General features: G+C 73.8%; 56 protein-coding genes (2 of these 56 cut by a window edge). 28 read left to right on the top strand and 28 right to left on the bottom strand.

Features of this window, described 5'->3' with window-relative positions:
• Window positions 1-25: the start of an ATP-binding protein gene (locus ACIQVI_RS13640; RefSeq protein WP_403594995.1), read on the bottom strand. 416 nt of this gene lie to the left of the window's left edge; the window shows 25 of its 441 coding nt (coding positions 1-25); the start codon lies at window positions 23-25; the stop codon falls past the left edge of the window.
• Window positions 26-264: 239 nt separating this feature from the next.
• Here ACIQVI_RS13640 and ACIQVI_RS13645 point away from each other — a divergent pair, with 239 nt between their 5' ends.
• From ACIQVI_RS13645 to ACIQVI_RS13670, 6 genes are all read left to right on the top strand, one after another.
• On the top strand, window positions 265-1,128 hold the full coding sequence (locus tag ACIQVI_RS13645) for a DUF5753 domain-containing protein (protein ID WP_403596829.1): 864 nt from the start codon (window positions 265-267) through the stop codon (window positions 1,126-1,128).
• On the top strand, window positions 1,125-1,340 hold the full coding sequence (locus ACIQVI_RS13650; RefSeq protein ID WP_403594998.1) for a DUF397 domain-containing protein: 216 nt from the start codon (window positions 1,125-1,127) through the stop codon (window positions 1,338-1,340). The genes ACIQVI_RS13645 and ACIQVI_RS13650 overlap by 4 nt, the downstream gene beginning before the upstream one ends.
• 220 nt (window positions 1,341-1,560) lie before the next feature.
• Entirely contained in the window at window positions 1,561-3,147 is a 1,587-nt protein-coding gene (locus ACIQVI_RS13655) for an AMP-binding protein (protein WP_403595001.1), read from the top strand.
• The gene (locus tag ACIQVI_RS13660; RefSeq protein ID WP_351969062.1) at window positions 3,144-3,869 is read left to right on the top strand and encodes an enoyl-CoA hydratase family protein; all 726 of its coding nucleotides are present in this window, start codon (window positions 3,144-3,146) and stop codon (window positions 3,867-3,869) included. The genes ACIQVI_RS13655 and ACIQVI_RS13660 overlap by 4 nt, the downstream gene beginning before the upstream one ends.
• On the top strand, window positions 3,857-4,435 hold the full coding sequence (locus tag ACIQVI_RS13665) for a TetR/AcrR family transcriptional regulator (RefSeq protein WP_351969061.1): 579 nt from the start codon (window positions 3,857-3,859) through the stop codon (window positions 4,433-4,435). The genes ACIQVI_RS13660 and ACIQVI_RS13665 overlap by 13 nt, the downstream gene beginning before the upstream one ends.
• Before the next feature lie 853 nt (window positions 4,436-5,288).
• The gene (locus ACIQVI_RS13670) at window positions 5,289-6,332 is read left to right on the top strand and encodes a 2-oxoglutarate and iron-dependent oxygenase domain-containing protein (protein WP_351969060.1); all 1,044 of its coding nucleotides are present in this window, start codon (window positions 5,289-5,291) and stop codon (window positions 6,330-6,332) included.
• Here the strand turns inward: ACIQVI_RS13670 and ACIQVI_RS13675 are convergent.
• The gene (locus ACIQVI_RS13675; protein WP_030208616.1) at window positions 6,311-7,411 is read right to left on the bottom strand and encodes a citrate synthase 2; all 1,101 of its coding nucleotides are present in this window, start codon (window positions 7,409-7,411) and stop codon (window positions 6,311-6,313) included. The genes ACIQVI_RS13670 and ACIQVI_RS13675 overlap by 22 nt on opposite strands.
• An 89-nt stretch (window positions 7,412-7,500) precedes the next feature.
• On the opposite strand from ACIQVI_RS13675, the gene pdxH reads away from it, so the two are divergent.
• Window positions 7,501-8,352, top strand: a complete 852-nt coding sequence (gene pdxH / locus ACIQVI_RS13680; RefSeq protein ID WP_403595008.1) for a pyridoxamine 5'-phosphate oxidase — start codon at window positions 7,501-7,503, stop codon at window positions 8,350-8,352.
• A 238-nt stretch (window positions 8,353-8,590) separates the two neighbouring features.
• On the opposite strand, the gene ACIQVI_RS13685 is transcribed toward pdxH, so the two are convergent.
• The gene (locus ACIQVI_RS13685) at window positions 8,591-10,009 is read right to left on the bottom strand and encodes a hypothetical protein (RefSeq protein WP_403595011.1); all 1,419 of its coding nucleotides are present in this window, start codon (window positions 10,007-10,009) and stop codon (window positions 8,591-8,593) included.
• Window positions 10,010-10,106: 97 nt separating this feature from the next.
• Between ACIQVI_RS13685 and ACIQVI_RS13690 the strand changes: the two genes are divergently transcribed.
• Window positions 10,107-11,453 (top strand): PAS domain-containing protein, encoded by a 1,347-nt coding sequence (locus ACIQVI_RS13690; protein WP_403595014.1) that lies wholly within the window; start codon window positions 10,107-10,109, stop codon window positions 11,451-11,453.
• Window positions 11,454-11,485: 32 nt separating this feature from the next.
• Here the strand turns inward: ACIQVI_RS13690 and ACIQVI_RS13695 are convergent, their stop codons facing one another.
• From ACIQVI_RS13695 to ACIQVI_RS13705, 3 genes are all read right to left on the bottom strand, one after another.
• Window positions 11,486-12,274 (bottom strand): ABC transporter permease, encoded by a 789-nt coding sequence (locus ACIQVI_RS13695; protein ID WP_351969057.1) that lies wholly within the window; start codon window positions 12,272-12,274, stop codon window positions 11,486-11,488.
• Window positions 12,271-13,236, bottom strand: a complete 966-nt coding sequence (locus ACIQVI_RS13700; protein ID WP_403595019.1) for an ATP-binding cassette domain-containing protein — start codon at window positions 13,234-13,236, stop codon at window positions 12,271-12,273. The genes ACIQVI_RS13695 and ACIQVI_RS13700 overlap by 4 nt, the downstream gene beginning before the upstream one ends.
• A gap of 93 nt (window positions 13,237-13,329) precedes the next feature.
• Entirely contained in the window at window positions 13,330-13,992 is a 663-nt protein-coding gene (locus tag ACIQVI_RS13705; protein ID WP_403595022.1) for a DUF4097 family beta strand repeat-containing protein, read from the bottom strand.
• A 238-nt stretch (window positions 13,993-14,230) separates the two neighbouring features.
• Between ACIQVI_RS13705 and ACIQVI_RS13710 the strand changes: the two genes are divergently transcribed.
• Complete coding sequence (locus ACIQVI_RS13710) at window positions 14,231-15,013, top strand: helix-turn-helix domain-containing protein (RefSeq protein WP_403595025.1); 783 nt, start codon at window positions 14,231-14,233, stop codon at window positions 15,011-15,013.
• A gap of 109 nt (window positions 15,014-15,122) precedes the next feature.
• Here ACIQVI_RS13710 and ACIQVI_RS13715 read toward each other — a convergent pair whose 3' ends face one another.
• Entirely contained in the window at window positions 15,123-15,473 is a 351-nt protein-coding gene (locus tag ACIQVI_RS13715; protein ID WP_403595028.1) for a winged helix-turn-helix transcriptional regulator, read from the bottom strand.
• A gap of 65 nt (window positions 15,474-15,538) precedes the next feature.
• On the opposite strand from ACIQVI_RS13715, the gene ACIQVI_RS13720 reads away from it, so the two are divergent.
• Window positions 15,539-16,450, top strand: a complete 912-nt coding sequence (locus ACIQVI_RS13720) for an NAD(P)-dependent oxidoreductase (RefSeq protein ID WP_403595031.1) — start codon at window positions 15,539-15,541, stop codon at window positions 16,448-16,450.
• Here the strand turns inward: ACIQVI_RS13720 and ACIQVI_RS13725 are convergent.
• Together ACIQVI_RS13725 and ACIQVI_RS13730 are read right to left on the bottom strand one after the other, a co-directional pair.
• Window positions 16,416-17,291, bottom strand: coding sequence for a class I SAM-dependent methyltransferase (locus tag ACIQVI_RS13725; RefSeq protein ID WP_403595034.1), 876 nt, complete (start codon window positions 17,289-17,291; stop codon window positions 16,416-16,418). The two genes, ACIQVI_RS13720 and ACIQVI_RS13725, sit on opposite strands and share 35 nt — an antisense overlap.
• A gap of 103 nt (window positions 17,292-17,394) precedes the next feature.
• Window positions 17,395-18,150: an SIS domain-containing protein gene (locus ACIQVI_RS13730; RefSeq protein WP_121828281.1), complete on the bottom strand. Its 756-nt coding sequence runs from the start codon at window positions 18,148-18,150 to the stop codon at window positions 17,395-17,397.
• 162 nt (window positions 18,151-18,312) lie between these two features.
• Between ACIQVI_RS13730 and ACIQVI_RS13735 the strand changes: the two genes are divergently transcribed.
• Together ACIQVI_RS13735 and ACIQVI_RS13740 are read left to right on the top strand one after the other, a co-directional pair.
• Window positions 18,313-19,002, top strand: coding sequence for a metal-dependent transcriptional regulator (locus tag ACIQVI_RS13735; RefSeq protein ID WP_121828282.1), 690 nt, complete (start codon window positions 18,313-18,315; stop codon window positions 19,000-19,002).
• A gap of 702 nt (window positions 19,003-19,704) precedes the next feature.
• Window positions 19,705-20,715, top strand: a complete 1,011-nt coding sequence (locus ACIQVI_RS13740; protein WP_351969050.1) for an alpha/beta hydrolase — start codon at window positions 19,705-19,707, stop codon at window positions 20,713-20,715.
• A gap of 27 nt (window positions 20,716-20,742) precedes the next feature.
• Here ACIQVI_RS13740 and ACIQVI_RS13745 read toward each other — a convergent pair whose 3' ends face one another.
• A complete protein-coding gene (locus tag ACIQVI_RS13745; RefSeq protein WP_403595039.1) occupies window positions 20,743-21,342 on the bottom strand; it encodes a hypothetical protein in 600 nt (199 codons plus the stop codon).
• 31 nt (window positions 21,343-21,373) lie between these two features.
• Complete coding sequence (locus tag ACIQVI_RS13750) at window positions 21,374-21,814, bottom strand: MarR family winged helix-turn-helix transcriptional regulator (protein WP_403595042.1); 441 nt, start codon at window positions 21,812-21,814, stop codon at window positions 21,374-21,376.
• 67 nt (window positions 21,815-21,881) lie between these two features.
• Between ACIQVI_RS13750 and ACIQVI_RS13755 the strand changes: the two genes are divergently transcribed.
• Window positions 21,882-22,256, top strand: a complete 375-nt coding sequence (locus tag ACIQVI_RS13755) for a cupin domain-containing protein (protein ID WP_403595045.1) — start codon at window positions 21,882-21,884, stop codon at window positions 22,254-22,256.
• 64 nt (window positions 22,257-22,320) lie between these two features.
• Here ACIQVI_RS13755 and ACIQVI_RS13760 read toward each other — a convergent pair whose 3' ends face one another.
• Complete coding sequence (locus ACIQVI_RS13760) at window positions 22,321-22,554, bottom strand: DUF397 domain-containing protein (protein WP_403595048.1); 234 nt, start codon at window positions 22,552-22,554, stop codon at window positions 22,321-22,323.
• Window positions 22,551-23,369 (bottom strand): helix-turn-helix domain-containing protein, encoded by an 819-nt coding sequence (locus tag ACIQVI_RS13765; protein WP_403595051.1) that lies wholly within the window; start codon window positions 23,367-23,369, stop codon window positions 22,551-22,553. The genes ACIQVI_RS13760 and ACIQVI_RS13765 overlap by 4 nt, the downstream gene beginning before the upstream one ends.
• 81 nt (window positions 23,370-23,450) lie before the next feature.
• On the opposite strand from ACIQVI_RS13765, the gene ACIQVI_RS13770 reads away from it, so the two are divergent.
• The 3 genes from ACIQVI_RS13770 to ACIQVI_RS13780 all read left to right on the top strand — a co-directional run bounded on the left by ACIQVI_RS13770 (window position 23,451) and on the right by ACIQVI_RS13780 (window position 25,427).
• On the top strand, window positions 23,451-23,861 hold the full coding sequence (locus ACIQVI_RS13770; RefSeq protein ID WP_161372787.1) for a hypothetical protein: 411 nt from the start codon (window positions 23,451-23,453) through the stop codon (window positions 23,859-23,861).
• Between the two features lie 167 nt (window positions 23,862-24,028).
• A complete protein-coding gene (locus ACIQVI_RS13775; RefSeq protein ID WP_403595054.1) occupies window positions 24,029-24,949 on the top strand; it encodes a hypothetical protein in 921 nt (306 codons plus the stop codon).
• A gap of 40 nt (window positions 24,950-24,989) precedes the next feature.
• Entirely contained in the window at window positions 24,990-25,427 is a 438-nt protein-coding gene (locus ACIQVI_RS13780; RefSeq protein WP_403595057.1) for a GNAT family N-acetyltransferase, read from the top strand.
• On the opposite strand, the gene ACIQVI_RS13785 is transcribed toward ACIQVI_RS13780, so the two are convergent.
• On the bottom strand, window positions 25,424-26,248 hold the full coding sequence (locus ACIQVI_RS13785) for a TetR/AcrR family transcriptional regulator (RefSeq protein WP_403595060.1): 825 nt from the start codon (window positions 26,246-26,248) through the stop codon (window positions 25,424-25,426). The genes ACIQVI_RS13780 and ACIQVI_RS13785 overlap by 4 nt on opposite strands.
• Window positions 26,249-26,435: 187 nt before the next feature.
• Between ACIQVI_RS13785 and ACIQVI_RS13790 the strand changes: the two genes are divergently transcribed.
• Window positions 26,436-27,500, top strand: a complete 1,065-nt coding sequence (locus tag ACIQVI_RS13790) for a hypothetical protein (protein WP_403595063.1) — start codon at window positions 26,436-26,438, stop codon at window positions 27,498-27,500.
• Between the two features lie 59 nt (window positions 27,501-27,559).
• On the opposite strand, the gene ACIQVI_RS13795 is transcribed toward ACIQVI_RS13790, so the two are convergent.
• The 4 genes from ACIQVI_RS13795 to ACIQVI_RS13810 all read right to left on the bottom strand — a co-directional run bounded on the left by ACIQVI_RS13795 (window position 27,560) and on the right by ACIQVI_RS13810 (window position 32,388).
• A complete protein-coding gene (locus ACIQVI_RS13795) occupies window positions 27,560-28,243 on the bottom strand; it encodes a trimeric intracellular cation channel family protein (RefSeq protein ID WP_403595066.1) in 684 nt (227 codons plus the stop codon).
• A 129-nt stretch (window positions 28,244-28,372) separates the two neighbouring features.
• The gene (locus ACIQVI_RS13800; protein ID WP_403595069.1) at window positions 28,373-29,662 is read right to left on the bottom strand and encodes a M20 family metallopeptidase; all 1,290 of its coding nucleotides are present in this window, start codon (window positions 29,660-29,662) and stop codon (window positions 28,373-28,375) included.
• A 198-nt stretch (window positions 29,663-29,860) separates the two neighbouring features.
• Window positions 29,861-31,480, bottom strand: a complete 1,620-nt coding sequence (locus ACIQVI_RS13805; RefSeq protein WP_403595072.1) for a transporter — start codon at window positions 31,478-31,480, stop codon at window positions 29,861-29,863.
• Window positions 31,480-32,388 (bottom strand): ABC transporter ATP-binding protein, encoded by a 909-nt coding sequence (locus ACIQVI_RS13810; RefSeq protein WP_403595075.1) that lies wholly within the window; start codon window positions 32,386-32,388, stop codon window positions 31,480-31,482. Before ACIQVI_RS13810 ends, ACIQVI_RS13805 begins: the two co-directional genes overlap by 1 nt.
• A gap of 69 nt (window positions 32,389-32,457) precedes the next feature.
• Between ACIQVI_RS13810 and ACIQVI_RS13815 the strand changes: the two genes are divergently transcribed.
• Entirely contained in the window at window positions 32,458-32,676 is a 219-nt protein-coding gene (locus tag ACIQVI_RS13815) for a hypothetical protein (protein ID WP_403595078.1), read from the top strand.
• A gap of 36 nt (window positions 32,677-32,712) precedes the next feature.
• Here the strand turns inward: ACIQVI_RS13815 and ACIQVI_RS13820 are convergent, their stop codons facing one another.
• Window positions 32,713-33,402, bottom strand: coding sequence for a bifunctional DNA primase/polymerase (locus ACIQVI_RS13820; RefSeq protein WP_121828293.1), 690 nt, complete (start codon window positions 33,400-33,402; stop codon window positions 32,713-32,715).
• Between the two features lie 258 nt (window positions 33,403-33,660).
• On the opposite strand from ACIQVI_RS13820, the gene ACIQVI_RS13825 reads away from it, so the two are divergent.
• Together ACIQVI_RS13825 and ACIQVI_RS13830 are read left to right on the top strand one after the other, a co-directional pair.
• A complete protein-coding gene (locus tag ACIQVI_RS13825; protein WP_403595081.1) occupies window positions 33,661-35,043 on the top strand; it encodes a transcriptional regulator in 1,383 nt (460 codons plus the stop codon).
• A 168-nt stretch (window positions 35,044-35,211) separates the two neighbouring features.
• Window positions 35,212-36,675, top strand: a complete 1,464-nt coding sequence (locus ACIQVI_RS13830) for a hypothetical protein (RefSeq protein WP_403595084.1) — start codon at window positions 35,212-35,214, stop codon at window positions 36,673-36,675.
• An 82-nt stretch (window positions 36,676-36,757) separates the two neighbouring features.
• Here ACIQVI_RS13830 and ACIQVI_RS13835 read toward each other — a convergent pair whose 3' ends face one another.
• Window positions 36,758-38,041: an ABC transporter substrate-binding protein gene (locus ACIQVI_RS13835; RefSeq protein ID WP_403595087.1), complete on the bottom strand. Its 1,284-nt coding sequence runs from the start codon at window positions 38,039-38,041 to the stop codon at window positions 36,758-36,760.
• A 264-nt stretch (window positions 38,042-38,305) separates the two neighbouring features.
• Here ACIQVI_RS13835 and ACIQVI_RS13840 point away from each other — a divergent pair, with 264 nt between their 5' ends.
• Both ACIQVI_RS13840 and purU read left to right on the top strand, forming a co-directional pair.
• On the top strand, window positions 38,306-38,749 hold the full coding sequence (locus tag ACIQVI_RS13840; RefSeq protein ID WP_161371524.1) for a hypothetical protein: 444 nt from the start codon (window positions 38,306-38,308) through the stop codon (window positions 38,747-38,749).
• Window positions 38,750-38,808: 59 nt separating this feature from the next.
• Window positions 38,809-39,660 carry a formyltetrahydrofolate deformylase gene (gene purU, locus ACIQVI_RS13845; RefSeq protein ID WP_351969033.1) on the top strand — a complete coding sequence of 284 codons (852 nt, stop codon included), beginning with the start codon at window positions 38,809-38,811 and terminating at the stop codon, window positions 39,658-39,660.
• Window positions 39,661-39,663: 3 nt separating this feature from the next.
• Here the strand turns inward: purU and ACIQVI_RS13850 are convergent, their stop codons facing one another.
• Window positions 39,664-40,914, bottom strand: coding sequence for a maleylpyruvate isomerase N-terminal domain-containing protein (locus tag ACIQVI_RS13850; protein WP_351969032.1), 1,251 nt, complete (start codon window positions 40,912-40,914; stop codon window positions 39,664-39,666).
• Window positions 40,911-41,492 (bottom strand): sigma-70 family RNA polymerase sigma factor, encoded by a 582-nt coding sequence (locus ACIQVI_RS13855; protein ID WP_351969031.1) that lies wholly within the window; start codon window positions 41,490-41,492, stop codon window positions 40,911-40,913. The genes ACIQVI_RS13850 and ACIQVI_RS13855 overlap by 4 nt, the downstream gene beginning before the upstream one ends.
• Window positions 41,493-41,652: 160 nt before the next feature.
• Here ACIQVI_RS13855 and ACIQVI_RS13860 point away from each other — a divergent pair, with 160 nt between their 5' ends.
• Window positions 41,653-42,021: an STAS domain-containing protein gene (locus ACIQVI_RS13860; protein WP_121831031.1), complete on the top strand. Its 369-nt coding sequence runs from the start codon at window positions 41,653-41,655 to the stop codon at window positions 42,019-42,021.
• 394 nt (window positions 42,022-42,415) lie between these two features.
• The gene (locus ACIQVI_RS13865; protein ID WP_403595093.1) at window positions 42,416-42,868 is read left to right on the top strand and encodes an ATP-binding protein; all 453 of its coding nucleotides are present in this window, start codon (window positions 42,416-42,418) and stop codon (window positions 42,866-42,868) included.
• 222 nt (window positions 42,869-43,090) lie between these two features.
• Here ACIQVI_RS13865 and ACIQVI_RS13870 read toward each other — a convergent pair whose 3' ends face one another.
• Window positions 43,091-44,101, bottom strand: coding sequence for a GlxA family transcriptional regulator (locus ACIQVI_RS13870; protein ID WP_403595096.1), 1,011 nt, complete (start codon window positions 44,099-44,101; stop codon window positions 43,091-43,093).
• A gap of 78 nt (window positions 44,102-44,179) precedes the next feature.
• Between ACIQVI_RS13870 and ACIQVI_RS13875 the strand changes: the two genes are divergently transcribed.
• Window positions 44,180-45,427, top strand: coding sequence for an MFS transporter (locus ACIQVI_RS13875; protein ID WP_403595099.1), 1,248 nt, complete (start codon window positions 44,180-44,182; stop codon window positions 45,425-45,427).
• Here the strand turns inward: ACIQVI_RS13875 and ACIQVI_RS13880 are convergent.
• Window positions 45,405-45,812 (bottom strand): hypothetical protein, encoded by a 408-nt coding sequence (locus ACIQVI_RS13880; protein WP_403595102.1) that lies wholly within the window; start codon window positions 45,810-45,812, stop codon window positions 45,405-45,407. The two genes, ACIQVI_RS13875 and ACIQVI_RS13880, sit on opposite strands and share 23 nt — an antisense overlap.
• A gap of 67 nt (window positions 45,813-45,879) precedes the next feature.
• Between ACIQVI_RS13880 and ACIQVI_RS13885 the strand changes: the two genes are divergently transcribed.
• From ACIQVI_RS13885 to ACIQVI_RS13895, 3 genes are all read left to right on the top strand, one after another.
• On the top strand, window positions 45,880-46,479 hold the full coding sequence (locus ACIQVI_RS13885; protein WP_403596832.1) for a TetR/AcrR family transcriptional regulator: 600 nt from the start codon (window positions 45,880-45,882) through the stop codon (window positions 46,477-46,479).
• A 92-nt stretch (window positions 46,480-46,571) separates the two neighbouring features.
• A complete protein-coding gene (locus ACIQVI_RS13890; protein WP_351969409.1) occupies window positions 46,572-47,879 on the top strand; it encodes an MFS transporter in 1,308 nt (435 codons plus the stop codon).
• Window positions 47,880-47,901: 22 nt separating this feature from the next.
• Window positions 47,902-48,399, top strand: a complete 498-nt coding sequence (locus tag ACIQVI_RS13895; protein WP_403595106.1) for a hypothetical protein — start codon at window positions 47,902-47,904, stop codon at window positions 48,397-48,399.
• Between the two features lie 69 nt (window positions 48,400-48,468).
• Here ACIQVI_RS13895 and ACIQVI_RS13900 read toward each other — a convergent pair whose 3' ends face one another.
• The 4 genes from ACIQVI_RS13900 to ACIQVI_RS13915 all read right to left on the bottom strand — a co-directional run.
• Window positions 48,469-48,852, bottom strand: coding sequence for a hypothetical protein (locus ACIQVI_RS13900; RefSeq protein WP_403595109.1), 384 nt, complete (start codon window positions 48,850-48,852; stop codon window positions 48,469-48,471).
• A 61-nt stretch (window positions 48,853-48,913) separates the two neighbouring features.
• On the bottom strand, window positions 48,914-50,089 hold the full coding sequence (locus ACIQVI_RS13905) for a flavin-containing monooxygenase (protein WP_403595111.1): 1,176 nt from the start codon (window positions 50,087-50,089) through the stop codon (window positions 48,914-48,916).
• A 102-nt stretch (window positions 50,090-50,191) separates the two neighbouring features.
• A complete protein-coding gene (locus tag ACIQVI_RS13910) occupies window positions 50,192-52,198 on the bottom strand; it encodes a protein kinase (protein WP_403595114.1) in 2,007 nt (668 codons plus the stop codon).
• 10 nt (window positions 52,199-52,208) lie between these two features.
• Window positions 52,209-52,687, bottom strand: partial view of a class I SAM-dependent methyltransferase gene (locus ACIQVI_RS13915; RefSeq protein WP_403595117.1) — the 3' portion only. Its footprint extends 325 nt past the window's final position; 479 of the gene's 804 nt are visible here — the last part of the coding sequence; its start codon lies beyond the right edge, outside the window; it ends in the stop codon at window positions 52,209-52,211.

The raw sequence follows: 52,687 nt of genomic DNA on the forward strand, positions 1-52,687 counted from the left end.
ACTGTTCCGGCTGCACGGTGATCATGCGAATCCCTCCGGTCCATGCGCTCGTCCGGACATGACTGAGTCACGACTGCTTGAGCGCAAACGCAGTTGGTGCAGTCATGCTGCTCGCCAGACTCCTCGATCTGCAAGCAAAATCACTCGATCGTAGAAATTTGCACGCTTGAGTGAGAAGGGTGATCGCCGAAGGTTTGGCGGATGACAGGCGGTGACGCCGCACGGCAGACTGACGGAGCGACAGGTGGGCAGGGAGGGGACAGAGTGAGTGCGCCTACGGTGCGCCGACGCAGACTCGGCGCGACGCTGCGCGCCTTGTGTGGCAGCCGGACCATCGAAGAGGTGGCCACGGCCTCCGGCGGTGTCTTCACCGTCTCCCGGATCAGCCGGTTCGAGAACGCCAAGAACGCGGCGAAGGCGAAGGACGTCGACGCCCTCCTCGACGTACTCGCGGGGTTGGGCGCCGAGGTGAGCGACGAGCTGCGCAAGGCGCTGATCACGTTGACCCGGGAAGGCGCGCAGCGGGGCTGGTGGCACTCGTACCGGGGTGTTCTCACTCCTGTCTACGAGGACTTGATCAGCCTGGAGGCCGACGCCACCTCGATCGCCACCTGGCAGCTCGGTGTGATCCCCGGACTGCTCCAGACGTCGGAGTACGCACGCGAGATCATCCGGGCGACCGCCATGTCGGACGCGGTCGAGGCCAAGGTCGACGCGCTGGTCGAGGTCCGTCTCGCGCGGCAGTCCATCCTCACGCGGGAGCGCCCGCTCACGCTGTGGGCCATCATCGCGGAGAGCGCACTGCGGACTCGGACGGCCGATCCGGCGATCATGCGGGACCAGTTAGGGCGGCTGCTGTTCCTCGGCGAACGTCCGAACGTGAACATCCAGGTTCTCCGCTCCGACGCCCCGCCGCACGTTGGGCAGATGAGCAGCTTCTCGATCCTCGGATTCGGGGACCATCCCGACCTCGACGTGGTCCACACCGAGTCGTTGACAGCAGCCCTGTACGTTGAGGAGCGCGAGCACGTCGCCGTGTACCGGAACGCGATGCAGCTTCTCACCTCTGCCGCCGAATCCGTCGAACGGACGGCGGAAATGATCACAGAGATAAGGAACTCCCTATGAACCACATCGCCGACGCCTCCACCCTGCCCGTTGCCTGGTGGAAGTCGACGTACTCGGACAGCGGTGCGCAGTGCGTCGAGTGCGGCGTCGTCGACGCCGACGCGCAGGTCGTCGCCGTCCGTGACAGCAAGGTGCCGGCCGGGCCCGCGCTGCTGGTCGGCTTCGGTGCCCTCGGCGCGCTGGTCGGCGCGGTGCGGGACGGGCGCATGTAAGTCTCCCGCGTCGCCTTCGCAGGGCGGCGAGGACTCGTTCCGGTACGGCCCCGCGCTTCGGTGCGGGGCCGTACCGGTTTCCTCGCGCACCCCGCACAGGCACCGCCCAAAATCATGCAGGCGTGCTTGATTGTTCTACGGGGTACTGACAAGGTCTCCCCAAGTCGCAGCGGTACCCGCGATCCCGGCGCTCACCTTCCACCTCTCCAGGGGGTCATCCATGGTGTTCCACAGCGCGTACGAGGACGTCCCGGCCGTCTCGCTCCCCATCCACGACGCGGTCCTCGGCCGCGCCGCCGAGTACGGCGACACCCCGGCCCTCGTCGACGGCTCCGGCGCGGAGGGGGCGCTCACCCTCACGTACGCCCAGGTCGACGCCTTCCACCGGCTCGTCGCCGCCGGGCTCGCCGAGGCGGGCGTCCGCAAGGGGGACGTGCTCGCCCTGCACAGCCCCAACACCGTGCTCTTCCCCGTGGCCTTCTACGCCGCCACCCGCGCCGGCGCGGCCGTCACCACCGTCCACCCGCTCGCCACCCCCGAGGAGTTCGCCAAGCAGCTCCGCGACTCCTCCGCCCGCTGGATCGTCACCGTCTCGCCCCTGCTCCCCGCCGCCCGCGCCGCCGCCGAACTCGCGGGCGGGATCGAGGAGATCTTCCTCTGCGACCAGCCCCCGGCGGGGGAGGCCGTCCGCTCGCTCCAGGCCTTCCTCGGCTCCACCGGGCCCGTCCCCGAGATCGCGGTCGACCCCGACGAGGACGTCGCCGCCCTCCCGTATTCGTCCGGCACGACCGGGGTACCCAAGGGGGTGATGCTCACGCACACCTCGATCGCGACCAACCTCGCCCAGCTGGAGCCGTTCATCCCGATGGGACCGGGTGACCGGATCCTCGCCGTGCTGCCGTTCTTCCACATCTACGGGCTCACCGCCCTCATGAACGCGCCCCTCCGCCAGGGCGCCACCGTCGTCGTCCAGCCCCGCTTCGAGCTCGACACCTTCCTGCGCGCCGTCCAGGAGCACCGCATCAACGGCCTGTACGTGGCCCCGCCGATCGTCCTCGCCCTCGCCAAGCACCCGGCCGTCGCCGACTACGACCTGTCCTCCCTGGAGTACATCGTCAGCGCCGCCGCCCCGCTCGACGCCGCCCTCGCCGAGGCGTGTTCGAAGCGGCTCGGGCTCCCGCCCGTCCGGCAGGCGTACGGCATGACCGAGCTGTCCCCGGGCACCCACGTCGTCCCCCTCGACGTCGAGACGCCCCCGCCCGGCACCGTCGGCCGGCTCCTGCCCTCCACCGAGATGCGGATCCTCTCCCTGGACGACCCCGCGAAGGACGCCGCGCCCGGCGAGGAGGGCGAGATCGCCATCCGGGGACCCCAGGTCATGAAGGGCTACCTCGGCCGCCCCGACGCCACCGCCGCCATGATCGACGCCGAGGGATGGGTCCACACCGGCGACGTCGGACGCGTCGACGGGGACGGCTGGCTCTTCGTCGTCGACCGCGTCAAGGAACTCATCAAGTACAAGGGCTTCCAGGTCGCCCCCGCCGAACTGGAGGCGCTGCTCCTCACCCACGAGGGCATCGCCGACGCCGCCGTCATCGGCGTCACCGACGCCGAGGGCACCGAGATCCCCAAGGCCTTCGTCGTCCGCCAGCCCTCCGCGCCCGGCCTCACCGCCGAGGAGGTCGTCGCGCACGTCGCCGCGCGCGTCTCCCCGTACAAGAAGGTCCGCGACGTGGAGTTCGTCGAGACCGTCCCCCGGGCCGCGTCCGGGAAGATCCTCCGAAGGGAACTGAGGGAACGCGCATGACCACACTCGTCACCACGTCCGAGGAACGGGGCATCACCACCCTCACGCTGAACTCCCCCGCCACCCGCAACGCCCTCTCCGCCGCCCTCGTCGGCGAGCTCGCCGACGCGCTCGCCGCGTGCGGCAAGGACCCGGGCGTACGGGCCGTGGTCCTCGACCACGCCGGCACCACCTTCAGCGCGGGCGCCGACCTGAAGGCGCCCCCGAGCCCGTACGACTTCGTGGCCCTGCTCCGGCGGATCGTCGAGCTGCCGAAGCCCGTCGTCGCCCGGGTCACCGGGCACGCGCGCGCGGGCGGCCTCGGGCTGCTCGGCGCGTGCGACGTCGTGGTGGCGGGGGAGGAGGCGGACTTCGCCCTCACGGAGGTACGGATCGGGGTCGCGCCCGCCGTCATCTCGCTCACCCTCCTCCCGAGGCTGGAACCGCGCGCGGCGGCCCGCCACTACCTGACGGGCGAGCGGTTCGGGGTGCCGGAGGCGATCGCCATGGGCCTGGTGACGGCCGGGGACGACGCGCTCCCCGGCATCCTCGACGCGCTGCGCGCCGCGTCGCCGCAGGGCCTGCGGGAATCGAAACGGCTGGTCACCGCTAAAGTCCTGGAGACCTTCGAACGCGACGCGGAGGACCTGGTGCAGAGGTCGGCCACGCTCTTCGCCTCCGCCGAGGCGCGCGAAGGGATGACGGCCTTCCTCGAACGACGGGACCCCGCATGGCGGCTGTGACCGCACCCAAGCAGGACCGGAGCCGCGCCACCCGGCAGCGGCTCCTGGAGGCCGCCGTGTCCTGCCTGGCCGAACACGGCTGGGCGGGCTCGACGGTCTCCGTGGTGGCGGAGCGGGCCGGCGTCTCCCGGGGCGCCGCCCAGCACCACTTCCCCACCCGCGAGGACCTCTTCACGGCCGCCGTCGAGTACGTCGCCGAGGAGCGTTCCCAGGCGCTGCGGGCGCTGCCCTCCGACGACCGGGAGGCGGCCGTCGCCGCCCTCGTCGACCTCTACACCGGCCCCCTCTTCCGGGCCGCCCTCCACCTCTGGGTCGCCGCCACCGGCGAGGACCAGCTCCGCGCCCGCGTCACCGAGCTGGAGGCCCGCGTCGGCCGCGAGTCCCACCGCATCGCCGTCGAGGTCCTCGGCGCCGACGAGTCCCGCCCCGGCGTCCGCGAGACCGTCCAGGGCCTCCTCGACATGGCCCGCGGCCTCGGCCTCGCCACCCTCCTCACCGACGACCGCACCCGCCGCGAACGGGTGGTGTCCCAGTGGGCACGGCTGGTGAACGAGGCACTGAAGTAGCGACGGGCCCGCACCACGACCCCCGAACCGGCCGGCCCCGGCCGGGATCCCGGAGCGGCGGTGACGGTACGCCCCCCGGTCCGGAGCGGCGCCACCCCCGGCGGCAGCCGCCCGAGCGCCGGTACGGCTCCAGAGCCCGGAGCGGCGGTGGCGGTACGGCCCCCGGTCCGGAGCGGCGCCACCCCCGGCGGCGGCCGCCCGAGCGCCGGTACGGCCCCAGAGCCCCGGGCCCCCGGCCCCGGACCCGGCCCCGGAGCAGCGGTACGGCCCGGCCCCCGAGCGCCGATACGGTCCGGATTCCCGTGCCCGAAGCACCGGTACGCCCACCGCAGCCCGCAGCCCGCAGCCCGCAGCCCGCAGCCCGCAGCCCGCAGCCCGCAGCCCGCAGCCCGCAGCCCGCAGCCCGCACCCCGCACCCCCCGGCCCCCCGCCCCCGCCCGCGCAGCGCTACGTCCCCGATCAGGAACAACGTCCCGTTGAGTGACCCGCGCCACACCCCTCCCGGGCCCCCCGCAGTACTCTGTTCCCATGCCTCCGCTCGTACGCCGTCGCCACGTGGACTTCGTCCGCGTCACGAGCATGAGCTGTCGACGCTCCGTCTGACCCTCGCGGCCTTCCGGGCCACCGGCCTCCCGCGCCGCAAGGCTCCCCGAGCCCCCGGCGCCCCGGGCCTGCCGGCCCCTCCGGCCACCCGGCCCCGGGTCCTCCGGACCCGCACGGCCCTTCCGACCTTCCGGGGTACCACTCCACCCACCCCTCCTGGTCCCGTCACAGAGCCCCAGCAGACCGGCACCCGTGGCGCCGCCCCACCCCCGGCGGCCGTCCGGGCACCCGTAGACCCCGCGGACACCCCATGACCAGCAGCTCGTACTCCTCGCAGCTCCCCATCGTGGACCTCTCGGCCGCCGACCGCGGCCCGCAGGCCCGGAGGCTGCTCCACGCCCAGCTCCACTCGGCCGCCCACGACGTGGGGTTCTTCCAGCTCGTCGGGCACGGGGTGACCGAGGCCGAGACCGAGGCCCTCACCTCCGCCATGCGCGCCTTCTTCGCGCTGCCCGAGGCCGACCGGCTCGCCCTCGACAACGTGAACTCGCCGCACTTCCGCGGCTACACCCGCATCGGCGACGAGCGGACGCGGGGCGCCCGCGACTGGCGCGACCAGCTGGACATCGGCGCCGAGCGCCCCGCGCACGCCCCCGCGCCCTGGGAGGCCCCGTACTGGTGGCTCGAAGGCCCCAACCAGTGGCCCGAGGCCCTGCCCGAGCTGCGCACCGCCGCCCTGCACTGGATCGACCGGCTCAGCGGCGTCGCCGAGCGCCTGCTGCACGAGCTGCTCGCCTCCATCGGCGCGCCCGAGGACTTCTACGACGACATCTTCGGCCCGCACGCCCACCCGCAGCTCAAGCTGGTGCGCTACCCGGGCAGCAGCGGCGAGGGCGACGACCAGGGCGTGGGCGCCCACAAGGACTACGGCTTCCTCACCCTGCTGCTCCAGGACCAGGTCGGCGGGCTCCAGGTCCAGCGGGAGGACGGGAACTTCCACGACGTGCCGCCGCTGCCCGGCGCGTTCGTCGTCAACCTGGGCGAGCTGCTCGAAGTGGCCACCAACGGCTACCTGCTCGCCACCAACCACCGGGTGGTCTCCCCGCCCGGCGCGACGGAACGTTTCTCCGTCCCGTTCTTCTACAACCCGCGGCTCGACGCCCGGATCGCCCCGCTGGACTTCCCGCACGCCTCCACGGCCCCCGGCATCACCACCGACCCGTCGAACCCGCTGTTCGCCGAGTACGGGCGCAACGCCCTGAAGGGGAAGCTCCGCGCCCACCCGTCGGTGGCGGCCCGCCACCACGCGGAGCTCCTGCTGCACCCGGAGGGTCAGCCGGCGATGTCGGCGTAACCCTCGATGTCGCGCGGGTCCCGCCGGCCGGGACCCGTGTAGCGGGCCGAGGGGCGGACCAGGCGGCCGGTGCGCTTCTGCTCCAGGATGTGCGCCGACCAGCCGGCCGTGCGCGCACAGGAGAACATCGAGGTGAACATGTGCGCCGGGACCTCGGCGAAGTCCAGGACGATGGCCGCCCAGAACTCCACGTTCGTCGCCAGGACGCGGTCGGGGCGCCGGTTGTGCAGCTCCTCCAGGGCGGCCTTCTCCAGGGCCTCGGCGACCTCGAAGCGCGGCGCGGCCAGCTCCTTGGCCGTACGGCGGAGCACGCGCGCGCGGGGGTCCTCGGCGCGGTAGACGCGGTGGCCGAAGCCCATCAGCCGCTCGCCCTTGTCCAGGGCCTGCTTCACGTACGCGGTGGCGTCGCCGGTCCGCTCGATCTCCTCGATCATGCCGAGGACGCGGGAGGGCGCGCCGCCGTGCAGCGGGCCGGACATGGCGCCGACGGCGCCGGAGAGCGCGGCGGCCACGTCGGCGCCGGTGGAGGCGATGACGCGGGCGGTGAACGTGGAGGCGTTCATGCCGTGCTCGGCGGCCGAGGTCCAGTACGCGTCGACGGCCTTGACGTGCTTCGGGTCGGGCTCGCCGCGCCAGCGGATCATGAACCGCTCGACGATGGACTGCGCCTTGTCGATCTCGCTCTGCGGGACCATCGGGAGGCCCTGGCCGCGCGCGGACTGCGCGACGTACGAGAGGGCCATGACGGCAGCGCGGGCGAGGTCGTCGCGGGCCTGCTCGGGCGAGATGTCCAGGAGCGGTTTGAGGCCCCAGACGGGCGCGAGCATGGCGAGCGCGGACTGCACGTCGACCCGGATGTCACCGGAGTGGACCGGGATCGGGAACGGCTCGGCGGCGGGCAGGCCGGGGTTGAAGGCGCCGTCGACGAGGAGGCCCCAGACGTTGCCGAACGAGACGTGGCCGACGAGGTCCTCGATGTCGACGCCGCGGTAGCGGAGGGCGCCGCCCTCCTTGTCGGGTTCGGCGATCTCGGTCTCGAACGCGACGACTCCCTCAAGTCCGGGTACGAAGTCGGACATCAGGCGGCTCCTCTATCGATGATCGATCAACGGGGTTGGTCGATGGCGGGAATCAACAGTCATCCAGCCGAAGAGTCTGTACGGTTCCGATGATGCGGGGAAGCGTGACATCCGGCACACTCCGCCGATCCGGCGGGAGAGGGTTAGCCGCCTCCGGTGCCGGGCAGACTGGCCCGCTGCCGCAGAATGGCCCCGTGACCGATTCCGCGAGCGACGACCCCACGCACTGTCCGACGGACCGTCCGGCAGCCCGCCCGGTGGCCTTTCCGGCGGCCTTCCCGGCGACCGGCGAGGTCCCGGACCCCGCCGACATGCGCGAGCAGTACCGCACCACGGAACTGTCCCCGGCCGACCTCGCGCCCGAGCCGGTCGCGCAGTTCACCCGCTGGTTCAAGGAGGCCGCCGCGGACCCGGCGATCCACGAGCCGAACGCGATGGTGGTCTCCACCGCGACCCCCGACGGCCGCCCGTCCTCCCGGACGGTCCTGCTCAAGCACTACGACGGAGCCGGGTTCGTCTTCTTCACCAACTACGACTCCCGCAAGGGCCGGGAGCTGGCGGACAACCCGTACGCCTCGCTGCTCTTCCCCTGGCACCCGGCGGCCCGCCAGGTCGTCGTCACGGGCCGCGCCGAGCGCGTCGGGCGCGACGAGACGGTCGCGTACTTCCGCACCCGCCCGCACGGCTCCCGGCTCGGCGCCTGGGCGAGCCCCCAGTCCTCGGTGATCGGCTCCCGCGAGGAACTCCTCGCCCGCTACGACGAACTCGCCGCCCGCTACCCCGAGGACGCCCAGGTCCCGGTCCCCCCGCACTGGGGCGGCATCCGCGTCGTCCCGGACACGGTCGAGTTCTGGCAGGGCCACGAGAACCGCCTCCACGACCGCCTGCGCTACGTCCGCGAGGACGGCGACACGTGGCGGGTGGAGCGCCTGGCCCCCTGACCGGGAGCGGAAACGCAGACGACCCGTGAGCCTTGGTCCCGCCCGCCCAGGCGCCTGGGTCGGACGGGAGCCGGCCGGACTCACCGGCGGCTCACGGGTCGGGTGACTGCGTTGGTCTTCGGCAGACTGGCCTGCCGAGGTGCACAGAGTGCGACGGCAGGCGTCAGCCCGCAGTCACCTCACGAGTCCGAAAAGAAACCATTTTTTCGGATCACCTCCTTTCGCGTGTACCCCCACACTAGGCACCGCCCCGACCCCCTTCAAGGGATTTATTCGCGCCTTCGCGCTTCCGGATCCGCAGGGCCTCCGTGACGATCCGGCGCACCTCGGCGGCCGGCAGGGCCGTGTTCCGCCCCGCCTCCCGGGCGACGTGGGCGGCCTCGTCGTCGAGCAGGGCGAGGAGCGAGGGCAGCGGGAGGCGGGGGTGGCCGGCCACGGCGCGGCGGACGTCGGCCTCCGGGTCGGCGGCGAGGGCGGCGGCGAGCTCCGGGGGGAGCAGGGGGCGTTTCCGGGAGTGCCGGTGGCGCCGTTCCAGCCGCTCGGTCGTCTCCGCGTCGAGCACGGGAGTGCTTTCGGCCGCCGCGAGCCGCACCTCCTGGTCCTCGTCGTCGAGGAGCCGGGCGACGGTCCCGGCGGGCAGCGCGGCGCCGCCGAGCGCGGCGGACCGGCGGAAGACCGGAAACGGCGACTCCACGTGCGGCAGCGGGTCGTCCCGCACCCACTCCATGATCCGGAACTCCAGTGAGGCGAGGGCGAGTTCACAGCCCGCCGCCACCATGAGGGCACCCTCGTCGAGGTCGGACAGCACGGCCGGGAGGTCGTCCCCCCGCAGCAGGGCCGCACCGGCGGTCAGGTACGCGTGGATCTCCGCCCGCAGCGCCTCGGGCGCGTCCTGTCGTACGAGGACCTCGGCCCGTACGACCGGGTCCTCGTCCCGCGCGAGCGCCTCCACGAGGTCCGGCGGCAGTTCGGGGCGGGCGGCGACGGCGCGGCGCACCTTCTCGTCGGAGTCCGCGGCGAGCCCGGCGGCGGTCTCCGGGGCGAGCGGCCGCAGGTGGGTCACGACCCCGGCCCGCGTGACCGGGTCCGCGAGCAGCGCGGGCCACAGGTCGGCCGGGGGCACCGGATGCGGCGGCCGGCAGAAGTACACGGCGCAGGCCGCCCCGCGGACCTGCGGCTCCGGGTCGGTGAGCAGGAGCCTCCGTACGTCCTCGGGCGCGTCGGTGCACCACTGGGCGAGCTTGGCGCGTACCTCCGGGTCCGGGTCCCGGGCGAGCCGGGCGCGGGCCTCCGCCGGGAGGTCGTCGCGCTGCGCGAGGCACCCCCGCACCTGGGGGTCCGGGTCGTCCAGGAGCCGGGCGAGGAGGTCCGGCGGGAGGCTCTCCGCATGGATGGCCAGGGAAGTGCGGGCCCAGGGGTCCGGGTGTGCGGCGAGGATCCGCCGGTCCGCGGTGGACAGGGCGGGGTTGCGGGCGAGCGGGACCACGGGCCGGCGGTCCGGAGCGGTGAGCACCTCGTCCACGAGGGTGCGCGGGAGGTCCGTGCGGTGGGCCAGGGCGTCGCCGCCCACGCCGGGCAGGGCGAGGAGGTCCCGCAGCAGCTCGGGCGGCAGGTCGGGGTGGAGGGACAGGGCGGTGAGGGCGTCGGAGGTGGCCACGGGGTCATGTTCGTTTCCGGGAGGAAACAATGTCGGCGAAGGTGGTGTGCTCTGCGTCACGTTCCAGTTGAATGGTCCACAGTATGGGGGGTGTCGGGTGAGTGCTTTCGCGGAGTCCACGAGTGATACCGCTTCCGTTCCCGGGGCGGGGGCCGATCTGCTGGCCGCGCTGCTCGACGGGATGGACGCGGCGCTCTGTGCCTTCGGGGCCGACGGGACGGTCACGCACTGGAACCGGGAGGCCGAGCGGATCCTCGGGTGGTCCGCCGCGGAGGCGGTCGGGCGGCGCGGGTTCGAGGGCTGGGCGGCGCGGAGCGCGGACGCCGAGGAGACCCTGGGGCGCCTGATGGGGGCCATGAAGGGGCCCGGCCGGCAGGTCCACGAGTTCGTGCTGCTCCGCAAGGACGGCGGGCGGGTGCTCGTGCGGAGCCAGGCGGCCGGGGTGCGCGGCGCGGACGGCGCGCCGGCCGGGGTGTACTGCGCGTTCAGCGAGGTCCACGTCCAGCTCGACCTGGAGCGTTCGGTCGCCCTCAGCGAGGCCCTGTTCGACGACGCCTCCTGGGGCGTCGTCCTGGTCGACGCCGACCTGCGCCCCGCCATGGTCAACGCCCACGCGGCCCGCGCCTTCGGAGCCGGTCGTACGACCCTGCTCGGGCGCCCGCTCGGCGACGTCGTCGTGCACGGCGTCGAGGAGCTGGAGGCCGCCTTCCAGCACGTCCTGGCGGAGGGCACCCCGCCCGCCCCCGCCGAGGTGTGGGTGACGCTGCGGACGGCCTCGGGGGAGCGGCGCCGGTGCTGGCGCAGCGGCTTCCTGCGCCTGGGGTCCCCGATGACGGAGGCGGCGGTGCCGCTGGGGGTCGCCTGGCTGTTCCAGGACGTGACCGAGGAGCGGCTCGCGCTGCGGGAGGCGGACCGGCTGCGGTTCCGGTGGAGCCAGCTGCACCGGGCGGGCGCGGCGGCGGCCGAGTGCGAGGACCCGGCGGAGGCGGCGGCGGTCCTCCTGGAGTTCGCCCTGGCCGGGTTCGCGGACCACGCCCTGGTGGACCGGGTGGCGGGCGACCGGCGCCTGACGCGGGCCCTGGCCGTCCCGGCCGCCGTCCCCGGCCCGTCCTCCCCGCCCGTGGGCGGCGGCATCCCGCTGCGGTACGGGCCGAGGCACCCGGCGCTCCAGGCCTGGGACCGGACGGGCGCGGTCCGGGCGAGCGCGGGCCGTACCGCCGAGGTGTGGGCGGAGGCCCACCAGTGGCCCGGCGACGCGGCGCACTCGCTGTGCGCGGTGCTGCGCTCCCGGGGCCGGACGCTGGGCGTCCTCACCTTCCTGCGGGCCGCCTGCCGCCCGGCCTTCGAGCGCGAGGACGTGGTCTTCGCGGAGTCGGTGGCGACGGGGGTGGCGTCCTTCCTGGCGCTGGGGGACGGACACGGGGACGGGCCCCCGGCGTACTGACCGGGGGCCCGTGTGCGCGGTCTCCGCGCCCGTCACTCCGGGTCGCGCCGGAAGGCGGCCGTCGACCAGCGGTGGCCGAGCGCGACGAGGGCCAGGGACCAGGCGACGGCGAGCCACCCGTTGTGGCCGATCTCGGTGCCGAGCAGCAGGCCGCGCAGGGTCTCGATGGCCGGGGTGAAGGGCTGGTACTCGGCGACCGGCCGGAACCAGCCGGGCATGGACTCCAGCGGGACGAAGGCGCTGGAGATCAGGGGCAGCAGGATCAGGGGCATCGCGCTGTTGCTCGCGGCCTCGGCGTTGGGGCTGGCCATGCCCATCCCGACCGCGATCCAGGTGAGCGCCAGGGCGAAGAGCGCGAGCAGCCCGAGGGCGGCCAGCCATTCCAGGGCGGTGGCGTCGACGGAGCGGAAGCCGATGGCGAGGCCGACGGCGCCGACGAGGAGGACACTGGCCAGCGACTGCATCACGCTGCCGACCACGTGCCCGACGAGGACGGAGCTCCGGTGGATGGCCATGGTGCGGAAGCGGGCCATGATGCCCTCGTTCTTGTCCGTGGCCACGGACACGGCGGCCCCGATGACGGTGGAGCCGATGGTCATGAAGAGGATGCCCGGGACGATGTGGGTGATGTAGGCGGAGCGGCCCCCGCCGCCGGCCAGGCCGGCGCTCATCGCCTCGCCGAAGACGTAGACGAACAGCAGCAGGAGCATCACCGGGGTGAGCAGCAGGTTCAGGGTGAGGGAGGGGTAGCGGCGGGCGTGCAGGAGGTTGCGGCGCAGCATCGTGGACGAGTCGCGCACGGCGAGGGCGAAGGTGCTCATCGGACGGTCTCCTCGGTGGGGGAGGGCTGGGCGGGGACTCCGGCGGTGCCGGTGAGGGCGAAGAAGACGTCGTCGAGGTCCGGGGTGTGCACGGTCAGTTCGGCGGCCTCGACGCCGGCCGTGTCCAGCCGGTCCAGGACGGCGCGCAGGGCGCGCTGGCTCCCGTCGCCGGGCACGCGGAGCGTGAGCGCCTCGTCGTCCGGGGCGGCTCCGGGCAGGTGCGCGGCGGCGGAGCGGTGGGCGGCGGGGTCGGAGAAGCGCAGCCGCACGTGGCCCCCGGGAACCAGCCGCTTGAGCTCCTCGGCGGTGCCCTCGGCGGCGATCCTTCCGTCGTGGAGGACGGCGATGCGGTCGGCGAGCTGGTCGGCCTCCTCCAGGTACTGGGTGGTGAGGAAGACGGTGACGCCGCCGGCGACCAGTTCGCGGACGATCCGCCACATGGTGTGCCGCGAGCGGGGGTCCAGGCCGGTGGTGGGCTCGTCGAGGAAGATGATCCGGGGGGCGCCGACCAGGGTCATGGCGATGTCCAGGCGGCGCTTCATGCCGCCGGAGTAGCCGGCGGCGGGCTTCTTCGCCGCCTCGACCAGGTCGAAGCGCTCCAGGAGTTCGGCGGTCACCCGGCGCCCCTCCCGCTTGGGCAGGTGGTGCAGGTCGGCCATCAGGAGCATGTTCTCCTCGCCCGTGATCAGGCCGTCGACGGCGGAGAACTGCCCGGTGACGCCGATGGCGGCCCGTACCGCCTGCGGGGCGGTGGCCAGGTCGTGGCCGCCGACCCGCAGGTCCCCGGCGTCGGCGGAGACGAGCGTGGAGAGGATCTTGACGGCGGTGGTCTTGCCGGCGCCGTTCGGGCCGAGCAGGGAGAAGACCGTTCCTTCGGGGACGGCGAGGTCGACGCCGTCGAGCACGACCTTGTCCCCGTAGGACTTGCGCAGCCCGGTCGCCGCGATGGCCAGGTCGGTCATGGTGATGCTCCTTCGGGAGTGGCGCGGGAAGTGGGGGCGGGGAGTGGCGCGGGGAGCGGGGCGGAGAGGGGTCAGAGGTCAGGGGGGCAGGGGTCAGAGGCTGCGGGCGGTGATGTCGCCCCGGGTGGTGGTCGCGTGGACGGCGAGCACGGCGGTGCCGTCGTTCTTCAGGTCGTTGACGACGCGGCCGAGGGTGGTTCCGGCGTCCAGGGAGGCGGAGACCCCGGCGGCGGCGCCGACGGAGATGTCGCCGTCCTGGGTGCGGAGCACGACCTCGCCGCGCACGGCCTCGGTGATCCGGACGGCGCCCCGGTGGGTGCTGATCTCGGCGGGGCCGTTCAGCCGGCCGACCTCGACGTCGCCGTCGGTCGCGGTGAGGCGGACGCTCGCGGCCTCGTCGATCTTGATCCGCCGGTACGCGCCGTCGAAGACGACGTCGCCGAGCCGGCCCACGGCCCGGAACTCGGTGGCGGCCGCCTTCGCCTCGACGCGGGAGCCGACGGGCACCCGGACCGTCACCTCGACGGACCCGGAGGGCCCGAAGTTCCGGTTCTTCACGGGGACTTCGATCCGCAGGACGCCGTCGGCGTACGCGACGCCGGTCTGCTCGGCGGCCTTCACGTCGCGGCCCTTCGAGGCGTTCGCGGGGAGGACCTCGACCACGGTGTCGGCGCGGTCGGCGGCGATGATCTGGACCCGCCCGGCGGGAACGTCGAGGACGGCGGAGATCGGGGCGGGGGTGGCGAAGGTCTGCATGATGTTCTCCTCGTTTCACTTTGTTTCCGATGTTGGAAAAGCTACGTTGCGTTCGAGGAGTTGGCAACGAAGAAGTTGCACCGAAAGTGCGTCACCGCAGCTCAGTAGGGCAAAATCGTTGCACTGGGAATGAATTTAACGCAACGTCAGACACTCGTTGCGTTGCAATGGGTTGAAGATGAACGCTATGCTGGCGTCCCAGGGGTTCAGGGATTCGGGGACAACGGAGGAGGCCGCGATGCCCGGAGGCAGGCTCACGCAGCAGGACCGTCAGCAGATCGCGCTGGGACTGGCCGAGGGCCTCGCCTACGCGGAGATCGCCCGGGGCCTGGACCGCCCGACCTCGACGGTCACGCGCGAGGTGATGCGCAACGGCGGCCCCGCCGGATACCGCGCGGACCTCGCCCACCGCGCCACGGAGCAGCGCACCCACCGGCGCAGGCCGCCCGCCCGCCCCCGGGGGACGGAGCCGGCCCCCCAGCCGCACGGGCGCGACCCCGAGGCCGTGCGCGCGTACGAGGAGCTGTTCACCACCGTCATGATGCGGTCGGGCCTGTCCAAGATGATGGCCCGGGTGATGGTCGCCCTCCTCCTGACCGACACCGGCAGCCTGACGGCGTCCGAACTCGCCCAGCGCCTCCAGGTCAGCCCGGCGACCGTCTCCAAGTCGATCGCGTTCCTGGAGGGCCAGACCCTCGTCCGCAGGGAGCGCGACGAGCGGCGCCGCGAGCGGTACGTCATCGACGCCGACGTCTGGTACCAGTCGATGGTCGCCAGCGCCCGGGCCCTCACCGACCAGGTCGACATCGCCCGGCAGGGCGTCGGCGTCCTCGGCCCCGGCACCCCGGCCGCCGTCCGCCTGGAGAACGTCGCCCGCTTCCTCGACTTCGTCGCCGAGAGCCTCACCCGCGCCGCCGAACAGGCCCGCGAGGTCCTCTACACGAAGCCGGAGCCGACGCCGGAGCCGACGCCGGAGCCGACGCCTGAGCCGACACCGGCCGACCCGGCCGACCGCGCCTGAGGGGAGTGTTCGGGGAGGACCACACCCACTTTTTTGTGGGTACTTGTCGCCGTCCGGCGCCCGGGAGAACCTGGTGGCGGGCCCGGACGGAGAGGGGAGCGACAGGGCCTCAGGAAGCGGCCCGCGCTTCCGCGAGCCGGTCGAGACGCCGGTGGCCCCAGTCCGACAAGGGGCCGAGCAGCCCGGACAGTTCACGTCCGGGCTCCGTCAGCGAGTAGACGGTCTTCGGCGGCAGGACGTCGTGCGCCTCGCGGTGGACGAGGCCGTCCTCCGCCATCTCCCGCAGCGCCTGGGTCAGCACCTTCTCGCTGATCCCGGGAAGTTTGCGGCGCAGTTCGCCGGGCCGGTGCGGGCCGGACTCCAGCAGCCACAGCAGCGACGTCTTCCACTTGCCGTCGATCACGGAGATCGCGGCCGTGACCCCGCAGACGTTCGTGTCCTGGGTCCGGCGGCGTGTCATGCGTGCCCCTCTCCTCGCGCGGTCGTCCACGCGTTCACCTCAGTAGTACGTAAGGAAGTACACCCATGCCTTCTTCCCCCGCACAGAACCCCGCCCAGCAGCTCGACCGGCCCACCGTCACCGTCCTGGGGCTCGGACCGATGGGCCGGGCCCTGGCCGGCGCGTTCCTGGACGCCGGCGTACGGACCACCGTGTGGAACAGGACCCCCGGCCGGGAGGGGGACCTGGTCGAGCGGGGCGCGGTCCTCGCCGCGAGCGCCGGGGAGGCGGTCGCCGCGAGCGGGCTCACGGTGGTCTGCCTGGTCAACTACGACGCCACCGACGCCGTACTGCGGCGGCCGGAGGTCACGGACGCGCTCAAGGGGCGGACGGTGGCGAACCTGAGCGCCGACGTCCCGGAGCGGGCGCGCGACACCGCCCGCTGGGCGGCGGAGCACGGCGTCGCGTACCTGGACGGCGCCATCATGACCCCGACCCCGACCATCGGCACGTCCGAGGGGGTGTTCCTGTACAGCGGCCCCGAGGCGCTCTACCGCGAACACCGGCCGGTGCTCGACGCGTTGGGCGGCGTCCACACGCACCTGGGCGAGGACATCGGCCGGGCCGCCGCGTACGACGTCGCGCTGCTCGACATCTTCTGGACGTCGATGACGGGGTACGTGCACGCCCTCGCGCTCGCCCGCGCGGAGGGGGTCACGGCCCGGGAGCTCGCGCCGTTCGCGCAGGGCATCGGGGCGATCCTGCCGCCGCTGTTCCAGGAGTGGGCCGAGGACGTGGACGCCCGTGCGTACTCGGGCGAGGGCAACCCGCTGACCTCGGGCCTGTCGACCATGGAGCACGTGGTGCACGCCGCCGAGGGCCACGGGCTCGACGCGAGCGTCATGCGCGCGGCGGCGGCCCTGACCCGCCGTGCCGTGGACCGGGGTCACGGCACGGACGGCTTCACCCGGGTGACGGAGCTGCTGGACCTGCGCTGACGGGGGCCGGTACGGCCTCCAGGTGGGCGACCGCGTAGGGGCGGGAGCCCAGGGTGAGGAGGCGGAAGAGGGTGGCGGCCGCGCGGTGGGGGAGGCTGATGCGCTCCAGGACGGGGTACTCGGCGACCAGCCGCCAGCCGGGGACGAGGGCGGCCAGGTGCCGGCCGTCGGCGGCGCCGGACCGGAAGCGGGCGCCGGTGGCCTTGGTGATGGGGTGGCGTCCGCTGAGGGCGACCCAGGGGTGGAAGTAGTCGCCCGCCAGCTCGGTGCCGGGTCCGAAGGCCGTGCGGCAGGAGGCGAGGAAGCCGCGCAGCTCGTCCTGGGTGAGGTACATCAGGAGGCCCTCGGCCAGGACGAGGACGGGCCGTCCGGCGGTCTCGGCGGCCACGGCGTCGTGCCAGCCGGACTCGGTGACGGATCCGGTGTGGAGCCGTACGGGCTCGGTGGGCAGGAGTTCGCGGCGCAGCCGGATCACCTGGGGGAGGTCGACGCCCAGCCAGGTGACCGTCGCGGGGGTGCGGTCGGCGAGCCGGTGGGCGCGGGTGTCGAGGCCGATGCCGGCCGAGAGGACGACCCCGTCCGGGTGGCGCGCGGCGAACGCCTCGGTGAGCGCGTCGATCGCGATGGCGCGGTGGACGGAGCCGGTGGCGTTGCCCCGGTCGGTGAGGACCTCGGGCGGCCGGAACCCGCTCTCCTCGAGGAGCCGCTCGGCGATCGGGTCGCGGAAGTCGGTTCCGGGCAGGAGCTCGGCGGCGTGGGCGCGGCCGTAGAGCGGGGTGAGCAGGGTGACGGACACGCCGTCGAGGCCGTGCCGGGACGGCGTTTCCGAGGACTCGGGCATGAAGTTAGGTAACCCTAAGTTCGACACCCGGGTCAACCCCGGAAACGCACACCCGGGTCAACCCCGGAAACGCCTCGTGCGGCCCTCCGCCCCGCCCCCGACGTCACCGCCGGTAGAAGATCCGGTCGCCGTACTCCGTCATCACGCGCCCGTTCCACTCGTGCCCGCCGTCCACGTTCCCCGAGCGCAGCAGCGGCGGCTCGATGCCGCGCCGGACGAGCTCCTCGGCGGCGGCGGCGAGGGTGGCCTGCATGAGGGCGCTGGTGACGACGGTGGAGGCGGGCGCGAAGGGGGCCTCGATGCCCTCGTGCGTCAGCTCCGCGTCCCCGACGGCGATCCGGGAGTCGAGGACGACGTCGCAGTGGTCCTTGAGGTACGTCCCCGAGACGTGCCGGGACTTCGTCTCCGTCGCGTACGCCACCGAGGTGACGCCGATGACGGTGAGGCCCAGCGCGCGGGCGTTCATGGCCATCTCGACGGGCAGGGCGTTGCGCCCGGAGAGGGAGATGATGATCAGGACGTCCCCGGCCTTGACGGGGGAGGAGTCGAGGACCGCGCCCGCGAGGCCGTCGACCCGCTCCAGGGCGGAGCCGAGCGTGGCGGGCATGACGTCGACGCCGACGACGCCGGGGACGGCGAGCAGGTTCATGAGGGCCAGGCCGCCGGCCCGGTAGACGACGTCCTGCGCGGCGAGGGAGGAGTGGCCCGCGCCGAACGCGAAGAGCCGGTTGCCGTTCGCGACGGCCTCGGCGATGGCCTCTCCGGCGGCGGCGATCTCGGCGGAGTCCCCGTCGCGCACCTCCTGGAGCAGGCCGATCGCGGCGTCGAAGAACTGTCCGGCCAGCTTGCTCTCGCCCATCGCGGCGGCTCCTTCTCGTCGTGGTCGCCGATCACGGTGCGGTCTGGACCATTGCTCTGTCAATACCGCCTCCGGTACCGCGTCACCCGGGCGAGGCCCGGTTGTCCGTCCGATGCGTCAGAATTGGTGCAGGGCCAGCGCACGACTCATCGAGGGGCACGTATGTCCGGACTGATCGACACAACGGAGATGTATCTCCGCACCATCCTCGAGCTTGAGGAGGAAGGTGTGGTCCCCATGCGTGCCCGGATCGCCGAGCGGCTCGACCAGAGCGGCCCCACGGTGAGCCAGACGGTGGCCCGGATGGAGCGCGACGGCCTGGTGGCCGTGGCGAGCGACCGCCACCTGGAGCTGACGGACGAGGGCCGCCGCCTCGCCACCCGCGTGATGCGCAAGCACCGTCTCGCGGAGTGTCTGCTCGTCGACGTGATCGGCCTGGAGTGGGAGCAGGTGCACGCCGAGGCCTGCCGCTGGGAGCACGTCATGAGCGAGGCCGTGGAGCGGCGGGTCCTGGAGCTGCTGCGGCACCCGACGGAGTCGCCGTACGGGAACCCGATCCCGGGTCTGGAGGAGCTGGGCGAGAAGGCGGAGGCCGAGGCCTTCCTGGACGACTCGATGGTCTCCCTCGCGGACCTGGACGCGAGCGGGGGCAAGACGGTGGTCGTGCGCCGGATCGGCGAGCCGATCCAGACGGACGCCCAGCTGATGTACACCCTGCGGCGCGCGGGCGTGCAGCCCGGCTCCGTGGTGTCCGTCTCGGAGTCCGCGGGCGGCGTCCTGGTGGGCAGCAGCGGCGAGGCCGCCGAGCTGGACGCGGAGGTCGCGGCGCACGTCTTCGTCGCGAAGCGCTGACGCCCCACCGCCGGACAGGGCCGCCCCGAAAGCCCCGGGGCGGCCCTTTCGCGTCCGCGGCCGGACCCCGCCTTCCCTCGCGCGCGATACGGGAGTACGACTCCGAGGGCGGCCCTTTCGCGCCCGCCCGGGCGCCACGGCCCGGGGCGCGACCCGCCCCCGTGCGGAGGGCCGCACGGTTCCGGGACGACCCGCCCCGCGCGTACGGGGCTTGCACGGCGCCTGCGTAGTCCGGACCGGCCGGGCGCCGACCCGCCCCGCGCGGGCGCCGCCCTCCGTACGTACGGACGTACGGGCGTACGGAAGGGCCCGGGCGTGCGGCTCGCGGGCGGCGCCCCGGTTTACGGCGGAATGGCCACGCCCGCCCCTTCGGCGTGCCACGCTGGTACGGGTTGGGCGCGGAGGGGGTGGGGTCATGAGGGCGACGGACGACGTCACCGGAAACAGAGGACCCCGGCGCCCTTGGGCGCCGGGGCCTGTCCTCCCCGGTTCTGACCTGGAGCCCCGAGCTCTCAAGGTCATTCCCTTCGGACCGTTTTTCCCCGAGCGGTCCGCCTCCCGCTCAAGATCTCCCCTCGGTCGCGGGCGTCAATCCTTGAGGGCTGTCACTCGAACGAGGGGTGTTGAGTGGCAGGAGAGCATTTTCGAATGCGAGTTCGATACTCTGGCGAGGTTCGACGGAAAAGAGGGGGTGCCGGAGACATGGCGCGACGACTCGACGTCACCGGGGCCGACGGCGTCCGGCTGACGGCCTGGGACCACACGCCCGCGCCCACGGGCGACGGCACCACGGGCCGGGACGCCCCCGGCCGGAGCGCCACCGTCCCGGCGGGCGGAGACGGCGGCACCACCGCCCTCCCCGGCATCGTCCCCCAACCCGGCCCCGCCCAGGGCGCCGTCCCGCGCCCGGTCGGCCGGCCCGCGCCGGAAGCCCACCGGGCCCCCGCCCCCGGCGTGTTACTCCTCCACGGACTGATGGGCCACGCAGGTCACTGGGCCCGCGCCGCGAGCCGGCTCACCGGCGGGCACCGGCTCGTCGCCCTCGACCAGCGCGGCCACGGCGCCAGCGAGAAGCCCGCCGCCGGACCGTTCACGCGCGAGGCGTACGTCGCGGACGCGGCCGCCGTCGTCGAGCAGCTCGGCCTCGGCCCCGTCACCCTCGTCGGCCACTCCATGGGCGCCCTGACGGCCTGGCAGCTCGCGGCCGAGCGCCCGGACCTGGTCCGCGCCCTCGTCATCTGCGACATGCGCGCCTCCGCCCTCGGCGCGGCCTCGCAGCGCGCCTGGCAGGACTGGTTCCGGGGCTGGCCGGCGCCGTTCCCGTCCCTGGAGGCCGTCCACCGCTGGTTCGGCGACGAGGACCCCTGGGTGGAGACCCCGAATCCGGCCAGGGGCGCCTTCTTCGCGGAGGTGATGACCGAGCACGCGGACGGCTGGCGCCCGGTGTTCGACCCGGAGCAGATGCTGACCTCCCGCGAGACCTGGGTCCACGACGCCCACTGGGACTCGCTCGCCCAGGTCCGCTGCCCGACCCTCGTCGTCCGGGGCCTGGACGGCGAACTGGGCCGCGCGGAGGCCCAGGAGATGGTCCGGGTCCTCCCCCACGGGGAGTACGCGGAGATCCCCGACGCCGGGCACCTCCTCCACTACGAGCACCCGGAGGCCTGGCGCGAGGCCGTGGAGCCCTTCCTGAACGGCGTCCTCACCCCGTAGACCCCGAGGGCCGACCGGAAGGGCGGCTCAGTACGAGCGGGCCAGCCGCTCCCGCGCCTTCGCCACCACGTCCCCGAACGCCCCGTCCTCCTCGTCGGCCGCCAGCCGGGCGACCGACTCGGGGGTGAGCTCGCGCCCGAAGGCGTAGGGGAACAGGCAGTCCTCGAAGCAGGAGTTCACCAGCGGGTCGTAGCCCTCCTCCTCGCAGTGATCGAGGAAGCCCTCCGAGATCCACCACGTCTCCCCGTCGCACCAGAAGACGCTGCTGGCCAGGTGGAGGGTCGCGCCGGTCTCCTCGTCCACGACGGTCGAGCGCGAGTCGCCGTCGTCGCGCACGAGGGCGACGAGGTCCTCGGGCACGTCCCGGTAGAACGCCTCCATCGTGGCGTAGTCGTTCCAGGCGGGCGTGGTGTCCGCGATCCCCTCGTAGGTGAGCAGCAGGGCCCGCCGGTCGGGGGTGAAGTACCAGACCGCCCACTGGCCGATGCCCTGGTCGAAGACGTAGCGCCGCGCCCCGCGCACCTCCCGGACGCAGTCGGGCCCGAGCGTCTCGCAGACGGCCGCCACGCGCCGCCGCACCTCGCCGATCGGAGTGCCGCGCAGGGCCTCCCAGATGTCGTCCGCCACGGCGCAAGCCTAAGAGGCCGGTCCGTCCGGCTCACCAGGCGGGGCGGACCGGTCCCGGCGGGGTGAACCGGGCCAGGTCGGCGACGAGTGCGCCGAAGCGCTCCTCGCCCAGCGCCTCCCGCCAGGGCGCGACGGCCTCCCGGGCCGCCCGGTCGGCGGCCCGCGTGGCGGCGAGCCCGGTCCCGGTCAGCACCAGGAGCCTGGCGCGGGCGTCGCGGGGGTGCGGACGCCGCTCCACGTACCCCTTGCGGACCAGCTCCTCGACGAGCTGGGCGGCGGCCTGCTTGGTCACCCCCAGGTGCGCGGCCAGGTCGGCCGTGGTGGCGTCGCCCCGGGAGATCCGGGCGAAGGCGAAACCGTGCGCGGGCCGCAGGTCCTCGAACCCCTCCCGGGCCACGCGGGCGTGGATCTCCTGCACCAGGTGGCCGGAGAGGGCCAGCACGAGCGAGGAGAAGGCCAGGGCGTCGTCCATGCCCTTGACTATAACTCGACAAGTTGCTTGTCTATATAGACAAGCAACTTGTCTACTGGAGTCCACCATGCCCTTCATCCACGCCGAAGACGCCGTCACGCACGAGATCCACGGCGTCCGCTTCGTCTCCTACGTCCGTACGGACACGGGCGCCCGCGACCTGGCCGCCTGGCGCGGCGAGGTCCCCGCCGGAGCGACCGGCCCGGCCCATGTGATCAGCCACGAGGAGGCGTTCTACGTCCTGTCCGGCCGTCTGCGCCTCACCATCGACGGCGAAACCGCCGAACTCACCACCGGCGACGCGGCACTGGCCCCGCCCGGCTCCGCACTGTCGGTCGCCAACCCGACCGACCACCCCGCCCACATGTGGGTCACCACCCGCCTGGGCCTCACCGCCGAACTCCCCGACGGCACGACTCTGACACCGCCTTGGGCCCGCTAGGCCCCGGAGCCCCGCTCAACGAGCACTGACCCGGCGGGGCCGCCCCCGCCGGGTCGGCGCGCCGTCACACGCCCGAGACGAACGCGGCCCAGGCGGTCGGGGAGACCGCGAAGGAGGGGATGCCGGTGTCCTTGGAGTCGCGCACGTGCACGGTGTGCACGCAGGTGGCGACCTCGACGCAGTCGCCACCCTGGCCGCTGCTGTAGGAGGACTTGACCCAGGTAGCGGCGACCTCGACGCAGTTGCCGCCCTGCTCGCTGCTGTAGGAGGACTTGATCCAGTGGAGGTCGGTGCTCATAGCTCTCGTGCCACCTGTTCGATGAGTTTGTAGGACTCTCCCGGGCTCAGGGCCTGCGCGCGCAGGGTTCCGAATCGCGCGAACGCATCGCCCAGCTCGGGCTGTTCAGTCAGAAAGTACCGGCCGCTCAGCCCTTCCACGTAGACCAGCTGACTTTTTCGCTCGGCCGTCTCCAGCAGGATGAACGGGCCGCTGAGCCCGGCGTGGGTCTCGCAGTCCTCCGGCATGACCTGGATCTCGACGTTGCGCAGTTGGCTGACCTCCAGGATGTGCAGGAGGTTCCTCTTGAGGCACGGGCGTCCCCCGATGGGGCGTTTGAGCGCGCTCTTCTCCAGGACGAACCTGATCAGAGGGAGCGGCCTGCGGTGGAACACCTCGTGTCTGTTCATCCGGGCCGCGACCATGGCGTCCACCTCCTCGTCCTCCCAGGGAGGGCTGGCGCACCCGAAGACCGCTCGCGCGTACTCCGGGGTCTGCAGCAGCCCGGGAACGAGCTGGTTCTCGTACGCCTGGATGCTGGCGGCCTTCGCCTCCTCCGCCAGGTAGTCCTCGAACCATGCGGCCATCGCACTGATCGTCACCTCCTCCGCGACGGCCAGGAGTGCACCCTGTGCACCCAGTAACCCGTCCGCGATCTCGACGAAGTCCCCTCTCGCCCGCCGCTCTCCGCGCTCGATCATGGCCACCTGGGACTTGGAGTAACCGGTCTTCAGCCCCAACGCCTCCTGCGAGATGGCCGCCCGCTCGCGGTAGAAGCGCAGGAGCGTGCCGAAGGCCTTCGCGGCCCCTGCGGTCTTCTTCTTCTCTTTGTTCACACCCGACCTCCCGAGTGCACAGTCCTGCACAACCGGACTGTGTCGCTGGTCACAGGAGACTACGGCCGGGAGGCTGGCCGCATGAATCTGCGCAAGCCGCTTGACAGCGCGCCCACTTGGGTCCCCGCTACCGGACACGCCCTCCGCCACGCGGGCGTGCACTTCGACGCCGTACGGATCGGCGGGTTCCTCGGGGAGGACGTGGCGTACCGCCTCATGGCGTTCACGGACTTCCAGGCGGGCCCGATCGTCCGGGAGGCGACGGGGGAGCGGAACCTGTACTTCCTGCTGCCGCCCCGCACCGCCGCCGCGTACGCGTGGCCGGCGCCGACGCGGGCGCTGAGCGGGAACGGCAGGAGCGAGGCGTACGTGGGGATCCCGGCGCTGCGCGGGACGACGTGGCCGCTGGACTGGAGGTCACGTCCGACGCTCGAAGACCCGTTCGTGGAGCCGGGGTTGTTGCATCAGTTCGTGAAATCTGCTGTACGGTAAATACGTCGTCACGCTCTGTGAAAAGAGCAGCCCCCGAGGGTGCGGGAACACTCCTCGGGGGCCTTCACTTCTGGGCAGCAAGGAAACCACCAGAAATGTTTCGTCATGTTATCGCTCCTGTCCGTTCCTACACCAAGGCTGCGAACGACGTCGTACGCCATCGGGGTATGAACAGCGACGCCAAGCTCCTCCTCCTCTACGTGCAGGGCCTCCCCGAGTCCGAGGCCGACAAGCCGCTCGGGGAGCACGCGGACGAACTGGGCCTGCGGCCCCGGGAGTACCAGCGGGCGAAGAAGGCGCTGACGGCGGGCGGGTTCCTGCACGAGTGGAGGGTGCAGAAGAGGGACGGCCGTTGGAGCACCCACCAGGTCCTCTCCAACGTCACCCTCACGCGTGAGGAGGCGTCGGCGGTCCGGAGCGGCGCACCGGCGCGGAAGGCGGGGGAACCGGAGAAGCCGGGTGGTGCGAACCCGGCGGTCGGTTCCGCGAGGCCCCGGACAGCCGGTTCCCACCTTCCGGTAGAAGAAGACTGTGGGAAGACTCCTTCCCACCCACCCACCGAAGAGCCCGCAGTCGAAGAGCTCGCCGAGGCGCCCGCCACCGAAGAGCCCGCCGCCGAGGCGCCCGCTCCCGAAGGGGTCGAGCCCGAAGTCGCCACGGCCGAGCGCCTGCTGCTCTCCCTCCGGCACCAGAGCCGGGACCTGCTGCTCGGCGTCCGGGAGGCCCGGGGGCTCGCCGAGATGGCGGCGGAGTGGCTGCGGCGCGGGGTGTCGGTCGGGGAGTTGCGGCACGCCCTGACGTCCCATCTGCCCGGCGACGGCGTGCGGTCGGCGGTCGGGTTCCTCCGGCACCGGCTGACGGAGAAGCTCCCGGAGCGCCCGCCCACGGCCGGGGACTCCCCGGCCGTGGGCGGGATCGTGATCTGCGAGGGACCGGGCCGGGAGCACACCTTCCGGCAGGTGGGCGACGAGACCCGCTGCGGCCCCTGCCGCCGGGAACGGGCCCGTACGCGGGCGGCGTCGGAGCCCGGCGGCGCGGTGGCCTGGCGGGACCACTTCGACAAGGTCGCCCGTGGAGTCATCACCTGAGCCGCACCGGCGGCGGGCGGCCGTGCCAGACTCGGGCGGCATGACGGACGACCAGCGCGAACCGGCCTTGACCGTGGGGGCCGAGGACGCCGAGCTCGGCGCGTACCTGGGCGAGCGGCTCGACGCGTACAACCTGGAAGCGACCGGCACCACCCCCGACGACCTGGGCGAGCTGTCCGTGAAGGCCGTGGACGCGGAGGGCGCGCTCGTGGGCGGGCTCACGGCCTCGACCTGGGGCGGGCTGCTCTCCGTCGACATGCTGTGGGTACGGGAGGACAGCCGCCATCACGGCTGGGGCGGCAGGCTCCTGCGCGCCGCCGAGACCGAGGCCCGCAGGCGCGGCTGCGACCGCGCCTGCGTCTCCTCGTACACCTTCCAGGCCCCGGCCTTCTACGAGCGGCACGGCTACGTGGAGAAGGGCCGCGTGCCCGGGGTCCCGGGCGGCGCGGAGGACGTGTACCTGTACAAGGAGCTCTAGGGGGCCGGGGGCCGGACCCCCACCGCCCGCAGGAAGTTGTCCGCGAAGAGTTCCACGGCCTCCTCCGGTGAGGGCAGGGCCGTCGCGGACAGGTGGGCGGCCGCCGGGCGCATGAGGAAGTGGGAGGCCAGGGGGCCGAGCATCTGCTGCACGAGGAGCAGTGGCGGCAGGTCGCGGATGCGGCCGGCGGCGACCTCGGCGGTGAGCCACGTCCCCACGCCCTCGACCATGCGGGAGAAGGCGTGCTGGAAGACGGCCTGGACGGCCGGGTCGTCGGGGCGCGCGAGGGCGTCGGCGAACATGGCGGGCACGACGCGCGGTTCGCGGACGAGGGCCTCGGTCAGCAGCCGGTAGAGCGTGCGGACCGTCTCCTGGAGGTCCTCGCGCGGCGCGGCGAGGACGGCTTCGACGTCCAGGATCGGGCTGTAGCGCTCGTACACGGCGTGCAGCAGGCCGTCCCGGCCGCCGAAGGCCGCGTACAGGCTGTGCACGGAGCACCCGGCGCCGTCGGCCACCCGTTCCAGCGTGGCCGCGACGAGCCCGTGCTCGCTGATGAGGTCGGCGGCGGCGGCCACGGCCCGCTCGCGGACCGGTTTCTGCCCGCCGGGGTCCACTCCGGCGGCGCGCACCGCCTCGTCCAGCGCGCCGCGGGATCCCCCGAGGCGGCGCATCAGGGTGCTCCGGGAGATCCCGGCCTCTTCGGCGACCGCGATCAGGGGGACGTCGGCGACGGGGACGTCCCGGGCGCGCGCGACGCGCAGCGCGGCTCGCACCAGGTCGTCGGGGACGGCGTGCGGGGGCGGATCACTGAGGTTTGACACATGGATAAGTCTACCCTGTAATCGTGTGTCATGCTGGATGTTCCGTCCGGCTGTCCGCCGCCCGGCACGGAGCGGTGCTCTTCCGCGCCCGCTCCCGTCCCGCCGCTCCCATCCCCCGCCCCGTCGAACCGCCCAGTCCGCTCCCGCCGCGAAAGGCGGCCGCCGGACGGACCGGAAAGAGGCCCCCATGTCCCAGCAGCACCCCGCACCCCCGGCGGAAGCCGTGGAAACCGACACCTCCCGCCCCGGCCCGGGCACGCCCCGCAAGCTCGCGGCCGTCCTGCTCGGCCTGACCGCCGTGGTCGTCCTGATGCTCTGCGCCTTCGCCCTGCCCGGCGTCAACGGCGGCCCCCACGAGGTCCCCGTAGGAGTGACCGGCCCGCAGGCCGCCGCCCAGGGCTTCGCGGAGAAGCTCGACGGGCCCGAGTGGGACGTCACCGTCTACGAGGACACCGCCGCCCTCACCACCGCGATCCAGGAGCGCGAGGTGGCGGGCGGCCTGGCCCTCGGCACCGGCGGGATCGACGTCTACACGGCCACCGCCGGAGCCCCCACGGCCACCGCCGCCCTGACCGCCCTGGGCAACGCGGCGGCGGAGCAGCAGCACGTGAAGGCCACCGTCCACGACCTCGTGCCGTTCCCCGAGGACGACGCCCGGGGCGCCGGACTCGCCGCCGCCGGACTGCCGCTGGTCTTCGGCGGGATCTTCCCCGCCGTCGTCCTCACCCGCCTCTTCCCGGGCCACGCGGGCCTGCGCACCCGCTTCACCGGCGTCGTCCTCTTCTCGCTGCTCGCCGGACTCGCCGTCGCCGGATGCCTCCAGTACGGAACGGGGTCGCTGGCCGGGAACTACTGGCTCACCGGCCTCGGTCTCGGCCTCGGCATGGCCGCCCTGTCCATGACCTTCATCGGCCTGGAGGCGCTCGCGGGCTTCGCCGGACTCGGCGCCGGGGCCGCCGTCATGATGCTCCTGGGCAACCCCCTGTCCGGCCTCGGCAGCGGCCCGTACTGGCTCCCCTCCGGCTGGTCCGCCCTCGGCCAGGTCCTGCCGCCCGGCGCCTCCGGCAGCCTGCTCCGCTCCCTCGCCTTCTTCGACGGCACCGGCGCGGCGCTCCCGGCCCTGACCCTCGCCGCCTGGGTCGCCCTCGGCCTCACCCTGCTCCTGATCGCCGACCGCCGGGGCGCGAAGGCCCGGCGCGCCGGGAACACCGTCCTCGACGCGGCGCCGGATTCCCGGACCGTCACGGCCTGACCCTTCGAGCCCGGGACACGGGCTTCCCTCCGAAGCCGGGACGGCCCCTCGGAGGCCCGCTACCGCTTGGGCCGGCGCAGGGTCCTGGCGACGGCGACGGTCGTGTGCCAGTGGAAGCGCAGGGCCAGCAGCCGGACGGACAGGGCCACGAGGAACGCGGCTGCGCCGGTGAGGGTGTTGTACCTGTCGAAGTGGAGCAGGAGCGCGCTGACGGTGGCGCCGATGACGGCGGGGACGGCGTAGAGGTCCTGGTCGGGGCGCAGGACCGGAGGGGGGCGGTTGGCGAGCAGGTCGCGGATGATGCCGCCGCCGATGGCGGTGAGGATGCCCAGCAGGGCGGAGGGGACGGCGGCCAGGCCGTTGCGGTACGCGGTGAGGGTGCCGGTGACGCAGAACAGGGCCAGACCGACGGCGTCGGCGATGTTCAGCGGCCAGTGGGTGAGGCGGGCGGGGGGATCGATGACGAAGACGATCACGGCGGCGGCCAGGGAGACCCACACGTACTGCAGGTCGACGAAGGCGACGGGGACTCCCTTGTCGATGATCACGTCCCGGATGACGCCGCCGCCGAAGGCCGTCGCGAAGGCCAGGACGGTCAGGCCGATGAAGTCGTACCCCTTGCGGACCGCCAGCAGGGCGCCGGAAACGCCGAAGGCGAAGGTGGCCACCAGGTCGGCGACCTGCTGGGCGGTACCGATGACGGCGGCTCCGTCCGGCGACGCGACCTGGACCAGGGCGCTCACCGGCGGCGCTGCGGGGCCGGGCGAGTACGACGACGTGCCGGCTCGGTCATGCTCGGGCTCCTCCTGGATGCCGGTCGGTGGTGTGCCGACGCCGATCCGGGTCCGTTTCCCGCGCCGGCCGGCCGCTCGTCACTCGGCGGGGGTGATCGTGCCGTTCAGGTGGCCGTAGGCGACGTTGCAGTGCAGACGCACGCCTTGCACGAGGGCGTCGTCGTTCACGTAGAAGCGCGGGTTGTGGTTGGGGACGAGGCCGCGCCCGCCGGGGGTGGGCACCAGCGTGCCCTCGTCGGTCAGCTCGCCGTCCTGCGCGCCGAGCATCAGGTACACGCCGCCGTACTTGTTGACGAATTCGGAGACGTCGTCGTAGCCGAGGGTCGGCGGGGTCTCGAAGACCTTCTTGGCGCCGACGACGCTCTTGAGAGTGGGCAGGACCGCGTCGGTCCACTTCTTGAGGTTGTGTACCGCGGGCACGTCCTGGAGGTAGTCCACCTCGGCGGTGCAGTTGTAGGCGGCGGCGGTCTGTTCGGCCAGGGTGGTGAGCCGCTTCTGGATGTCGGCCATGTCCTCCTCGACCGAGCAGCGGATGGTGCCCCACAGGGTGACGGTGCCGGGCACGATGTTGAAGCGGCCGACGTCCTCGATGTGACCGATGGTCACGGTGATCGGGTCGAAGGCGGAGACCTGCCGGTAGAGCTGCCCGACGCCCACCGTGATCGCACCGGCCGCGGGCATGGGGTCGACGCCCATCCACGGGGTGGAGCCGTGGACCTGCTGACCGGTGAGCACGATCTTGATCATGCTGGAGGCGCCGAACTGGTTGCCGACCCGGTAGCCGATGTATCCGCTGGGCAGCGGCCCCAGGTGCATACCGAACGCCATCGTCGGCGCGGGGTCGTGGCACGCCCCTTCGTCGATCATCTGCTTGGCTCCGGAGGACTCTCCGGCCGGCGCGCCTTCCTCGGCGGGCTGGAAGACGAACAGCACGGTGCCGGGCAGCTGCTCGCGGACTCCGGCCAGGACGGTGGCGGCACCCAGCAGCATGGCGGTGTGCCCGTCGTGGCCGCAGGCGTGCGCGACCGGGAACGGACCGCCGGGATAGTCCTGGTCCACCACCGTGGAGGCGAAGCTCTCGCCGCTGTCCTCCTTGACCGGCAGCGCGTCGATGTCGGCGCGCAGCGCGACGACCCGGTCACCGGGCCTGCCGCCCCTGAGGACGCCGACGACACCGTGTCCGGAGATGCCGGTACGGACCTCGTCGAGGTTCAGGGAGGTCAGGTGGTCCGTGATCAGCTCGGCCGTGTTGACCTCGCGGTTGGACAGTTCCGGGTTCTGGTGGAGATGGTGTCGCCACTCGATGACCTGCCGCTCGACCGCCTCGGCCCGTTTGTCGAGCTCTGCGTGGATCGGATCACCGCTCATGTCCCAGCTCCTCGAAGTCGATCCCGCTGACATCCGAACGCTAGGAGCCGCCTCGCCGCACCGCCGCCGCTCGTAGCCCGAACGGGGGACGGTACGGCCAGGGCCGCACCGGGGGATTCGGGTTCCACGGAGCCCGCCGGGCACCCGGAGGGTCCCGGAACGCGGTGGAGACCCTCCTCGAAGGCCGTCGGCCCTCGCTCACCCCTTGCTGACCGCCGCCAGGATCTCCGGCAGCCGGTCCGCCGTGCGCGGGGCCGCCAGTTTGAGGCCCGCCCACACGAGGAGTGCGCCGTAGAGGGCGCCCGCGGGGAGGAGGAGCCAGAGGAGGGAGTGGTGGTCGGTGACGTGGAGGTAGACCGCCGCGCCGATCAGCGGGGCGCACAGCACCGCCGCCGCCACCATGCCGCCGAAGATCGAGATCCAGGCCAGGCCCGCCTGCCCCGGCACCACGTTCTTGTAGCCGCTGTCCTGCGGGATCGAGTACGGGTAGGCCGCCGAGGCCACCGCGCCCGTCGCCAGCATCGCGCCGAGCAGGCCGAACGCCAGGCCGAGCCCCTCCGCGAGGCGCCCCCAGTCACCCAGGACGGCGGCCGTCAGGACCGTCACCAGGACCGTGAACGGCAGCGTGACGGCGAGCAGCGCGAGCATCCGCGCCCGGAGCTCCGCGTACGCGTCGGCCGGCGTCGAGATGGTCTGCGCGACCATCCAGAACGCCGAGGTGTCCTGCCCGAACTGGTTGTACATCAGCATCCCGAGCATCCCCGACGCGAAGCACGCCCAGTAGATCGAGCCCGCGCCCTGGAGCGCGTTGAACACCGGCACGATCAGGCCGAGGGCCAGCGAGGTCACCCACGCCGCCTTCGTCTTCGGGTCCCGCCACACGTACCGCAGGCTGCGCTCCATGACCGCGCCCGTCCGCCCGCCCGGCAGCACTCGGCCGAGGAGGCCCGTGCCGCCGTCCTTCCCCCGGGCGCCCGCCTCCGGGGACGCGCCGATCGTGGAGCCGTCCGGCTCGACCATCAGCCGCACCAGGCTCCGCCGCCACCAGTACAGGAGCCCGGCGAGCCCCGCCGCCGTGATCAGCAGCCGTACCGCCGCCACCGCGTGGTCGCCGTCGCTCGCCGCGTCCACCGCGGCGATCGCGGCGGCGGGCGGCAGCCAGCCGAGGACGGACGCCGCCGGTTCGATCGCGCCCAGCCCGCCGGGCTCGCTGAGCCGCTGCGCCGCGAAGTTCACGACCTGGATGCCGACCGCGATGACCAGACCGCTCAGGAGCGCCAGGTCCCGCCCCTTGCGGGAGGTGAGGAGACGGATGTTGGCCGCGGCCACGGCCCGCGAGAGCGCCACGCACGTGACCGTAGTCAGCGGTACGGCGAGCACGGCGACGACCGTCCCGGCGGCGCCGTGCGCCACGGACAGCGCCGCGCCGAACGCCAGGAACAGCGTCAGTACGGGGCCGATGCCCACGAGCGAGGCCACCAGCAGCGCCCGGACCAGCGGGCGGGGGAGCAGTGGCAGCATCACCAGCCGCGACGGGTCGAGGGTCTCGTCGCCGCCCGGCATGAACAGCGGCATCACCGCCCACGAGAGCGCGACCATCCCGGTCAGGAGGACCGCGACCGTACCGGCGTTGGCGTTCCCCCGGAGGAGGACGAAGGACAGCACCATCCCGGCCGCGAAGAGGGCGCCGAAGACGGCGGAGACGACGTACGCGGCGGTCCGCCCGCCCGACTGCCGCAGCCCGTTGCGCAGCAGCGACAGCTTGAGCCGTACGAACACGGAGGTGAGGGAGGGGGCGGCGGTGGTGGCAGTACTCATCACTGCGCCTCGCCCGTGGAGCCCGTACCCGTGCCCGTACCCGTACCGCTTCCGGCCCCGTTCCCGGCGGCAGCCGTACCGCCCAGCCAGTCCAGCGAGTGCCCCGCCGCCCCGCCCTCGTTCGCGCCCACCAGCTCCAGGAACGCCGCCTGGAGCGAGGGCGCGTCGCCGCGGACCTCGGCCAGCGGGCCCTGGGCCCGGATCCGGCCCGCCGCCATGACGGCGACCCAGTCGCAGAGCGACTCGACCAGTTCCATGACGTGGCTGGAGAAGACGACGGTCGCGCCGGACGCGGTGTACCGCTCCAGGACGCCCCGGATGGTCTGCGCCGAGACCGGGTCGACGCCCTCGAACGGCTCGTCGAGGAAGAGGACCTCGGGATTGTGCAGGAGCGCCGCCGCCAGGCCGATCTTCTTCCGCATCCCGGTCGAGTAGTCCACGACCAGCTTGTGCTGCGCGCCCGTCAGGCCGAGGACGTCGAGGAGCTGCGCGGCGCGCTTGTCGACCTCGGCGCCCGGCAGGCCCCGCAGTCGGCCGGTGTACGCGAGGAGTTCGCGGCCCGAGAGGCGCTCGAAGAGCCGCAGGCCCTCGGGCAGGACGCCGATCCGCGCCTTGACCCGGGCGACCGACTCGGGGCCGGCCCACACGTCGTCCCCGGCGACCAGGATCCGCCCCTGGTCCGGCCGCAGCAGCCCGGTGATCATGGAGAGCGTGGTGGTCTTGCCCGCTCCGTTCGGCCCCACGAGCCCGATGAACCTGCCCGCGGGCAGGACCAGGTCGATCCCGTGCACCGCGATCTGCTGCCCGAAGCGCTTCCACAGCCCCTCGACCCGCACGGCGGGCACGGCCCCGCCCTCCGGCACGCCCTCCGCCTTCTCGAACGCTCCCCCGAATGCCTGGTCGGGCATGATCCGTCAACCCCTAGGTCGTCCCCGTGATTACCCTCATCACCCTAAGCGCCTGTTCCGAGGGGGGACATGACCGTGCACCGGACGGCCCGCGATCCGCGGCGAGAGGTCTTCGACAGCCCGGCCTGGATGGTCCTGAACGTGGTCGGCTGGGGTCTCGCGGCGGGCAGCGGCGGCACCTCGCCCGTCCTGCGGATCGCCGCGGCGGTCCTCCTGACGGCCTGGACGGGCCTGTTGGTACGCCACCTCTGGCGCCGCTCCCGGCGCCGCACGCCCCCCGGGTCCTGAGGATCAGGAGGGCCGGGTGTCAGGAGGCCCGGAGGGTCAGGAAGCCCTGGACGTCCGTGCGTCCGCCGCCTCCCGTCCGCACGCGTACGCGAGGGCGCTGATCAGTTCCTCCGCGTCGGGGAGCCAGCGGTTCGCCGGGGTGGGGCGGCGGGCCCACTGCACGGCGCCCCGGCCGCCGATCCGGGTCGGCGGGGCCGCCACGTAGTACCCCTCGCCGCGTGTGACGAGGTCCAGGGAGGACGGGATCCAGCCCAGCTTGCGGACCAGGTCCGTGACCTTGGCGGCGGCGCCCGGCAGGACGAAGAAGTACATCCGGCGGTCCGGGGAGCAGGTCACCGGGCCGAGCGTCAGCTCCATCCGCTCCATGCGCGCGAGCGCGAGGAAGCCGGCCGACTCGGAGACCTCGATCGCGTCGAAGGTGCGGCCGGTCGGCAGCAGGATCGAGGACCTCGGCTGCTTCGACCACATCCGGCGGGCGCCGACCCCGCTGCCGGTCGCCTGCGTCGACCAGTCGGGCCGGGACGCGTGGGCGCCCGGCAGCGCGCAGTCGTCCGCGCCGCAGGAGCAGCGCTCCCGGCCCTCGGCGGCTTCCAGCCAGGTCCCGGGAAACACGTCCCAGTGCCGCTCTTCCGCGTACCGCACGGCGCTGTCCAGCAGCTGCTCGTTCCGCTGCTCGGGGACCCGCGCGGCCTCCGTGACTCCGATGGTCTCTTCCACGGTGAGCACAACTCCCGGCGTCACCGGGGGTTACGGGCGGGGCGGAGAAGCGGGGTGACGCAACGATTCCGCACGCGGGGCGCACCGGTGCACGGACGGGGGCGCGCGGAGGGCCGGGGCGCGGGGGCGGGTACGCACAGGTGGGGGCACCGGCGGGTCTCGCGGCCGACGTGTCCGGTTTCGCGTGTTCGCATCGGCATTGACCGGATATTCGCCGGGCAGTGATCCCTTCCCAGTGATCACCCGCACGGCTTCAGGGGGTACTTCATGGCAGCCAGGCCACTCGTTCCGCGTCAGGTCAACGAACGGCTCCGGGCACTCATCCAGGAGGCGGCCTGTTCCAACGCCGGCCTCGCCCGCAGGGTCAACACGGTCGGCGCGGAGCGCGGCCTCGACCTGCGCTACGACAAGACGTCCGTGGCGCGCTGGCTGCGCGGGCAGCAGCCGCGCGGCCGGGCGCCCGGGATCATCGCGGAGGCGCTGAGCCGCAAGCTGGGCCGCACGGTCACGATCGACGAGGTCGGCATGGCCAACGGCCGGAACCTCGCGGCCGGGGTCGGCCTCCAGTTCGCGCCGACCGTCCCCGGGGCGATCGAGCAGGTCTGCGAGCTGTGGCGCAGCGACGTGGGGCGCCGGGAGTTCCTGTCGGGCTCCACGGTGGCGGCCTCCGCGCTCGTCGAGCCCAGCCGGGACTGGCTGATCACGGTGCCGGACGCGCACGTGGCCCGGATGGCGGGGGCCCGCGTCGGGGTCGCGGACGTGGCCGCCGTGCGGGAGATGACGGCCGCGCTCGTCGACCTCGACCGGCGGTTCGGCAGCGGGCACGTGCGCCCGGTGGTGGTGCACTACCTGGACAGCGTGGTGGCGGGGATGCTGTCCGGCTCGTACCGGGAGGCGGTCGGCAGACAGCTGTTCGCGGCGGCCGCCCGACTGACCGAGCTCGCCGGGTACATGGCGGTGGACACCGGCGAACCGGGCCTGGCCCAGCGGTACTACATCCAGGCGCTGCGGCTCGCGCAGGCGGCCGGGGACCGGGGCTACGGCGGCTACGTGCTGGCCGCCTCGATGAGCCACCTGGCCGCGCAGCTCGGAAACCCCCGGGAGATCGCCCAGTTGGCGCGGGCGGCGCAGGAGGGCACGCGCGGGAAGGTGCCGCCGAGGGCGGAGTCGATGTTCCTCGCGGCCGAGGCGCGCGGGCACGCCCTGATGGGCGACGTCCGCGCCTTCGAGGAGGCGGCGGGCGGCGCCGTGCGGGCCCTGGAGGGGGCGGACCCGGAGGCGGGCGACGAGCCCGCGTGGATCACCCACTTCGACCACGCGTACCTGGCGGACGAACTGGCCCACTGCTACCGGGACCTGGGCCGCGCGGAGGCGGCGGCGCGGGCGGCGGAGGAGTCGCTCGCCGGACACCCGGAGACGCGCGCGCGGCGCCGGGCGATCGGCCTCGCCCTGCTCGCGGCGGCGCGGATCCAGCAGCGGGAGGTCGAGCAGGCCTGCCGCACGGGGACGGAGGCGCTCGAACTCCTGGGCACCCTGCGGTCGTCGCGCGGCATGGAGTATCTGGAGGACCTGAGGGACCGCCTGGAGCCGTTCTCGGGGGAGCCCGCGGTACGGGAGTTCGCGGTGCGGATGGAGTTGTACGCGGCCTAGGGCGGCCGGTGGGAGACCGGTGGGGACCGGTGGGAGACCGGTGGGGACGGGCGGCGGCCCGGGTTCCGTGAACCAGTTCTGTAACCGGCCTCACACGTGTGTGCGGAGCCCCGGGCCCACCCGGTAGCGTGAACCGACGATTCCGTAGGTCCATCAGTAGGAGTCCCGGTGACGCAGAACGGACAGGGTCCGGAGCCGCAGTACCCGGCGGTGCCCCCCGCGCACGACGGTGCCCACGGGGGAGCGCGGTCGTGGGACGGCGGCTGGGCCCCCGCCGGCGGTCAGCCGGGCGGACAGCCGCTGCCGCCCGCGCAGCCGCTGCCCCCGGAGGCGGCACCGGGCGCCGCCGACATGCAGTCCACGCAGTACCTGGCGCCGATACCCCCGCAGCCCGGGTACGGCTACCCGGGCCCGGGGCCCGCCGCCGACCTGCAGGCGACCCAGCACATCGCCCCGGTGCCGGGCGCGATGCCGCCGGTCCGGGCGCAGGAGCCGGGGTACGGCTACCCGCCGCCGGCCCAGGCCTCCCAGCCGGGCTACGGCTACCCGCCGCCCCAGGCGCAGTCCCAGCAGCCCGGCTACGGCTATCCGCACCCGGCCGCCCCCGCCTCCGACCTGCAGGCCACGCAGCACATCGCGCCGGTGCCGCCGCAGCAGGGCGGCGGGGACTCGACCCAGTTCCTCGGCACGGGACCGCTGCCGCACCAGGGCCAGGGCGCCCCGGGACAGGCCGGGGCCTCCGACGCCACCCAGTACATCGCCCCCGTGCCCCCGGCCGCGCCCGGCGAGCGCCAGCCGCCCGCCGAGTTCGACAGCCTCTTCCGTACGGAGGCCCCCCGCGCGCCGCAGCAGCCGCAGCCCCAGCAGGGCTACCGGCCGCCGCCCCCGGCCCCCGCCCCGTACCAGCAGCACCAGCAGCACCAGCCGCCACAGCCCCCTCAGCAGGGGTACGGCCACCAGGACGCCTACTACGACGACGACGAGCCCGCGCCGCGCCGCAAGTCGCCGGTCGCCCTGATCGCCGCCGTCGTCGTCGGCTGCGCGGTCGTTGGCCTCGGCGCCGGAGCCCTGCTCAGCGGCGGCGACGACGAGAAGGAACCGGAGAAGAGCGGCTCGACCGTGGCGGCGACCTCCTCCGCTCCCCCCGCCGGGCAGCCGGCGGAGAAGCCCGCCGACCCGGCGGAGCCGCAGGCGCAGGAGCTGAGCAAGCTCCTCGCGACCAGCAGCGACAGCCGGGACACCGTGATCAGCTCGGTCGAGTCCATCAAGCAGTGCAAGAACCTGGACAAGGCGGCCTCCGACCTGCGGGGCGCCGCCGAGCAGCGCCGGGGCCTGATCACCAAGCTCCAGTCGCTGTCGGTCGACAAGGTCCCGAGCAATGACCGGCTGACCGCCGCGCTCACCGAGGCCTGGAAGGCCTCCGCGTCCGCCGACGACCACTACGCCGCCTGGGCCGACCAGGTGAAGGCGAAGAACGGCTGCAAGGACGGCAAGGCCCGCTCGACGAACCACCTGGCCGCGGCCAACAAGGAGAGCGGAACCGCCACCAAGGCCAAGAAGAAGGCGGCCGGGCTGTGGAACCCGACCGCCGAGAAGTACGGACTGGAGAAGCGCGCCTACACCCAACTCTGAGCCCTGCACCCAGCTCTGAGCCCTCTGCACCCGGCTCCGGGGCCTGCGCTCGGCTCTGAGCCCCGCACCCGTCCCCGGGGCCTCAGGAGACGCTCAGGAGCGTCTTGCCGACGTCGACGAAGCCCGGCTTCTGCGCCACGAGGCGTCCCTGCCGGACCACTTGGAACGTCACCTGGTGGTTGACGATCCGGGGGAAGCCGGAGGCGCCGAGCAGGTCGGTGTACTTCCAGCGCAGGCCGGGGGTGAGACCGCCGGTGTCGATCCGCTCGCCCCGGTCGAGGGCGTGGGCGATCTGCGTGGCCGTGATCCGGTCCCGGTCCAGGGCCTCCACGACCTCCTTGAGGACCGTGTAGGCGATCCAGGTGGTCTGGACGCCCGTGTCGGCCGGGTCGACCCGGTTGTCGACGAACGCGTACCGCTGGATGACCTCGCGCATCGGCGCCCAGCTCTTGTCGCTCGCCTCCGGGTACCAGCCGGTGACGAACGCGCCCTCGAAGGGGCTGCGGGCGCCGCCGGTGCGGTCGATCACCGGCTGGTCGACGCTGCCGAGGACCGAGGAGATGCGGACGCCTCCGCCCTTGCCGTCCCCGCTCCGGCCCTTCCGCCCGCGCTCCTCGGGCAGGCGCCGGAAGGAGTCGAAGAAGGTCTGGGTGCGCTCGCCGAGCACGGCGGTCACACAGCCCTCCCCGCCCTTCGCCCCGGACCGGGCCCGGTCGGCCTGCCGGGTGTACTCGGCGGCGTCCTCGGCGGCCGGGATGTCGACGGCGCCGCCGTGCTTCGCCCCGCGCAGGCCGGAGTCGAGGAGGGCGGGCAGCCGGTCCCCGCCGACGGTGTCCGGCCGGACGAGCGCGACCTTCTCGCAGACGCCGGCGAGCTGCATCCCGTGTCCGGCGACGAGCGAGGCCTGCCCGCCGTTGACCGGGTACGAGAGCGGGCTGGTGAACTCGTCCTCCGTGACGCCGTAGCCGCCGATGTACGGGATGCCGGCCGCTTCGAGGGAGTTCATGAAGACGCGCCCGTGCTGGCTGTACGAGCCGACGACGGCGACCGCCTTCTCGTCGATCGCCCGGCGGGCGCAGTCGGCGGCGCCCTCGGAGGTGTTGCGCTCGTTGCAGGTGAGGACGCGCAGCTCGTGCCCGTCGATGCCGCCTCGGGAGTTGACCCAGCGGGCGAAGGCCTGCGCCATGGCGGGCATCCCGGGCATGTTGGTCGCCCTGGTCCGGTCGGGTGCCCAGGTCATCACGGTGAGGGGTTCCCGGGAGCCCCCCGTGGCCCCGGGGATCACACCGCATCCGGTGAGCAGCGACGCACCGGCCGCCGTGGCCGTGACGTACGCGAGGAGTGAGGTCAGTCGCCTGCCGGTCATGGACACGCACATTTCCTCCCCGGGGGTAACGCGGGAGTGAGCGCGGGTCGACGGTGGGTGACGGGAGGGTGAATTGCGGGGGCCGGCCGGGGGCGGGTCCGCCCGCCCGCCGGGGGAACGTACGATCGAAACGTGTCCAGTCCCGCCATCGACCCCGCCACCGCCCCCGGCCCGGCCCCGGCCCCCGGCCCGGCCGCCGATCCGTTCACCGGTCCGGTCTCCGCTTCCGGGAACCCTTCCCGTCGCGGCCGTCGCTCCTCCACCATGGGCGACATGCCGCTCAACGACATGCCGTGGTGGCGCTGGCGCAGCAACGTGCGCTCGGCGCTGCACATGCTCTCCGACCCCGCGTTCCACGAGACGACCTGGCTGGCCGGCCGGGAGGGGTACGGCGACGTCACCGACGCCGTCTACCGCCTGGTCGAGGACACCTGGCTCGACAGCTGGTCCGCCGAGAAGTACGTCGGCGCGATCTTCCGGGACTCCGGCGAGGCCGCCCTCGTCGACGTCGCCGTCCTGCGGGTGCTGCGCATCCTGCACCAGGTCGGACCCGACGCGCCCGTCTCCGCCTACCTGGAGCACCAGGGCTGGCCGGAGGCCGTACGGGCCGCCCGCGAGGCCCACGTGCGGCTCGCGCTCGCCGACGGCGAGGACCCCGACGCGCCCCCGCGCTCCCTCGACCTGCTCCGTATCATGACGCGGTCCTGAACCGGTCCGCCTGACGGACGGTGCGTCTCGCCCCCGGCCGGGTGTGGCAGGCTGACGGGATGACCGACCAGTACGTCCTCACCCTTTCGTGCCCCGACAAGCAGGGCATCGTGCACGCCGTGTCGAGCTACCTCTTCATCACGGGATGCAACATCGAGGACAGCCAGCAGTTCGGGGACCGGGACACCGGGCTCTTCTTCATGCGGGTCCACTTCTCGGCCGAGGCGCCCGTCCACGTGGAGAAGCTGCGGGCGAGCTTCGCGGCGGTCGGCGACGCCTTCGGCATGGAGTGGCGGATCGACCGGGCCGACCAGCGGATGCGGGTCGTGCTCATGGTCTCCAAGTTCGGTCACTGCCTGAACGACCTGCTGTTCCGCTCCAGCATCGGGGCGCTCCCGGTGGAGATCGTGGCCGTGGTCTCCAACCACACGGACTTCCAGGAGCTCGTCGGCTCGTACGGGCTGCCGTTCCGGCACATCCCCGTCACCCGGGACACCAAGGCCGAGGCGGAGGCGAAGCTGCTCGACCTCGTGCGCGAGGAGGACGTCGAACTGGTCGTCCTCGCCCGCTACATGCAGGTCCTCTCCGACGACCTCTGCAAGCAGCTCTCCGGCCGGATCATCAACATCCACCACTCCTTCCTGCCGAGCTTCAAGGGCGCCAAGCCCTACCACCAGGCGCACGCCCGGGGCGTGAAGCTGATCGGCGCGACCGCCCACTACGTGACGGCGGACCTCGACGAGGGCCCGATCATCGAGCAGGAGGTCGAGCGCGTCGGCCACGAGGTGACCCCGGACCAGCTCGTCGCCATCGGCCGCGACGTCGAGTGCCAGGCCCTCGCCCGCGCGGTGAAGTGGCACGCCGAGCACCGCATCCTGCTCAACGGCAGCCGTACGGTCGTCTTCGCGTAGCCCTCACAGGCGGCTGAGCGACGCCGCCGCGGCCAGGACGTCCCGGATCGCCTCGCGGTCCCCGTCCTGGCCCGCCGCCGCTTCCTCCGGCGAGACGCGGCCCGCCACGAGCCGGCAGAACTCGACGCCCTCCATCGCGACCTGCGCCACCGCCCGGTCCGGGTCGCCGACCGCGGCCGGGGAGTCCAGGGCGATGTACCAGTGGCCGCCGCCCGCGCCTTCGACCTCCAGGTGCAGCGAGCGGCCCGGCGCGCCCGCCGCGACGAGCTGCCGGGCGGGCGCGGCGAGACCGGTGCGGCGGCGCCCGGCCAGGGCCGCCGGGAGCAGCCGCGTCGCCAGGTCGATCATCTCGTGCAGATGCGCGCCGCAGGGCGGTTCGTACGGGTACGCCACCGCGTGCGCGATGTCGTCCGCGTGCAGCCAGCACTCGAAGGCCCGCTCCAGGAGCGAGTCCCGCAGCGGCAGCGCGAAGTCCTTGTAGGTGACGGTGAGGTCGGCCACCCCGCGCCCGGCGAAGGAGACCGTGCGGATCAGGGTGTGGCTCTGGTCCCGCCAGGGCTCCCGCAGCGCCCGGCCCGGCGGCCGCTCCAGGGCCGACCAGAACGCCTCGGTCCGCTCGGACGGCGACAGCTCGGGCGTCCCGGCGCCCAGCGGGTCGTCGAGTCCGAGGGCGCCCGCCACCAGGCCGTCCACGGCGAGGAGATGGCCGATGACCCCGGCGACGGTGGCCTTGCGGCGGACCGGCCGGTCCTTCTCGTACCACTTGAGCCGCACCGGCGCGTGCCACTCGGACGCGCCGATGTCCCGGAGCAGCGCGTCGAGCCGGGCGGTCTCCGCGTCGTACGGCGTGACCCAGTCGGGGACCGGGATGCGGGCGGGACGGCGGCCCAGACAGCTCTCCAGGACCCGCGAGCGCAGCAGCGGATCGAGGTCCAGGTCGCGGTCCCGGTGGAGCAGGGAGACGGCGTCGCGCAGCCGCAGCGCCTCGTCGGCGCACGGGCCGCACTCGGTGAGGTGCGCCTCGACGGCCGCGGTCTCCCCGGCCGAACACGCGGAGAGCGCCCAGGCCCCGAGCAGGGACTTGAGCACTCCGTGGGTGAGGACGGGCACGTCCGGTTCCACCACCGGTTCCGCCTCCTCCCCGTCCGGTTCCGGCCTTCCCGTCAGGTCCGCGTGGTCGTCCGCCGACCGGCGGGGCCCGGGTATCCAGGGGGCGCGCGCGACGCCGTCCGCGCCGTCGTCCGCCCGGGTCACAGGGCCCGTCCGTGGCCGGGCGGCGAGGTCCCTCCGAGCGGGCGGGTGTGCGCCGTGGAGAGCAGCTGGAGGCCGAGCCGGAGGCGCCGGCGCGCCTCGTCCTCGGTGACCCCGAGGTCGGCGGCGGTCTGCCGGTAGTCCCGCCGCTGGAAGTGGGCGAGTTCGAGCGCGGCCCGCAGCGGAGCGGGCATCGACGTCACGATGTAGTCGGCGCGGGCCGCGATCGAGGCCCGGCGGACCTTCTGCTCCAGCTCCTCGGCGGAGCCGACCCCCGTCTCCGCGTACGCCGTGACCTCCGCCTGCCGCAGCCGGTGCACGGCCTGCCGCTGGGTGAGCCGGGCCACCCACGCGCGCATGTTCCCCTGCCGGGGGTCGTACGCGTCGGGGTTCTCCCAGATGTAGCCGAAGACCTCGCGGGTGATCTGGTCGGCCGCCGCGTCGTCGTCGAGGACCCGGTGGGCCAGGCTGTGCACCAGCGAGGCGAACCGGTCGTAGAGCTCCCCGAGCGCGGCGGCCTCGCCGCGCGCCAGCCGCTGCTGCATCCTGCGGTCCCAGCGCGGTGGTGTGTCCTTCGCCATCCGACCCTCCCCGCGTGCCGACCCTCCGCTTCCCCTCCAACGTAGTGCGCCGTGCCGACGGCGCACCCCCGTTTGCCGCAAGTGCGCCCTTGACGCGCCTCCGGATGGTAAGGAAAGAGTCATCCCCGTCTCCGGTGGTTTCACCGGCCGGGGGTGGGGAATGCGGCGTTCCGTGGCGACGATCGAGGTCGACGAGGACGAGCACGGCCCCTGGACGGTGTTCCGCGTCCAGGGGGAACTGGACCTGGTCACCTCCCCCCGGATACGCCGCCGCGTCCACGCGGCGGTCGCGGGCGGCCGCCACGACCTGGTGATGGACCTGTCCGGCGTGCGGTTCTGCGACTCCAGCGGCGTCGGCGTCCTCGTCGCGTCCCGCCGACTGCTCCGCTCCTGCGGCGGCCGGCTCCGCCTGATCCTCCCGGACGCCGGGGACGGTCACGTGGCCAAGGTGCTCGCCGCGCTCGGCGTCCGGCGCCTCTTCGAGGTGTACGAGGACGTGGACGGCGCGCTCGCCGGACCCGCGCGCTGAGCCCGCCGCGCGTCACGGAACGTCGAGACCGGGTCGTGTCCTTCCGAGGGGCCGTCACGGCCCGGAGTCGGCCTCCGGCTCCGGTACGCTCCGTGGGATGCGAGTGCACGTTGACCCGGATCGTCCCGGTGTCGCCCCTGCGGTGACTCCGCGCCCCGGAATGCGCCCCGCTCGCGCCCCGGGAGGGCGCTCCGCGCGCTCCTGTTCGACTCCCCGCAGCGCGCGTCGCACAGTATGGACCACGCGTACTCCTTCGCGCTGGAATATGCCCGAAGCGCTTGTTGCGGTGACTGTACGTCAACCATGCTGTCTCGCAAGGGAATCACGTTCCGTAAGGGCGTCGATGGCTGTGAGGCGCGAGGCGATGTGTCCGCCGGTTCGGATGGTGTGAACGGTGCAGGTGCTTCAGGTTCAGTTGGAGGTCGGGCCGGACCCGGCGGAGGTGGGGCGGGCCCGGAGGTGGGCGCGGTCGCGGCTCGCTGGTTCGGGCATAGGGGCGGACGAGCCGCTGGCGGAGACGCTGGTGCTGATCATCTCCGAGCTCGTGACCAACGCCGTGGTGCACACGGGCTGCCCGGCCGTGCTGCGGATGCTGTTCGCGGCGGAGGGCGGGGTGCGGGTCGAGGTGGCCGACACCAGCGACTGCCCGCCGAGGCCCCGGCGCGCGGAGGGCGACGACACCAACGGGCGCGGCCTGGAGCTGGTGGACGGCCTCGCGGACCGGTGGGGCTGGCAGCCCGAGGGCGTCGGCAAGAGCATCTGGTGCGAGGTGGACCGGGCTCCGGTCGTGCCCGCGCCGGTGGTGGCGCCGGGGGCCCCGGTGTCGCCCGGCCGGGTGCCCTGTTGACGGTTCGTGCCGTTTTGCCCACCCTGGGGTGAGCGATTCGTGGCGAGGGGAGTCGAGGGCCGTGCGCCCCGGGCCCGTTCGGGCCCGAGGTGCCGGACGGCCCTCGGCAGGTGCGGGTCGCGGCCGGGTGGCGGCGGGTCCGTACCGTGCTCGGGGCGCGTGCGAGCGCGCCGCCGCCCGGACGCCGGGCCTTGAACGCCGGGCTTTGCAAAGGGCGGTCGTTCAGCCCTGCACCGTGAGCCGCGCGTCCTGCGCGCCCGTGACGCGGAACGTGCGCCGGTACGAGGTGGGGGTCACCCCGATCGCGCTCATCAGGTGCGTCCGCAGCGACTGGGCCGTGCCGAAGCCGGCGTCCCGCGCGACCCGGTCGACGGGGAGGTCGGTCGACTCCAGGAGGTGCCGGGCGCGTTCGACGCGCTGCCGGACGAGCCACTGCCCGGGGCTGACGCCGACCTCGTCGCGGAACCGGCGGGTGAACGTCCGTACGCTCATCGCCTCCTTCTCCGCCAGGTCCCGCAGCTGGAGCGGCTCGTGGAGGTGGGCGAGCGCCCAGGCGCGTGCCGCGGTCGTGGTGTGCGTCCCGTCCTGCGGGAGCGGCCGCGCGACGTACTGGGCCTGGCCGCCGTCCCGGTGCGGCGGCACGACCGTCCTGCGGGCCACCTCGTTGGCGACGCCCGTCCCGTGGTCCCGGCGCACCAGGTGCAGGCACAGGTCGATCCCGGCGGCCACCCCCGCCGAGGTCAGGACGTCGCCGTCGTCGACGAAGAGGACGTCCGCGTCGACCCGCACCTTCGGGAAGAGCCGCTGGAAGTGCTCGGCGGAGGACCAGTGGGTGGTGGCCGGGCGCCCGTCGAGGAAGCCCGCGGCGGCGAGCACGTACCCGCCGGTGCAGATGGAGACCAGCCGGGTGCCGGGCCGGATGTGCGCGAGGGCGGCGGCCAGGTCGGCGGGCAGCCTGCCCTCCTCGTAGACCGGGCCGAGCTCGTACGAGGCGGGGACCACGACCGTGTCGGCGGTGGCGAGGGCCTCCGGGCCGTGCTCGACCTGGACGGCGAAGTCGGCGTCGGTGCGGACCGGGCCCGCGGCCGTCGCGCAGGTGACGATCTCGTACAGGCGCCGCCCCGCCGAGTCCCGGGCGAGGCCGAAGATGCGGTGCGGGATGCCCAGTTCGAAGGGGAGGAGGCCGGGCAGGGCGAGGACGGCGACGCGGTGCGGCGGCGATGACGGCGACACGGGCGGTCTCCCTGCTGAAGGCGGCGGCGGTGAAAATCAGTGGTGGTCCAGACCAGTTTCCGGTAGCTGTTCTGGACCGTGACGGACAACACGTACAAGACCGAAGCCCTCGAACGGATTCCCGTCCCGGACCGGCCGCCCGCCCTCTGGAACCGTAACTTCCGGCTCTTCTTCGTCGCCCGGGGGGCCGCCGTCTTCGGCGAGGGCATGGTCCCCGTCGCCTACGCCGCCGGGCTCCTCGGCGCGGGCCACCCCGGCTCCGCCGTCGGCTACGCGCTCGGCGGCTGGACCGCCGCCTTCGCGCTCTTCGTGCTCTTCGGCGGCGTCCTGGCCGACCGGTTCACCGCCCGGCGCATGATGATCCTCGCGGACCTGCTGCGGCTGCCCGGCGCCGCCGTCCTCGCCGTCACCTTCGCGCTCGGCAGTCCACCCCTGTGGGTGGTGTACGTCCTCTCCGTCACCGGTGGCGTCGGCGCCGCCCTCTTCCAGCCGGGCGTCGCCTCCACGATCCCGCGCATCGCCCCCGACGTGCAGCGCGCCAACGCCGTCCTGCGGGTCGTCGAGGCCTTGACGACCATGGCGGGACCGGCCGCCGCCGGTCTCCTCGTCGCCGTCTGGAACGCGGGCGCGGCCTTCGCCGTCAACGGCGCCACCTTCGCGGTCAGCGCCCTCTGCCTCGCCCTGATGCGGCTCGCCCCGCTCCCCTCCGACACGATGGAGCGCGACTCCCTGCGCGCCGAACTCGTCGGCGGCTGGCGCGAGTTCCGCTCCCGCAGCTGGCTCTGGGGGGTCATCTCCATCTGGACGGTGTACGGCCTGACGGTCGCCGGGCCCATGGTGCCGCTCACCGCGAGCCTGGTCACCGGGGACCACGGCCCGGCCGCGTACGGCGTGCTCATGGCCGTCAACGGGGCGGGGAGCGCGGCCGGCGGGCTGCTCGCCCTCCGGCTGCGCCCCGGCCGCCCCCTGGCGTGGGGCGCGGTCGCCCTCCTCGGCCTCCCGGTGAACCTCGCGCTCCTCGGCCTGGGCGCGCCCGTGGAGCTGCTCGGCGCGGGCCAGTTCATCGGCGGGGCGGCCTTCGCGTACTGGCTGGTGATGTGGTCCACCGCCGTCCAGACGCACGTGCCGCAGGAGGCGCTGAACCGGATGCACGCGTACGACGTGGCCGGATCGCTCCTCATGATGGGCGTCGGCCGCACCCTGTCGGGCCCGGTCGCGGCGGCGGTCGGCACGGAACACGTCCTCCTCGCGGGCGCGGGCATCGCCGTCCTCGTGGTGGCCGCGCTCCTCGCCGTGCGCCCGATCAGGACGCTGCCGAGGGCGTGAGGCGGGCGGGGGTGGCGGCCGCGAGGAGTGCGGCGAACAGGAGGGGCGCGACCGCCTGGTAGCCGATCCAGACCTCACCCCCGGCGGTGCCGCCCCGCGCCGCCACCAGGAGGCCGGCGAGGGTCGCGAGCGCCCAGCCGGCGTCGTAACCGACCATCAGGCGGACGTGGGTGCGGGCCGGGCGCACGCGCGCGTACGCGAGTTCGGCCCCGCCGCAGGCGAGGACCGCCGCGCCGGAGACGACGAGCAGCCAGAGCGGCACGCCGAGCGGCCGGGAGAGCGGGGCGGCGGCGAGGGCGAGGGCGGCGCCGAGCAGCACCTTGAAGACGCCGTCGGCGACGATGCCGACGGCGACGGGCCCGGTGGCCCCGGCATGACGGTCCATGGGGTTCCTCCTCGTACGGACGTCCTCTTTCTCGTAACTCGATTACTGTAATAATGAATTTATGCGAATGACGAGGGCCGAGACGAAGGAACGCAACCGGCGGGCCCTGCTGGACGCGGCGTTCCACGTGGTCTCCCGGGACGGGCACCGGGCCGCGCTGGCCGAGATCACCGAGCGGGCCGGGCTGACCACCGGCGCCGTCTACTCGCTCTTCGGCAGCAAGAACGGCCTGGTCGTCGCGGTGCTGACCGACCGTCTGGAGCCGCACTACGAGGAGATCGAACGGGCGGTGCCCGCCGGAGCGGACCTGCTCGGAGCGGTCGACGCGCTCGCCCGCCACCAGTGGCGCGACTGCGACGGCCCCGGCGCCCGCGCCGCCGTCGCGCTCCAGATCACCCTGCTCGACATGGCCCTGCGCGACCCGGAGCTGGGCGAGCGGTTCGCCGCGTCCGTCCGGGCGGGTGAGGAGCGCCTGGTCGGGCTGCTCGCCGGGCGGGCCCACCGGGGCGGCACGGTCGGACCGGAGCGGGCGCGGCGCCTCGCGGTCGCGCTCCGGGCCCTGTTCGTCGGCCTCGGCCAGGGCGTCGCCCTCGGCCTCGCGGCGGACGCGGACGAGGAGCACTGGGCGGAGGCGGCACGGGCCCTGGCGGACGGCACGCACGACTGAGCCGCCCCCGGCCGCGCGATGGCCCGATCCGTTGGAAAGCTGTCGTCCGGGCCAATGGCAGGGGGACGGGAGCGGCCGGGATGCTCGGTGGCATGGCTCAGACAACCGAGACCCCCGCCCGCACGCCCGGGGACGGACCGGTCCGCACCCCCCGCGTCCACCGCGCCTGGTTCGTCGCGGCGGTCGCCTTCGTCACGATCATCGGGTCGGCGGCCTTCGCCTCCCTGCCCGGCCTCCTGATCGAGCCGCTCCACGCCGAACTGCACTGGTCGCGCGGCACGATCGGCTTCGCGGTCTCGGTGAACCTCGCGCTCTACGGCCTGACCGCCCCCTTCGCCGCCGCGCTCATGGACCGCTTCGGCATCCGCCGGGTCGTCGCCGTCGCCCTGTCCGTCATCGCGCTCGGCTCGCTCCTCACCGTGTGGATGACCGCCGCCTGGCAGCTCGTCCTCTACTGGGGGATCCTCGTCGGCCTCGGCAGCGGCTCGATGGCCCTCGCCTTCGCCGCGACCGTCACCAACCGCTGGTTCGTCGCCCGCCGGGGCCTGGTGACCGGCCTCCTCACCGCCGCCGGGGCCTCGGGCCAGCTGATCTTCCTGCCGCTGCTGTCCTGGCTGGTCGAGCGGCACGGCTGGCGGCCCGCCTCCGTGACCGTGGCCCTCGCCGCGCTCGCCGTCGTCCCGTTCGTCTGGCTGCTGCTCCGCGACCACCCGGCGGACGTCCGGCTCGCCCCGTACGGCGGGGAGTACGAGGAGAAGCCCGCCCCCGTCACGGGCGCCGCCCGCCGGGCCGTCACCGTCCTGTTCAAGGCGGCCCGCACCGGCCCCTTCTGGCTCCTCGCCGGCTCCTTCGCGATCTGCGGCGCCTCCACCAACGGCCTGATCCGCACCCACTTCGTGCCCGCCGCCCACGACCACGGGATGCCGATCACGGCGGCGGCCGGACTCCTCGCCGTCATCGGCGTCTTCGACGTCGTCGGGACGGTCGCCTCCGGCTGGTTCACCGACCGCTTCTCCGCCCGCCGCCTCCTCGCGGTCTACTACGCGCTGCGCGGGATCTCGCTCTGCTTCCTGCCGATCCTGCTCGCGCCGTCCGTGCACCCGCCGATGCTGTTCTTCATCGTCTTCTACGGCCTGGACTGGGTGGCCACCGTCCCGCCCACGATGGCCCTGTGCCGCGAGCACTTCGGCGCGGACTCCGCGATCGTCTTCGGCTGGGTCCTCGCCTCCCACCAGGTCGGCGCGGCCGTCGTCGCCTTCGCGGGCGGCCTGGCCCGGGACGTCTTCGGCACCTACGACGTCGTCTGGTACGCCTCGGGCGCGCTGTGCGCGGCGGCGGCCCTGATGGCCCTGGTCATCCGCGGGCCCCGGCCGGAGGCGGTGCTTCCGGCGGGAGCATGATGTCCCCGGGGGGTGATCGCGGATGAGCGGTCCCGACACCGGGCGCACGCACGCCCGGATGCTGAGGGTCTCGACGCCGGCGCTGCTGCTGGAGGGCGGACTGGCCCTGGCGGTGGCGGTGGTGACCGGCCGGGACGGCGAGCCGGAGGCCTGGGAGTACGGCGGGGGCGGACTCTTCCTGGCGACGCTCCCGTGCGCGGTGGCGGCCTGGTTCCTGGCGGCGGTCGTGCTGTCGGCGGCCCTCGTCCTGCCGGTGGTCCTGCTCGGCGAGGACCTCGGGCGCAGGCTCGGCGGCCGCCCGCTGTGGTGGCACCTGGCGCTCGCGGCCCTCGCCGGAGCCCTGCTCGCCCCGTTCGCGGGCGTACGGGGGTGGCTCGTGGCCTGGGCGGCCCTGGCCGGGGCGGCGCTGCTCACCCGCCCGGCCCGGCAGGGCTACTTCGTCTCGCTCCTGGTGTGGGGCGCGCTCGCGGTGGTGGCCGTCTTCATGGCGGGCGGGATCCTCCTCTACGCGACGGAGTGACGTCCGGGCGGACCGGGCGGTGCCGGGCGGACCGGGCGGTGCCGGGCGGACCGGGCGGTGCCGGAGCGCTCAGGCGCAGACGCGCTTGGGGGCGTCCGCACCCGGCCGGGCGCGGAACCTCACCTCGTGTCCGGCGTCGTCGGTGAAGACGGCCTCCGTCCCGGACGTCAGGGTCATCGTGCCGCGCTGGACGGGGTTGCCCCAGCCCTCGGGCGGGTTCCCCGAGCCGTCGGAGAGCGGGGTCTCCGCCTCGAAGTACGTCGAGCCGATGCGGGCCTCGTCGATCCCGCAGTGCGTGTACAGCTCGTAGGGGATCGACCGGCCGACGCTCGGGCTGCCGGTGTTCACCGGGTCCGTGGCCGCGCTCCCGTTCCCGTCGGCCGGGGCGCAGCCCGCGAGCGCTCCGATGGCCACGGTGAGGGCGAGGAGGACCTGTCCGGCTCTTCGTGTCATGGCCTTCGGACGCGCGGACCGGGAGGACGGTTCCCCCGGGCGTCGCGCCCTCAGCCGCTCCTCAGCCGGTCTTCCGCCGGGCGGCCCGGCGCGCGACGGCCCGCGCGATCTTCTCCGCGTCGATGGCCAGCTCCCGGAACATGCCGCTGATCGGGTTCGTGAAGCCCGTGAAGTACAGGCCCGGGGCCTCGCGGGGGCAGCGGGCCCCGTGGACCACCGGGCGGCCCCGCTCGTCGAGGACGCCCAGGTCGCCCACGAGGGGCTCCAGGGCGCGGCGGTAGCCGGTCGCGGCGATCACCGCGTCCGGGGCGATCCGGGTGCCGTCCGCGAGGAGCACCTCGCCGCCCGCGAAGCCCTCGACGGCCGCGACGACCTCGACCTTCCCGGCCCGCACGGCCGCGACCAGGCCCACGTCCTGCACCGGGATCGCCCCCTGCCGCTGGCGGGTGGCGAGGCCGGTGTCCGGCCGGGGCAGACCGTGCGCCGTGAGGTCGGGCGCGGCGAAGCGGGCCATGGCCGCGCCCAGCCGGTCGACCACGGGCACCGGCAGCCGCCGCACCAGGATGCCGGTGCGCTGGGCCGGCCAGCCGGCCGTCGTGCGCCGCACGATGTGCGGGACCGTCCGCACCGCGAGCCGCACCCGCTTCGCGCCGCCGTCGGCGAGGTCGGCCGCGATCTCGGCGCCGGTGTTCCCGGCGCCGACGACCAGGACGTCCTTGCCCGCGTACGGCTCCGGATTCCGGTACGCGCGCGCGTGGCTCAGCTCGCCCTCGTACGCGTCGAGGCCCGGCCAGTCGGGCAGGCTCGGGGTGTGGTTGAAGCCGGTGGCCACGACGACCGCGCTGCCGACGAGCCGCCGCCCGCCGGTCGCGTGCAGGACCCACTCCTCGCCGGAGCGCTCGACGCCGAAGACCTCGACGCCCGTCACGACCTCCAGCTCGTGCTTCTCCGCGTACTTCTCCAGGTAGCGGACCACGTCGGCGCGGGCGACCCAGCGGCCGAACGAGCGGGGCATCTTCAGGCCCGGGAGCGCGGAGAGCCGCCGGGTGGTGTGCAGCCGCAGCCGGTCGTAGTGGGCGCGCCAGGAGGCGCCGACGGCGTCGGACTTCTCCAGGACGACCGCCCGGACGCCCCGCCCGCGCAGGGCGGCGGCGACCGCGAGCCCGCCGGGGCCGCCGCCTATGACGTAGACGGGGTGGGCGGGGTGGGCGGACGGTTCATGGGGGGTGGTGACCATGAATGCTGAGCGTAATGACGTGTACACGTAGTGGGTCTCGACCGGGCGGGGTTTCGGTTGCGAATCGGTATACACGCGCCTGATGTACGCGCCCGCGTGCGCCTACAGGGCCCCGATGTTCCGCCAGACCTGGCCGCTCTGGTTCGCCCCGCAGCCGTAGGTCATCGCGAACGCCCCCGTCGTCAGGCACTTCCCGTCGCTCATGTTCTTGAGGAGCCGCCCGGAGGACGTCGAGGAGAAGACCTTCCAGGACTGGGCGGAGGAGCCGTTGCAGGCGGCGGTGGTGACGCTGGTGTTGCCCGCCGGCTGGAGGCAGCGGTTGCTCGTCCGGTTGACCAGCTGGAACGTGCCGTTCGCCCCGGCCCGGTAGGTCCAGGAGTACCAGTAGGGGGTGCCGTTGGGGTTCTTGGAGCCGCAGGCGACGGACGTGACGAGGTTGCCGAAGCCCGGGTTGTGCTCCGCCAGGCAGTTGCCGCTCGTCCCGTTCTCCAGGGAGTACGTCCCCGAGGGCGCCGAACCGCCGGTCGACGGGGGAGGGGCGGGCTTCTGGGTCGTCGGCCGGGGGGCCGGGGGCCGGGTCGTCTTCGTACCGCCGGAGGGGGAGGTGGGATCCACCCCGCCACCGGACCCGGACCCGGACCCGCCACCGGACCCACCGGACCCGGACCCACCCGGCAGCGCACCCCCACCCCCACTCCCGCCCCCACCCGGCGGCGGAACGGCGGACCCCGGCGGCGGTGGCTGCTGCGGGGAGGACGGCGCCCCGCCCGGGGGCGCGGACGCGGGCTTCGAGGACGAGGGCCCGGGAGACGCGGGCCCCGAGGCCGACGGGGACGCGGAGGACGGCCCGCCCGCCGAGGGCACGGCCGCGGGCTGCGAGGCCACGGCGGTCGGGGAGGCGGAGTCCTGCGGGGCCGCGCCGAGGCGCCCGACCTCGTACGGCCCGAGGGCGACGGTCAGGGTGGTGCCGGTGGCCACGACGACGGGCACGGCGAGCATGACGAACCGGTTCCGCCGCCTCTCCGGCTTCCCGGCCCCCTTGGCGGCGGTCACGGCGAGCACGTCCGGCGAGGCCGTCGCGGGCTCCTTCCCGGCCTGCGGGGTGAGCGAGGCCGTCGGCACGTCCCGGGCGGGCTCGGCCGCCTCCAGCTCCGCGAGCTGCGCGGCCGTGGGCGCCCCGGCGGCGAAGGCGGCCCGCTCCCCGATCCGCGCGGCGACGGCCTCCGGCCAGACGGCCCCCGCCGCCCGCTCCTCGGTGAGCCCGACGAGCTCGGCGGCGGTCGGCCGGTCCGCCGGATCCTTCGAGAGACACTTCTTTACGAGCTCCGCGAGCGCGGGATCGGCCTCGGCGAGGCCCCCGAAGCCGGGCTCGCCGTGCACCACTCGATAGAGCAGGTCGGGGCCGGAACCGTCACCGAACGGCGGCCGCCCGTTCGCCGCGTACAGCAGGAGGCTGCCGAGCGCGAAGACGTCGGCGGCGCCGGTCAGGACCTTCTCCGCGACGGCCTGCTCGGGGGCCATGTAGGCGGGGGTGCCGATGACCATGCCGGTCCTGGTCAGCCGGCTCTGGTCGGCGGCGCGGGCGACGCCGAAGTCGATGAGGGAGAGCCCGTCCCCGGTCAGCATCACGTTGGACGGCTTGAGGTCCCGGTGCACCATGTCGGCGCCGTGCACGACCCGGAGCCCGGCCGCCGCGTCCCGCAGGAGCCGCCAGAGGGCCCCGCCGGTCAGCGGGCCGCCGTTGAGCCGGATCGCCTCGTTGAGGGTGATGCCGGGGATGAACTCGGTCGCGAACCACGGCGGCTTCGCCGTGCGGTCGCTCGCGAGCAGCTTGGTGTTGGCCCCGGCGGGCAGCCGGGCCAGGTTGTCCAGCTCGTGCCCGAAGTGGCTCAGGAAGTCCGCGTCCTCCGCGAGGATCGGCAGCACCCGCTTCACGGCGGCGAACTTCCCCGGCACGGCGCCGAGATAGACCCGCCCCATGCCGCCGGACCCGAGCACCCCGAGCAGTCTGAACGCCCCGATGCTCCGGGGATCCTCCGCGTCCAGCGGCATGGCCCCGCTGCCGGCCAGACTGTCCGCACTGGAATTGTTGTTCGGTTCCCCCTGCATGGGCGACACCCTAGCCGAGCGCTCCGCCACCCGACCGTCCGCCAACTGCTCGCCTCTGAACACCAGTTGAAGAAACGATGCAAGACCGGTGAAGACCCTGGTGGGAGCCGTGCGGAACCGGCGCGGCGGGACGCTCGGCGGTGACCAGGAGAGCGGCGGCCGCCCGGCCGCCTCCACCGGCGGGAAGCCCCTCCACCCGGATCGCGGTGAACCCGGCCTCGCCCAGGACCTTGCTCCACACGCGCTCCCGCAACACCCACCGGCGCAGGGTGGCGCTCTCGCCGTCCGGGGTACGCGCAGGGATGTCGGCCGCCGTGACGTCCGGTTGCGCGGGCGCCCCGGACAGGTAGTGCGCGAGGGTGGAGAAGACCAGGCGCCCGCCGGGACGGAGCGCGGAGACGGCGGCCGGCAGCAGCTCGCGGGGGTCGGCGAAGTCCAGCGCCCCGAAGACGCTGTAGAGCACGTCGTACGCGCCGGGGTTCGCCCGCA

It is taken from the genome of Streptomyces sp. NPDC098101 (genome assembly GCF_044760185.1).
Lineage (GTDB): Bacteria > Actinomycetota > Actinomycetes > Streptomycetales > Streptomycetaceae > Streptomyces.

What these genes read in the sequence shown, in the direction of transcription:
- ACIQVI_RS13720 (WP_403595031.1), top strand. Translation starts at nt 15,539, where the DNA reads ATGCCTTCTTCCCCCGCACAGAACCCCGCCCAGCAGCTCGACCGGCCC.
- ACIQVI_RS13885 (WP_403596832.1), top strand. Translation starts at nt 45,880, where the DNA reads ATGACGAGGGCCGAGACGAAGGAACGCAACCGGCGGGCCCTGCTGGAC.
- ACIQVI_RS13895 (WP_403595106.1), top strand. Translation starts at nt 47,902, where the DNA reads ATGAGCGGTCCCGACACCGGGCGCACGCACGCCCGGATGCTGAGGGTC.
- ACIQVI_RS13855 (WP_351969031.1), bottom strand. Translation starts at nt 41,492, where the DNA reads ATGGCGAAGGACACACCACCGCGCTGGGACCGCAGGATGCAGCAGCGG.
- ACIQVI_RS13825 (WP_403595081.1), top strand. Translation starts at nt 33,661, where the DNA reads ATGGCAGCCAGGCCACTCGTTCCGCGTCAGGTCAACGAACGGCTCCGG.
- ACIQVI_RS13675 (WP_030208616.1), bottom strand. Translation starts at nt 7,411, where the DNA reads ATGTCCGACTTCGTACCCGGACTTGAGGGAGTCGTCGCGTTCGAGACC.
- purU (WP_351969033.1), top strand. Translation starts at nt 38,809, where the DNA reads ATGACCGACCAGTACGTCCTCACCCTTTCGTGCCCCGACAAGCAGGGC.
- ACIQVI_RS13705 (WP_403595022.1), bottom strand. Translation starts at nt 13,992, where the DNA reads ATGCAGACCTTCGCCACCCCCGCCCCGATCTCCGCCGTCCTCGACGTT.
- ACIQVI_RS13860 (WP_121831031.1), top strand. Translation starts at nt 41,653, where the DNA reads ATGCGGCGTTCCGTGGCGACGATCGAGGTCGACGAGGACGAGCACGGC.
- ACIQVI_RS13800 (WP_403595069.1), bottom strand. Translation starts at nt 29,662, where the DNA reads ATGAGCGGTGATCCGATCCACGCAGAGCTCGACAAACGGGCCGAGGCG.
- ACIQVI_RS13760 (WP_403595048.1), bottom strand. Translation starts at nt 22,554, where the DNA reads ATGAGCACCGACCTCCACTGGATCAAGTCCTCCTACAGCAGCGAGCAG.
- ACIQVI_RS13735 (WP_121828282.1), top strand. Translation starts at nt 18,313, where the DNA reads ATGTCCGGACTGATCGACACAACGGAGATGTATCTCCGCACCATCCTC.
- ACIQVI_RS13815 (WP_403595078.1), top strand. Translation starts at nt 32,458, where the DNA reads ATGACCGTGCACCGGACGGCCCGCGATCCGCGGCGAGAGGTCTTCGAC.
- pdxH (WP_403595008.1), top strand. Translation starts at nt 7,501, where the DNA reads ATGATGCGGGGAAGCGTGACATCCGGCACACTCCGCCGATCCGGCGGG.
- ACIQVI_RS13840 (WP_161371524.1), top strand. Translation starts at nt 38,306, where the DNA reads ATGGGCGACATGCCGCTCAACGACATGCCGTGGTGGCGCTGGCGCAGC.
- ACIQVI_RS13650 (WP_403594998.1), top strand. Translation starts at nt 1,125, where the DNA reads ATGAACCACATCGCCGACGCCTCCACCCTGCCCGTTGCCTGGTGGAAG.
- ACIQVI_RS13755 (WP_403595045.1), top strand. Translation starts at nt 21,882, where the DNA reads ATGCCCTTCATCCACGCCGAAGACGCCGTCACGCACGAGATCCACGGC.
- ACIQVI_RS13790 (WP_403595063.1), top strand. Translation starts at nt 26,436, where the DNA reads ATGTCCCAGCAGCACCCCGCACCCCCGGCGGAAGCCGTGGAAACCGAC.
- ACIQVI_RS13665 (WP_351969061.1), top strand. Translation starts at nt 3,857, where the DNA reads ATGGCGGCTGTGACCGCACCCAAGCAGGACCGGAGCCGCGCCACCCGG.
- ACIQVI_RS13660 (WP_351969062.1), top strand. Translation starts at nt 3,144, where the DNA reads ATGACCACACTCGTCACCACGTCCGAGGAACGGGGCATCACCACCCTC.
- ACIQVI_RS13780 (WP_403595057.1), top strand. Translation starts at nt 24,990, where the DNA reads ATGACGGACGACCAGCGCGAACCGGCCTTGACCGTGGGGGCCGAGGAC.
- ACIQVI_RS13700 (WP_403595019.1), bottom strand. Translation starts at nt 13,236, where the DNA reads ATGACCGACCTGGCCATCGCGGCGACCGGGCTGCGCAAGTCCTACGGG.
- ACIQVI_RS13655 (WP_403595001.1), top strand. Translation starts at nt 1,561, where the DNA reads ATGGTGTTCCACAGCGCGTACGAGGACGTCCCGGCCGTCTCGCTCCCC.
- ACIQVI_RS13810 (WP_403595075.1), bottom strand. Translation starts at nt 32,388, where the DNA reads ATGCCCGACCAGGCATTCGGGGGAGCGTTCGAGAAGGCGGAGGGCGTG.
- ACIQVI_RS13750 (WP_403595042.1), bottom strand. Translation starts at nt 21,814, where the DNA reads ATGGACGACGCCCTGGCCTTCTCCTCGCTCGTGCTGGCCCTCTCCGGC.
- ACIQVI_RS13890 (WP_351969409.1), top strand. Translation starts at nt 46,572, where the DNA reads ATGGCTCAGACAACCGAGACCCCCGCCCGCACGCCCGGGGACGGACCG.
- ACIQVI_RS13730 (WP_121828281.1), bottom strand. Translation starts at nt 18,150, where the DNA reads ATGGGCGAGAGCAAGCTGGCCGGACAGTTCTTCGACGCCGCGATCGGC.
- ACIQVI_RS13775 (WP_403595054.1), top strand. Translation starts at nt 24,029, where the DNA reads ATGAACAGCGACGCCAAGCTCCTCCTCCTCTACGTGCAGGGCCTCCCC.
- ACIQVI_RS13880 (WP_403595102.1), bottom strand. Translation starts at nt 45,812, where the DNA reads ATGGACCGTCATGCCGGGGCCACCGGGCCCGTCGCCGTCGGCATCGTC.
- ACIQVI_RS13715 (WP_403595028.1), bottom strand. Translation starts at nt 15,473, where the DNA reads ATGACACGCCGCCGGACCCAGGACACGAACGTCTGCGGGGTCACGGCC.
- ACIQVI_RS13905 (WP_403595111.1), bottom strand. Translation starts at nt 50,089, where the DNA reads ATGGTCACCACCCCCCATGAACCGTCCGCCCACCCCGCCCACCCCGTC.
- ACIQVI_RS13900 (WP_403595109.1), bottom strand. Translation starts at nt 48,852, where the DNA reads ATGACACGAAGAGCCGGACAGGTCCTCCTCGCCCTCACCGTGGCCATC.
- ACIQVI_RS13770 (WP_161372787.1), top strand. Translation starts at nt 23,451, where the DNA reads ATGAATCTGCGCAAGCCGCTTGACAGCGCGCCCACTTGGGTCCCCGCT.
- ACIQVI_RS13725 (WP_403595034.1), bottom strand. Translation starts at nt 17,291, where the DNA reads ATGCCCGAGTCCTCGGAAACGCCGTCCCGGCACGGCCTCGACGGCGTG.
- ACIQVI_RS13805 (WP_403595072.1), bottom strand. Translation starts at nt 31,480, where the DNA reads ATGAGTACTGCCACCACCGCCGCCCCCTCCCTCACCTCCGTGTTCGTA.
- ACIQVI_RS13670 (WP_351969060.1), top strand. Translation starts at nt 5,289, where the DNA reads ATGACCAGCAGCTCGTACTCCTCGCAGCTCCCCATCGTGGACCTCTCG.
- ACIQVI_RS13695 (WP_351969057.1), bottom strand. Translation starts at nt 12,274, where the DNA reads ATGAGCACCTTCGCCCTCGCCGTGCGCGACTCGTCCACGATGCTGCGC.
- ACIQVI_RS13740 (WP_351969050.1), top strand. Translation starts at nt 19,705, where the DNA reads ATGGCGCGACGACTCGACGTCACCGGGGCCGACGGCGTCCGGCTGACG.
- ACIQVI_RS13910 (WP_403595114.1), bottom strand. Translation starts at nt 52,198, where the DNA reads ATGCAGGGGGAACCGAACAACAATTCCAGTGCGGACAGTCTGGCCGGC.
- ACIQVI_RS13710 (WP_403595025.1), top strand. Translation starts at nt 14,231, where the DNA reads ATGCCCGGAGGCAGGCTCACGCAGCAGGACCGTCAGCAGATCGCGCTG.
- ACIQVI_RS13835 (WP_403595087.1), bottom strand. Translation starts at nt 38,041, where the DNA reads ATGACCGGCAGGCGACTGACCTCACTCCTCGCGTACGTCACGGCCACG.